The following is a 55,732-nucleotide window of genomic DNA, read 5'->3' as shown; positions in this document are numbered from 1 at the left end:
ACCGTTACCGAGTTCAACGCCGCGGTGCGGCCCGGCACCTTCGATCACACCATCCTGGACGACTGCCGCACCGAGGGCATCACGCCGCCGAAGACGCATTGGGCGCGGCGGATCGAGACACCGCCCTATCTCGCCTATCCGGTGCGGCCCGGCATCACCTTCACCTATCTCGGTACGCGCGTGACCAGGGAGGCGCGGATGCTGATGGCCGACGGCAAGCCGTCGGCGAACATGTTCGCGGCCGGTGAGATCATGGCCGGCAATGTGCTCGGCAAAGGCTATGCGGCGGGCATGGGCATGACCATCGGCAGCGTGTTCGGGCGGATCGCAGGCCGGGAAGCGGCACGCCATGCGAAGAACTAGAATGAAGAAAAGACTCTGGGAGGAACCATGTCACGCATTGCCATTGCTTCGATCGCGACGCTGCTGATCGTCGGCCACGCCCGCGCCGCCGAGCCGATCACCCTGCGCGACATGGGTTCGTTCCATGTCGGTGGGCGTCTAGTCGAAATCTCCGGCAAGCCGGTGAAGGAGGTCGTGTTCGCGCCTGGCGGCGTACCGGCCAAGGTCGATCCCAACGGCACCTATCAGGTCGAGCAGATGTACGTGCAGTATTTCCTGCCGGCGAACGAGCAGGGGGCCTATCCGCTGCTGATGTGGCATGGCGGCGGACTGACCGGCGTCACCTACGAGACCACGCCTGACGGACGCGAAGGCTGGCTGAACTATTTTCTGCGCAGGGGGTGGGCGGTCTACAATTCCGACGCGGTGGAGCGCGGACGCGCAGGTTGGGCGCAGTACCCCGACGTCTTCAAGAGCGAGCCGGTCTTCCTCACCACAGCCAATCCGTTCGAACGTTTCCGCATCGGCGACGGGCCAAATTCCTACGATCCCGATCCCGCCAAGCGCAAGGTGCTGCCGGGCAACCAGTTTCCGGTCGAGGGCTACGAGAATTTCGTCAAGCAGAACGTACCGCGCTGGACCACGACCGACGATGCGACCATCGCCGCCTACATCGCCGAGATCGATCGCGTCGGCCCCTCGGTGATCCTGTTCCACAGCCAGGCTGGCAGCTTCGGCTTCAAGGTCGCGCAAGCCCGGCCTGACAAGGTCAAGGCGCTGATTGCGATCGAGCCGGCCGGCATCGGCGATCCTGCCAGAGCGGATGCGCTGAAGAACATTCCGACCCTGATCATCTACGGCGACTATATCGAGCGCGATTCGCGCTGGCCCAAGATCCGCGCCAACGGCATCGCCTTTGCGGACGCCATCAAGGCGGCCGGGGGCAGCGTCGACATCGTCGACCTCCCGCAGGCCGGCATCAAGGGCAATTCGCATATGGTGATGATGGACAAGAACAACCTCGAGGTCGCAGCCCTGATCCAGAAATGGCTCGAGGGAAAGGGCCTGACGAAGTAAAGCCATGCACGGAACCAGAATTTTGGACGAAGCCGACCGCCTGATGACGGTCTGCAATTCCTGCCGCTATTGCGAGGGTCTTTGCGCGGTGTTTCCCGCCATGGAGATGCGCCGAGCCTTCTCCGACGGCGATCTCAACTATCTCGCAAACCTCTGCCATTCCTGCGGCGCCTGCTACGTCGATTGCCAGTTCTCGCCCCCGCACGAATTCAACGTCAACGTCCCGAAGACGCTGGCGGTCGCGCGCGCGGAGTCCTATGCGGCCTATGCCTGGCCGCAGGCGCTGTCCGGCGCCTTCGCGCGCAATGGTCTCGTCATCAGCCTCATAGCCGCGCTCAGCATGGCCGCCTTTATCTTCGGCTTTGCTGCGCTGAACGATCGCAGCGTGCTGTTCGGTGTCCATACCGGGCCGGGCGCATTCTACAGACTGATGCCGCACAATGCGATGGCCGCGCTGTTCAGCGTCGCGTTTCTCTATGCCATCCTCGCGCTGGTCATGAGCGTGCGCGCATTCTGGCGCGATATCGGCACGCCGATCGGCGGCCGCGCCGACGGCGGCTCGATTGTCCAGGCTATCCGGGATGCCGGTGAGCTGCGCTATCTCCATGGCGGCGGCGTCGGCTGCTACAACGAGGACGACAAGCCGACCGACCGGCGCAAGCTCTATCACCACCTGACGTTCTACGGCTTCCTGCTGTGCTTTGCCGCGACGTCCGTCGCGACGCTGTATCACTATCTCCTCGGACGCGAGGCGCCGTATCCGTGGTGGGATCTGCCCGTGGTGCTCGGCGCGCTCGGCGGCATCGGCCTCATCGTCGGGCCGATCGGCCTGTTCGTCGCGAAACTGCGCGGGGCGCCGGAGCTGCTCGATGAGCAACGCTACGGCATGGATGTCGGCTTCATCGCCATGCTGTTCCTGACCGGTCTCACCGGCATGCTGCTTCTGATCCTGCGCGAGACGGCCGCCATGGGACCGCTGCTGGCGCTGCATCTCGGCGCGGTGTTCGCGCTGTTCATCACCATACCCTACGGCAAGTTCGTGCACGGCATCTATCGCTTCGCGGCGCTGGTGCGCTATGCACAGGAACGGCGGACGGCGCCGTGACCCGTTACGCCGACTGAAAACGGCCTTCGCGCAGGAAGGCGATCGTCTGGGCGATCGCGGCGGCGTGACGCGGCAGCCCGGTGTGGGACGCCTTCACCACGATATGCTGGGCCATGCCGGCCAGCATCGCGCTCTGCACCGAGACCCGGCCGTCGTTGGGCTTCGGCAGGACGAAGAGGCCGGCGACGGGATCGATGAAGCGGCTTCCTGCGATCACGCCGACGGGATAGTCGATGGCGGGGAGGGTAGTCGGCGCGGTTGCAGGCGTGGTGGTGAGCTCGAGGCCGGCTGGCCCGTAGAATGCGCGGTAGGGCAGAAATCCCTGCAGGAGATCAGCGACCTCGCTGCCGCTGTTCGGCGTGCCCAGCATCACGACGCGGGCAAGCCGGGCCGGGCGGTGTCTTGCGATGTAGGCGCGCGCGACGAGGCCGCCCATCGAATGCGCGACGAAATGCAGCGGCGCGTCACGTTCGGCGAAGCTGACGATGGCCGGATGGATATCGTCCGCAAGCGCCGCGATCGGTTTGCTGCGGCTGGCATAGTCGATGTTGAGCGTCGCGAACCCGCTCGCCTGAAGCGCTCGTTCGAGCCTGGTCAGGGATGCCGAGGTGCGCGCGATGCCGTGAAGCAGAACCACTCCCGGACATCGCGCACTGCCTGTTTCAGGCGCTTTGTGCATCTGGCTTACGCCACGTCGCGCTCCGGCGCGGACGCCTGTTCACGGGCCATCGTCGTTGCCGTGACATAGTCGGTCTTGCCGCTGCCGAGCAGCGGCACCTTGTCGACCACCATGATCGCGGCGGGAACGGTCAGCTCGGACGCGCCGATCGCCTTGGCCTGGCCCTGCATCGCGCTGCGCTCGGCGTTCTTTTCCGTCGTCAGCAGCACGATGCGCTCGCTCTTGCGCTGGTCGGGGATCGACACGGCGACCGAGCCGGCCTGCGGCCACAGCGTCGCTGCGATGCTTTCGACCGCCGACAGCGAGACCATTTCGCCTGCGATCTTGGCAAAGCGCTTGGCGCGGCCCTTGATGGTGATGAAGCCGGCCGCGTCGATTGCCACGATGTCGCCGGTGTCGTGCCAGCCCTCCGCGAGCACTTCGAGCACGCCGGGATTTTCGGCCCGCAAGTAACCGAGCATCACGTTCGGTCCGCGCACCGAGAGGCGGCCGCCTTCCTCGATGCCGGGGACCGGATCGAGGCGGCTTTCCATCAGCGGCGACAGGCGGCCAACCGTGCCGGGGCGGTTGGCCATCGGCGTGTTCATCGCCAGCACCGGCGCCGTCTCGGTGACGCCATAGCCTTCGAGGATGCGGATGCCGTAGCGCTCCATGAACACCTGCCGTGTGCGATCCTTGACCGCTTCGGCGCCGGCGATCACGAGACGTAAGGTGCGGAAGTCATAGGCATGCGCCGAGCGCGCATAGCCGGTGAGAAACGTGTCGGTGCCGAACAGGATCGTGGCGCCGGTCTGGTAGATCAGCTCCGGCACGATCCGGTAGTGCAGCGGCGAGGGGTACATGTAGATCGGGATGCCGGCGAGCAGCGGCATCATCATTCCACCGGTCAGCCCGAAGGAGTGGAACACCGGCAGCACGTTGAACACCTTGTCGTTGGCGTTGGCATCGACGCGCGCCAGCGCCTGCGCGGAGTTGGCAAGGATGTTGCGGTGGGACAGCACCACGCCCTTGGGCGTGCCTTCCGAGCCCGACGTGAACAGCACGACGGCCGGATCGTTGGCCTGGCGGACGACGCGCGGCGCTGTGCCTGCGTGCAGGCCCTTGATCTTGTCGGCCATCCCGATCGAGGCGCGGACGTCCTCGAGATAGACGACGCGCGCCTCCGCGGAGATCGCGGCCATCAGCTTGTCGAGCTTGCCCTTCTCGATGAAGGCCTTCGACGTCAGCACGGTCTTGACCTGCGCGGCCTTCATGGCGGCGAGGACGTTGACCGGGCCGGCGGAGAAGTTGAGCATTGCCGGGACCCGGCCGATGTTTTGCAGCGCCATGAAGACGACGGCGACGCCCGCGGAGTTCGGCAGCAGCACGCCGACATTCTCGCCGACGGAAGTGCCGTTCTCCAGCTTCCGGCTCAAGACCTGCGCGCCCAGGATCAGCTTGCGATAGGTCAGCTTGGTGCCGAGCGCGTCTTCGATGATGACCTTGCCGGTGTCGCGGTCGCGATAGGCGTGTCCGAGCGCTTCGAACAGCGAGTGATCGAGCATGGCGTTCTTGACGAGAGCGTCAATCATCACGTCCTGGAGAGCGGCGCCGGCGGCATTGCGGCGCGCCTTGCCCTTCAGCGACGGATCGACCGGCAGCTTGACTGGCGGCAGGATCGTGACCGTCACCCGCGGAAACCACGAGCGCTTGATCTGGCTGCCGTCGAGGTAGCTGAGATGCGAGCGCTGCGCGCCTTCGATGCGGACGGGCACGACCACGGCGTCGGCCTTGTCGGCGATCATCGCGGTGCCGTCATAGACCTTCATCAGCGAGCCGGAGACGGTGATGCGTCCCTCCGGGAAGATGACCACCGGTTCGCCGGCGGCAACCAGCTTGATCAGGTCGCGCGCGGCCAGCGGCTTGGTCGGGTCCATGGTGTAATGCTTGACCACCCGCAGGAACGGCTTGGCCCACCAGGCCTTGGAGATGCCGGTATCGACCGCGAAGCTCGCGTCGATCGGCAGCACGGCGTGCAGCAGCGGGCCGTCGATCAGGCTGACATGGTTCGGCGCGATTAGCATGCGCGTGCCTGGAGGCGGCAGGTTCTCGAGCCCGCGAACCTCGGTGCGGAACAGCGCGCGGAACAAGAGCGCGCCGAAGTCGCGCACGCCTTCCTTGCCCCACTTGGTCAGCACGAACCACACCGCGCCGAAGCTGGCGGCGCCGAGGCCGAAGAAGATCCAGCCGATATGGAGGCCAGTCGCCTGCAACAGCGCGACGAACAGCGAGCCGACCACCATGAAGGCGGCTTGCAACACGTTGCCCGCGGCGATGATGCGAGCGCGCTCGGACGGTGCCGACCAGGCCTGCACGGCGGCGAAGGACGGAACGACGAACAAGCCGCCGCCGAATGCGAAGGCGACGAAATCGATCAGCATGCGCAGGCCGGCGAACGAGGTTGCGAAGTCCAGCGCGGCGATCTCGTGTCCCTTGCTGGTCACGCCGATGGCCCAGGCGAGGTCGAGGCCGGCAAACCCCATGATGATGGCGCCGATCGGCACCAGCGCGAGGTTCGGGCGAACGTGGCTCAGTTGCGCCGCGAACAGCGAGCCGATGGCGATGCCGATCGCGAAGATCGCCAGACACAGCGTCACCACGCCTTCGGTGCCGCCAACGACCTCCTTGACCAGCGCCGGCAGCAGCGACAGCACGATGGCGCCGACCAGCCAGAACCAGGAGACGATCACGGTGCCGTCCCACAGCCGCTTGTCCGCGTAGAGCGTCTTCAACAGGCCGAGCGTCGAGGTCCAGGGATTGGCGTTGACGGGCAGATCGGGCGCGGAGGGCGTCGTCTGCGGAATGCGGGAAGCGAAAGCCCAGGACAATAGCGCCAGCACGACCACGGCCGATGCGACCCAGCCCATATGGGCGGAGCCGGCCACGAACTGGCCGCCGGCGACGGTGCCGAGCAGGATGGCCATGAAGGTGGCGCCTTCGACCAGCGCGTTGCCGGTCGCGAGCTCGCCGAGCTCGAGCTGGTCCGGCAGCATGGAATATTTCACGGGGCCGAACAGGGCGGCGATGATCCCGAACAGCGCGAGCGCTGCGAACAATAGCGGCACCGAGTGCAGGAAGAAGCCGGCGGCGGCGAAGCAAGCGGCGAAGATCTCGGCGAATTTGAGCCGTCTTGCGACGACGGATTTGACGTATTTGTCGGCGAGCTGTCCGCCGAGCCCGGACAGGATGAAATAGGGGAAGATGAAGACGGCGCCTGCCACCGTCACCAGCGCATCGCCGTGGCCGGTCGCTGCACTGTAAAGCAGGATGATGACGAGTGCGTTCTTGAGCACATTGTCATTGAGCGCCGAGAAGAATTGCGCCCAGAACAGCGGCGCGAAGCGGCGTGACGACATCAATTCCCTGATCATGACTAGTCCTGTTTTGGAAAGGCAGCCTGAGGTTGTTTCGGTGGCGGTGAAAGCGTCACGACCGGAAGGGCATGGGACGAACGATTGCAGAGTGACGATTGTCGTCGGCCTGCCTCTGTCCCCTCGATCCCTCCGATCCTGTTGGTCTCCTAATGGTCTCGTTAGGTTCGCAAATTTCCGGTTGCGGCCGCGTCGGCTTTGGGTGGGAGCGCCGCGCTGACCCGGATATGCGACGGGCCGTGAGCAAAAACTGAACCGTACCGGTAAGGCCCACGACATCGGCTGCGAATGTCGGCAAATGGTAAGTCCTTCATTGCAGCCATTTCTTGCATTCGAACCGCTTCGCGGCGCGCGTCTCAGGTGAGATGGGCGAGGTGGCGAAAGGGCGAGAAGCGACCAAGCAGGCTGAACCTGCGGCCTTCACGACGGACGCGGCTACGGTTGGCGCGCCACATCCGGAAGGTCGCGCGGCGCTCGGCGAGCACGCCGGCAATGTCGCAGGCGTTTGCGATGCGATCGATCGGCGTCATCGCGAGCTTGAGGGCGGCCCGGCCAAGGCCGGTCACGAGGGCGGCGGCGTCATCGATGAAAGTGGTGACGATATCAACAGCGAGGGTTTGCATTTTGCAGGTCTCCGGGTTAAATTGAACAATGTTCACATTGGTAGCTTGAAAATGAACAATGTTCAAGAAGAAACGTTGCGGGACCAGAAAAAAAATCGCCGCCGGGTCCAGATCCTGGAGATCGCCCGCGGCATCATTGCCACTAAGGGCTTGAGATCACTCAAGGTTCGGGACGTCGCCGAAGCCGCCGGCTGCTCCGTCGGAAGCGTCTATAACGAGTTCGGTGACTTCGACGGGGTGATCCTGACCGTCAATCGGGAGACGGTTCAGGCGCTCACGGAGCGGCTTGCCGGGGTTCCGGCCGAGGATCCGGTTCGCCAGCTCTACGGGCTTGCCGAGACCTATCTGGAGTTTTTCGCGGAGCACGCCAATTTGCTGCGTTCGCTGTTCGAGCATCGGATGGAGGACGATCGCCCCTATCCGGACGACATCCTTCAGATGGTGATGGACGCCTTCGCGCTGATGCACCCGCCTCTGGTGCGGCTGCTACCGGATGCGGATGACGTGAAGATCGCGCTGCTGTCGCGCACTCTGTTTTCCGCGGTGCACGGCATCATCTCGCTCGGTCTCGAGGAGCGCATGGTGGCGGTGCCGCCCCAGTTGCTGCGCCAGCAGGTTGAGCAGTTCCTCGACGCGCACCTCGCGGGCCTCGGGATTCTGCCTTTGCGGTGACAGGGCGAGCAGCCTCAGGCGCGTGCAGCTTCGCGTGGTCGTGCTGCAATGAGGACGACGTCGGGCCGCACTCCATCGACCTGAACCCGGTTGCGTCCCTTTTCCTTGGCGCGATAGCAGGCGGCATCCGCGCGTCGCATCGCGTCCTCGAGCGTGGTGTCGCGGTCGGTGATGCAGGTGATGCCGATGCTGGCGGTCACTGCAAAGCAGCGATCGTCCCAGGCGAAGCTGAACAGCTCGAGCGATCGCCGCAGCCGTTCGGCGATGTCGGCTGCGTCGAACGGCGAGCACTGCGGCAGGATCAGGCCGAATTCGTCGCCGCCGAGCCGGGCCACCAGATCATGCGGCCGCCGGTCCTGTTGCAGGAGGCGCGAGACCTGGCAGAGCAGGCGGTCGCCCGCTAGATGGCCGCAGCTGTCGTTGACGTTCTTGAACTGGTCGAGGTCGAGCAGGATCAGGCCCAGCGAGGCTGCCGCAACATTGTCCAGCTCGCCTTGCAGGCGGGCCTCGAAGGCGCGACGGTTGGCAAGGCCTGTCAGCCAGTCGTGCGAAGCCTGCCAGGCCAGGCGCTCCTTCTCGGCATGCAGGGCATCCTCGAACGCCTGTCGTTGCAGCACCAATCGCCGGGTGTGCCAGATCAGGAGCAGGATCAGCGTCAGGGCGGTGACGATGTTGATGCAGGTCAGCATCAACTTGATCGCGCGGGAGCCTTCGCCCAGGACCGTGGAGAAGCGGTTCGCATGCACCGTGAACTGGGTGTTGAGCTCCGAGAGCCGAGACGACAGGAATTGCAGGCGGCTGCCATCCCGAACCGGGCCGTTCTCCAGCTCCGACCGGATGACCTCGCCGAACACGCTCAGCTCCAGCAGCATGGGATCGGTGGCGGCCCACTCGCGGATGGCTTCCTGGAGGAAGCTGACGCGATTGAAATAGCGAAACAGCCAGATCAATCCCGGAACGTCATCGGGATGGTTGCCGCCCTGCAGGAAGCCGATGCGAGCGGCCTCGACGTCGACCGGATCGCGCTCGAGCGCCCAGCGAGCGAACTCGTCGCCGATGGGAACGGCGAGCGAGGCCTGGTATTGCGCGAACTGGCTCTTGTCGCCCGAATGCAGATAGCGATTGAGGAAATAGACGGCGTTCTTCTGCGAGCGCGACCATAGCGCTTCTCCCGCGACATAGGCGCGGACCGATGACATCACCTCGAGGCTGAATCCCGCAATCGTCGCCTGAAGGACGACGACCATCACGAAAGGCGAGACGAGCTTGATGACGTGAAGGAAGCTGTGTCCCTTCGTCGACGTCGATGTTCTCCGAAACACCCTCAGTTCCCCAAATCGATCAACGACCCCAGCGGAGTGTAGCGCCTGCAACGCCAAGTAGAGGAGATGGTTGCTTAACTCGACCTGAAAGAGACGAGGGACTGCATCGCAGGGTGAAGGCGTCGTGAAGTGGATGCGTGCAGATCGTTGCAAATGCCGACAAGCCGGAACCTGTGCGGCATCGGCGAACCAATGCCTCGCATTCGTCCTGCGCGGTTTACTTGATCGAGAGAGTTGGGGGCCGGTGCTAGACCAGCACCGGCTTGCGTACGCGGCCGACGTCGCCGAACACCCGCAGGTAACGCTCGATTTCCGAGGGGAGGCCGGTCGCCTTCTCCGGATTGTCGGAGAGCTTGACGGCCGGATGGCCGTCGGCCGACGACACCTTGCAGACCAGCGAGATCGGATCGAGATTGAATGAGCCGTCCGGGGTGCAGCCGACGAAGTCGTTGGTGAGGTTGGTGCCCCAGCCGAAGGAGAGCCGCACGCGGCCGGTGAAGTGGTGATAGGTCTCCTCGATCGAGCCGACGTCCATCGCGTCGGAAAAAACGAGCAGCTTGTCCCTGGGGTTGCGACCCTTCTTCTCCCACCAGGCGATGATCTCCTCGCCGGCCTGGATTGGCGGCGCGCTGTCGGGGCGGAAGCCGGTCCAGTCGGCGACCCATTCCGGCGCATCGCGCAGGAAAGCTTTGGTGCCGAAGGCGTCGGGCAGCGCGATCAGCAAATTGCCGCCATAGGTCTGACGCCACTGGTCGAGGATGCGATAGGGCGCCCAGCGCAACTCCTCGTCGTCCTTGGCGAGCGCGGCCGCGACCATCGGCAGCTCGTGGGCGTTGGTGCCGATGGCCTCGAGATCGTTGTCCATCGCGAGCAGCACGTTGGACGTGCCGATGAAGGAGGGGCCCAGGCCTTCCTTCACCGCCTCGACGCACCAGCGCTGCCAGAGAAAGCCGTGACGGCGGCGGGTGCCGAAGTCGGAGAGCCTCAGGTTCTCCAGTTTGCGCAGCCGCTCGACCTTGGTCCACAGCTTGGCCTTGGCGCGGGCGTAGAGCACGTCCAGCTCGAAGCGGCCGCGGCCCTTGATCGCCGCGCGCGAGCGCAGCTCGTTGAGGATCGCGAGCGCCGGAATCTCCCACATCGTGGTGTGGGTCCACGGCCCGTGGAAATGTATTTCGTACTGGCCCTCGACCTTGCGCAGCTCGTATTCGGGCAGGCGGAATTCGGCGAGCCAGCGGATGAAATCCGCCGAGAACATGTGGGTCTTGCCGTAGAAGGTGTTACCGGCAAGCCAGATCAGCTCTTTCTTGGTGAAGCGGATGGTGCGGGCATGGTCGAGCTGGGCGCGCAGCTCGCCCTCGTCGATGATCTCGGCGAGCCGCACATGGCGCGAGCGATTGATGACCGAGAAGGTCACCTGCCGATCCGGGTAATCCTCCCGAATCATCTGCAACATCAATAGCTTGTAAAAGTCGGTATCGAGCAGGCTGCGGATGATGGGATCCAGCCGCCAGCTGTGATTGTAGGTCCGGCTCGCAATATCGGTCACTGTCATGGGGCAATTCTAGCGTGGCTGCCGCAAGGCAACCAGTGGGTTCGGCGGAGGGCAGGCTTCCGCGAACCGTGACCGAGGCTCAGTCTCCGGCGGCCGTCGCCGCCACGGTCTCGAGCTGGCTCCTGATCCAGCGATGGGCCGGGTCCTTCTGGTAGCGCTGGTGCCAGACCATGAACATCGGCAGCTCGGCAAGCGTCCGGGTGCGCGAGGCCAGCGGTATCAGCGTTTGCGCGAAGCCCTGCATGACGCCGGACGCGAGCAGGCTCGGCATGCTCGCGAGCATCTGCGAGCCGCGCAGGAACGACGGCACGCCTGAAAAGCTCGGCACGGAGATGGCGATGTCGCGGTGGAAGCCGTTCGCCGCCAGCCGGCGGTCGAAGTCGAGCCGCTCATTGTCGGTATAGACGACGGTGATGTGGCGCGCTGCGAGATAGGCGCTGCGGCCGGCGGGCGCCGCGCGTGCCTTTGGATCGAAATAGCAGACGTAGTGATCGCTGAGCAGGCGCTTCTGCACGATGTCGATGCCGGATGGCGGCAGCGGCGTGATCAGGAGATCGCAGCGGTTCTCGCGCAGCATCGCGGGCGAGGGCGATTGCGAGGGGATCACGCGCAGGTTCAGGCCCTTCACCTGGCTGGCGACATGGCCGAAGAAGCGCGGCAGCAGGAGATCGCGCTGGAAGTCGTTGGCGGCGACCGTCAGCGAAAGCTGGGCCTGCGCCGGCTCGAAGCTGACGCCACCGGCAAAGCTGCGCATCTCGTCGATCAGTGCCCGCGCCTTGCCGGCCAGCGCCTGCGCATGTGCGGTGGCGACGATGCCGCGGCCCGACTTGGCGAACAGCGGATCGCCGGCGATCCGCCGCAGCTTGTTCAGGGCGTGGCTGACCGCGGATTGCGTCAAGCCGAGACGTGTGGCGGCTGCCGTCACCGAACCTTCCTCCAGCACGGCCAGGAACAGTTCGAGGGCATGGCCGTCGAGGGCCAAATGATCGATTTTCTTCATGGAATTCATTATAATCGATCTATTTATCTTGAGAATAGACCGTCCCATGATCTCCCGATAAGCCGTGCGCCCGGACCGGAGCGCCCAAGGGAGAGACAACGCCGATGAATGCCCAGGCGCCAGCCTTGCGGGATCCCCGCCTCAACCGCCCCGAGCCGTTCACGCCGCCGCTCGGCGATGGTGGCTTCTTCCAGCGCGATCGCTCGATCCATCCGCCGGCGCATGCGCCCGGCTACAAATCCTCGGTGCTGCGCTCGCCGCGCCAGGCGCTGTTGTCGCTGGAGAACTCGGTCTCGGAGATCACGGGGCCGGTGTTCGGCCACAACGATCTCGGCCCGCTCGACAACGACCTGATCCGCAACTACGCCAAGGACGGCGATCCCGTCGGCGAGCGCATCATCGTCCACGGCCGCGTGCTGGACGAGACCGGCCGTGGCGTTCCCAACACGCTGGTCGAGTTCTGGCAGGCCAATGCCGGCGGCCGCTACCGGCACAAGAAGGACACGTATCTGGCGCCGATCGATCCGAATTTCGGCGGCTGCGGCCGCGCGCTGACCGACGACACTGGCTATTACTATTTCCGCACCGTGAAGCCGGGCCCCTATCCCTGGCGCAACTACGTCAACAGCTGGCGTCCCGCCCACATCCACTTCTCGGTGTTCGGCTCGGGCTTCGCGCAGCGCCTGATCACCCAGATGTACTTCGAGGGCGATCCCCTGATCCCGGTCTGCCCGATCCTGACGACGATTCGGGACAAGGATGCGCTCGACCGCCTGGTCGCGCCGCTCGACCTCAACGCCTCGACGCCGTTCGATTCGCTCGCCTACCGTTTCGACATCGTCCTGCGCGGCCAGCGCTCCACCTATTTTGAAAATCGCACCGAGGGGAACTGAGCCAATGCCGCAACCGCTCAACTATCTCAAGGAAACCGCCTCGCAGACCGCCGGCCCCTACGTCCACATCGGCCTGATCCCGGCCATGGCCGGCTTCGATATTTTCGAGAAGAACTTTTCCAACGTGCTGGTGACGCCGAACACGCAAGGCGAACGCATCACGCTGGAAGGCAGGGTGCTCGATGGCAGCGGTACGCCGCTGCGCGACGTGCTGCTGGAAATCTGGCAGGCCAATGCGGCCGGCCGCTACAATCATCCGGCCGACCGCTCGGCCGGCGCGCTGGAGCAGGAGTTTCGCGGCTGGGGCCGCGCCGGCTCCGACTTCGACAGCGCGCTCGTGACCTTCGAGACCATCAAGCCCGGCGCCATCACCGACAAGGCGGGGCGCAAATGTGCGCCACACGTCAATGTCTGGATCGTCGCGCGCGGCATCAATATCGGTCTCAACACGCGGCTCTATTTCTCGGATGAAGAGGCCGCCAACGCCGCCGACCCTGTGCTCAACCTGATCGAGCAGCCGGCCCGGCGCAAGACACTGATTGCCACGCGAAGCGAGCGCGCCGGCAAGGTCGTGTATTCCTTCACGATCAATTTGCAGGGGCCCGAGGAGACCGTGTTCTTCGACGTCTGAGAGTCGGGCGGCCTTCCGCAGGATCACTCCACCTGGTCGCCGCGATCGACCGCTACGCGCGCGAGGAATTGCGGCGACTGACGCGTCTCGCGCGTTCCCGGCCGATTGGCCGGATCGCGTCCCACTTTTGGTTTCAGTTCTGCCAAATCGATGAATACGTCCGCCTGTCGGCGCAGGTCGTCGGCGACCATGGCTGGCTGAGTGGAGAGCGCGGAGACGACCGTCACGCGGACACCGCGGCGTTGCAGGGCTTCCACCAGCGAACGAAAATTCCCATCGCCCGAGAACAGCACGATCTGATCGACGTGCTCGGCGAGCTCCATCGCATTTACGGCGAGCTCGACATCCATGCTGCCCTTCACCTTGCGGCGGCCGGTGATTGCGTCGACGAATTCCTTCGTGAGCTTGGTGACGACGGTGTATCCGTTATAGTCGAGCCAATCGATCAACGGGCGGACTGACGAATACTCCTGATCCTCGACGACGGTCGTGTAGTAGAAGGCCCGCAACAGCGCACCTCGGCTTTGGAATTCGCCGAGCAGACGCCTGTAATCGATGTCGAAGCCGAGCGCCTTGGAGGTGGCATGGAGATTGGAGCCATCGATAAAGAGTGCAATCTTCTCAATCGAAGGCATTATGCAAAAATCTCCAGTTGCACGCGAAAGTACTGAAGGCGCCGATGGCTTGCTGAAAAAAGCAGCGCAGACGACCGGACAGGGGCGGCCGTCTTGCGCCTAGGTTAGGGAGGACCCAATAGCCACCAGCGCCAGGGCGCCGAATGCAGCCAGGGTAAGGCGCGCGCATTTCCCACTCAATCGTACTGAGGTAAAGGGTCTCTATCCAAAGGATAGGACCCCATATACGAAGGTAGGTGGCTGCGCCGGCAACGAAGGCCGTTGCGGTTCACAGCTTGGCCTTCGGCCATAGGTGCGGCTGTCCGATCGGCCGATGTGTCAGCCTTCATCGCCATGCAGCCGGGTGCGAAAGGCGCGCGGCGATAGCCCCGTGGCGGCAGCATAAACACGGCTGAAATAGGCGGGATCCTCGAAGCCGAGCGCGTAGGCGATCGTCGAGACCGGAAGGTTGGTGTAGACGAGGTTGCGCCGCGCCTCGCGGATCAGGCGGTTGAGGATCAGGTGCGAGGCCGTGTCGCCAGTCGCGGCCCGCGTCACCCGGTTGAGATGGGTCGGCGTGATCGACAGCGCGCCTGCGTAGTCCGCGACGCTCCAGCGTTCCAGATGGTGCTGCTCGAGCAGCGCCTCGAAGCGGCGGAACAGGCCGGATTCGGCCGTGCCATTGCCACCGCTCTCGCTCGTGAGCGCGCGGGCCACCAGCCCGATCATCGCCGCCGACAAGGCGCGCAGCACATGCGCGCGGCCGAAATCGCGAGCGGCGTGTTCGGCGAAGATCTGCTTCATGGTGGTGCGGATCTGCGGCGTGCTGCGCACCACGCCTGATCGTGACAACGCGCCGCGCAGGCCTTCGGCGGCGAGCAGCGCCTCGTCCAGGATCTCCGCCGCGATGGTCAGCACCCAGCCCTGGGTCTCTGGCACGAAGCGGAACCCGTGGACGTGTCCGACGGGTACGTTGACGATCTGCATCGGCCTCAACGGCACCACGCGTCCGTCGAGCGTCGCCTCGCCGCCGCCGCGCTCGATCAGCAGCACCTGGTGCAGCCGGGCATGGCGGTGCACGGCCAGGGTCCAGTCGTGAAGCACCGAGCGGGACGCGATCGTCTCGCAATGCACGACGTCGGGCAGGTCGCCGGACTCGCCGAACAGATTGTAGACCCGGATCGCGGGGGCAGGGGCGGCGCTTCTCATGTACGAATAGTACAAGACAAAGACGAAACCCTCCATCGGTTTGCGCAGTCAAATCTGCAAAAAAAGTGCTGTCGGGAGGACGCAAAAATGAAAGTTCAGGTCTGTATCATCGGCGGCGGGCCGTCCGGGCTGCTCTTGTCCCAGCTCCTGCATCTGAAGGGCATCGACACGGTCGTGCTGGAGAAATACAGCCGTGAGCACGTGCTGGCCCGGATCCGCGCCGGCGTGCTCGAGCACGGTTTCGCAAAACTGATGCGCGAGGCGCAATGCGGCGAGCGGATGGACCGCGAAGGCGAGATCCACCGGGGGTTCGAGATCGCCCATGACGGGGTGCTCTCCCAGATCGATCTGCACAAACACTCCGGCGGCAATTCGGTTCTGGTCTACGGCCAGACCGAGCTGACGCGCGACCTCTACGAGGCGCGCGATCGTCTGGGCGGCAAGGTCGTGCATAATGCGCAGGACGTGACGCCGCATGACCTGGCGTCGGATCGCCCCTACGTGACGTACCGATCGAACGACGAGATCGTTCGCGTCGATTGCGACTACATCGTCGGCGCCGACGGCTTTCACGGCGTCAGCCGCAAGTCGATCCCGAAGGACGTGCTGCGCGAGTACGAAAAGGTCTATCCGTTCGGCTGGCTCGGTGTGCTGTCGCGCACCAAGCCGGTGTCGCCGGAGCTGATCTACGTGAAGCACGAGCGCGGCTTTGCGCTGTGTTCCTTGCGCTCGCAGGTATTGAGCCGCTATTACATCCAGGTGCCGCTCACCGACAAGGTGGAGAACTGGTCGGACGATGCGTTCTGGGCCGAGCTGAAGCGCCGCCTGCCGGAGCAGGTCGCCGGCCGCTTGATCACGGGGCCCTCGATCGAAAAAAGCATCGCGCCGTTGCGCAGCTTCGTCGCCGAACCGATGAGCTACGGCCGCCTCTTCCTCGCCGGCGATGCCGCCCACATCGTGCCGCCGACCGGCGCGCGCGGGCTGAACAGCGCCGCCTCCGACATCTACTATCTCTACCATGCCATGCTCGCACATTATCAGAGCGGCGATGATTCCGGCCTCGAAGGCTATTCCGCCAAGGCACTGGCGCGGATCTGGAAGGCGCAGCGTTTCTCCTGGTGGATGACGATGATGCTGCATCGTTTCCCCGATCGTCTCGACTATGAGGATCGTCTTCAGCAGACGGAGCTGGAATATCTTTTCTCGTCCGAGACGGCGCAGCGCCTGCTTGCGGAGAATTATGTGGGACTGCCGTTTTAAGCGGGCTTATTTTCGGCGAACGCGGCGCCCTCTTTCACCCTCCAGGGGAGGGTAAGCGGCCACTACTTCCCTTCGAGCGTGTTGACCGGCGTCCACTCCGGCGGCGGTGGATTTGCGACGAGCGCTCTCGCGCGCTTTGCAAACATGGATGATGGCGGATCGACCTTCGCCACCCCGTCGAACGTATCGGCCGCCTTCGCAAACTCCCTTGCCCGCCAGCACGTCAGCCCTTCCGCATAGGCCGCGGTGACCTTCGTCTGCTCACCGCTTTCCGCGCCTTTCTCCGCAAGCGGCTCGAACACCTTGATCGCCTCGCCGCGGCCCAGCACCCTGATTGCGTCGAGCTCGCGCCAGGCGAAGGCGTCAGCTGTCTGCGCCACTGTCGCCTCCGAGGCCATGATCGCGGTGCCGTAATATTTGTTCGCACCCTCGAGCCGCGAGGCGACGTTCACGGTGTCGCTCATCACGGTGTAGTTGAAGCGGCGGCGGGAGCCGATATTGCCGACCACGGCTTCGCCGCTGTTGAGCCCGATCCGGTGCGACAGGCCGTGACCCGCGAAGACGGCGTTGTTGGCGTTGAGGTCCGCCAGTTTTTCGTGGCACTTCAGCGCCGCACGGACGGCGTTGCGCGCGTGGGCGGGATCGTCGGCGGGCGCGCCGAACATGGCGACGATGGAATCGCCGATATATTTGTCGACATAGCCGCCATGGCCTTCGATGATGTCGGTCATGGCGGAGAGATATTCGTTCATCATCGTGACCAGCTCGCCCGGCGTCATCGTCTCTGCGATCGAGGAGAACCCGCTGAGGTCGGAGAAGAACATGGTGACGTTGCGCATCTCGCCACCGAGCGCCGGCATCTTGCCGGAGGTAACCATGGTGTTGATCACTTCAGGGGCGAGATAGAAGGCAAAGCTCCTGCGCAGGAAGCGCTCGTCGCGATCGGCCAGCACGAAGCGGTAGCCGATCATCATCGCGAGCGCGGCAAGGCTTGCGAGCGCGGGCTCGGTGAGCGGCAGTGCCAGTGCGTGAACGAACGCACCGAGGGCCACGGCGGCGTAAACGGCGGTGAGGCCGAGCCATGCAATCAGTGCGCCGCTCGGCGCAAGCATGCAGGCGGCGCAAGCGATGACGAGCGCGAACACGATCGTGAGAATGTTCCGCGCGGGAAAGCCGAGCTCGGTTACGGCATCGCGCTCGATCAGGTTTCGGACCGCGGTGGCATGCACGAAGACGCCGGCGATGTCGCTGCGGGCCTTCTGCACGGTGCCCGCCGGGGCGGGCAGGGCGCAGCGCGGCGCGGGCGAGCCGTCATTTCCGCGGGACAGGCGCATCGAGGTGAGCTTGCGGTCCTCGAAATTCAGGACTGTGCCGAGCAGGACGACCTTGCCCTCGAAGGCGCGGTGGAAGAAATCGCGATCGCCCTTCTCGACGCAGGCGCGCAGGTCGGCGAAGGAGAAGGTCGGGACGTCGCGTCCCAGCCCTCGAAAGTTGAGCGTCATTGTATTCGGTATCGCGCTCGGGATCGCATAGCCGGACAGCTCGGTCGCGCCGGACGGCGCAATTTCAGGCTTTCCGCCAAGCGCACGCGCAGCGAGCTCCACCGCCATCGCGGGGATCGGCCTGCCCTCGATGGCAAAGCTCAACGGCATTCGTCGGATCACGTCGTCGTGGTCGGTGTGGACATTGAGCGCGCGGACGGTGTTGCGCACTGCCACCTGCTGCGCACGATAGGGCACTTCCGGATGGTCGTTGCTCAGGATTTCGCCGAGCACCAGCTTGCCGCTGTCGGAGAGTTGCCGGAGCGCGATGAGGTAGTCCCGGTCAAATCCTCTTATGCGACTGCCGAACGACGTATCGCCGAACGGAATCTCCGACTGCTCGATTGAGTTCTTGAAGATGACGTCGAAGCCGATGACCTTGGCGCCGCCTTCGGTGATACTTCCGAGCACCCGGCCGATCTCGCGTGTCCAGGTCTGCGTCGGCGATCCCTTGAAGGGCGGGGTGTCGTAGGTCTCACCATCGATGGCCACGACGACGACCGGCGATGTCGCGGGATCACGGCGGTCGCCGACCAGCTTGCCGCGCATCGCGGTGAGGATGTCGAGTGACAGGCCTTGCAGCGTCTGAAGCGGCGGAGACGTGAAGACGGCGCCCGCGAGGAGCGCAATCAGGATCGTCGCAACGATGTCCCGCCTTCCGATCCGCCGCATCGCCCCGTCGCAAGCCGCCTATTCGAGCCGCAGCAGGCGGCCGACGATCGGCGTCGGCGATGACGTGGCGCTGGCATCGACCTGGAAGGCATAGCGCTTGGCGCCGAGAATGGCGAGATAGCTGCCGCCGGGGGTCAGCGACTTCCCGGCTTTGGCAAAATCATAGAACTTGCCGCCGATCATGGTTTCGTTCCTGAGCGGCACGCTGATCGTGGGTTCCTTGCCGTCGGTGCGCTCGATCACCAGCGTGCTGCCGCTCTTGGCCTGCACCAGCGGTGCGACGCCGTAGATCGTCGGCAGCTTGGGGGCCGGCGCGCCCTTGGCGTCCGAGCGCACGGTGCGGAAGGTGGTCGCGGCGCTCTGGTTGGCCTCTCGCTCGGACAGCTGCGCCGCGTTGGTGTCGCAGGGCACCTTGTCCCGCTTGACCTCGCCGAGCTGCACGGTGCTCTGCTCGGCGCCGACCAGCACGACGCCTTCGCTGATCGTCTCGCGCAGGCAGGATTTGAGATAGCTGAGCGTGACGCTCGCCTTCGGGCCGAGCTTGATGATCTTGCCCGGCGCCACATAGTCCATGAACGCGATGCCGTCGACCTTGCCCTGGACGTCCTCGACGATCGCGGCCGGCGTCTCCGCCAGGGCGGGGGTCGTAATATAGAGCGCGCCGACAACGGCGCCGATCAGGCTTTTCATGGGTATTCTCATCCAATTCGACCGCTGCTGTGCCGGTCCCGTCCTGGTCCGATACTTAGCAGCGGAGCGCCCAGGCAAGTGTGACCAGAATCACTCTTAGATATTGGTGCACTCTATCAGGAACGGGTTCAAACCGGCGACCGGAGAAAACAGAGCCGCGGCAAGCTGTTGGCCGGATAGTCCATGTCAGGCGAGCGAAACGGCCTCCGGCGAGCGGTCATTGGCCGGACGGCCCTCGACGGCTCGCTCCATACCAGGAGCGGGCGTGGCCTCGGCCCTCTGAAATGGTGCCGCCTGCTGCCCGGCGGCGATCTCCACGACCTCGTCCCAGCGCGACAGAAAAGCCTCGACGCAGGCCGGGTCGAACTGCCGTCCCTGGTTCTCGACCAGGTAGTTGCGCGCCACCTCGAGCGGCATCGGCTCTTTATACTGCCGCCGCGTCGTCAGCGCGTCGAAGACGTCGGCGACCGCGACCACGCGTGCTGCAACCGGGATCTCGTCCGTCTTGAGGCCGTTCGGATAGCCCGCGCCATCCCAGCGCTCGTGATGGCCTGCGGCAATCTGCGCACCGAGCTGGATCAGCTCGCAGCCGGAGTCCGCCAGGATATGCGCGCCGATCATGGCGTGGGTGCGGATCACCGCCATCTCCGCGTCGGTCAGCCGGCCGGGCTTGAGCAGGATATTGTCGGGAATGGCGACCTTGCCGACGTCGTGCAGCGGCGCGGCGAGATAGATGTCGCGGCAGAGCCGCACCGGCAGGCCGAGCTGCTCGGCGATGATGCGGCTGTAGCGGGCGACCCGCAGGGTGTGCTCGCCGGTGTCGTTGTCGCGGTATTCGACCGCGAGCGCGAGCCGCAGGATAATCTCTTCCTCGCGCTCGCCGAGCTTGCGCGTCGCGGCCGCGACTTCGCTGGCCAGGTGCGCGGCGCGATCGTTGAGCTTGCGTACGGCTGCACCAAGCTGAATCAAATTCCGCAGGCGTACCGTCATCTCGACGCTCTGCGGCTGCTTGGGCAGGAAATCGGTTGCACCGGCCTGCAGCGCTTCCATCTTCACGTCATCGGTCTGCCGCGACGTGATCATCGCGATCGGAATGTCGGCGCAGCCGGGAAGGGTGCGGAGCGTGCGGATGAAGCTGATGCCGTCCATGTGCAGCATCTCGTAGTCGACCAGCACGAGGTCGAAGACGCGCTCGCGTGCGCAGGCCAGCGCCGCCACGGGATCGAGGAAGGTGGTGGCCTCGACCAGACCTTCGGCCTCGATGTGACGTTTCAGAAAGTTGAGGACGGAGCGGCTGTCGTCAACCAGAAGCGCTTGGGTCAGCATCGGCGGCGGGGGCTCTCTTCGCTGGCAAGGGCACGAACCGACTGCATAACCCGGGCGAATTTAACGCGAAGCAAATGCCCCGTGCGTGCGCACGGCGGCGCGGATATGCGCGCGTCGCATGGGATTTCAGCACGCTATGCGCGGTTGCATGCGGTTGCGCGAAGTCTTTGGGAATGTGACCCGTAGTTGTACGGACTCTCCCGTTAGGGGTTTGCTCACTTGATTCGCGTCAAACGTGTATCGGAATTTTGCAAGGGCGGGGACAGCGATGGCGCTCAATCCGACGGAGCCGAAGTGGTCGTTGCGGTTACCCGCCGATTGCAGCATCGCGGCCATTCGCAGTGTCTATGATCTCATTCGCGAGGCGTTCGGCCGCCAGGAGCGGCTCGAGATCGACTGCTCAAGCGTCGACAAGGCCGACGTGACGTCGATCCAGCTTCTGCTGTCGACCGCCAAGACGGGCGAGGCCCAGGGCCGCCCGGTGGTGCTCACCTCCTTCTCCCAGTCTCTGCGCAACACCCTTCGCCGCGCCGGCTTTGCCAGCGACGCGATGATCGATCAGCACTTCCCGCAAAAGAGAGATGGCACCTAATGGCCACGATTCTGACCGTCGACGATTCCCCCAGCATTCGGCAAATGATCAAGGTCGTGCTCGAGCCGGCCGGTCATAACGTGATCGAGGCCGGCGACGGCGCGCAAGGGCTCGCCAAGGCCCAGGCCGGCAAGCTCGACCTCGTGATCACCGACCTCAATATGCCCGTGATGAACGGGCTGGAGCTGATCCGGGCGCTGCGCAAGCTGCCGAGCGCGGTCGGCATGCCCATCGTGTTCCTGACCACCGAATCCAACGACACGGTGAAGCAGGAGGCCAAGAGCGCCGGCGCCACGGGCTGGATCACCAAACCCTTCAAGCCGGAGCAGTTGCTCGCCGTTGTCGGCAAGCTGGTGCGCGCATGAGTGCAATGGACCCGACCGAGGTCTTTCGTCAGGAAGCCAGCGAGCTCTTCGAAGTTCTTGAAGGAGCCCTGCTCGATCTCGGCCTGCGTCCCGATGACCGCGAACTCGTCGATTCCGCCTTCCGCGCCCTGCATACGATCAAGGGCTCGGGCGCCATGTTCGGCTTCGACAAGGTCGCCTCCTTCACCCACGAATTCGAGACCGCGTTCGATCGCGTCCGCGAGGGCGAGATCAAGCCGACGCAGGACCTGATCTCGGTCGCGCTCGCCGCCAAGGACTATATCCGCGCGCTGATCGAGGATCCCCAGTCGACCGACGACGTCATCGGCGACGGCATCCTCGACGACCTCAAGCGCTTTGTCTCGTCCGATCAGCCTGTTGCGCCGGTTGCCGAGATCACGGCGGCGGCGCCGGTCGAGAGCAAGCAGGCCGGCTGGCACCTGTATCTGGAATTCGAATCCCACATCCTTCGCAACGGCTCGAACCCGCTCGACCTGCTGGAAGACCTCTGCAAGCTCGGCCCCTGCTTCGTCGTGCCCGTTACCGACGGCATCCCGTTCCTCGACGAGATGGAGCCGGAAGACTGCTATTTGAAGTGGGACGTCAAGCTGCACGCGGTCTGCGACAAGGACGCGATCGACGACGTCTTCATGTTCGTCCAGGACGAGATGAAGCTGACCCTCTCGCCCTTGGAGCATGTCGAGGCGCCCGCGCCGATGCCGCTATTCCAGCTCCTCGACGAGGAGCCGGCGCCTGTGGCCGAGATGCCTGCGCCGGTGGCCGAGGCTGCTGCCCCGAAGCCCGCCGCAAAGGCGGAGCCCAAATCTGAACCGAAACCGGAGCCGAAGGCCGAGGCCAAGCGCGACGATCGCGGCATCGCCACCGTCCGCGTCCAGGCCGAACGTCTCGACGAACTGATGGACCGGGTCGGCGAGCTCGTCATCGCCCAGGCGCGGCTGACCCAGCTCGCATCTTCCGGCTCCGATCTCTCGATCAAGATGATCGCCGAGGAGATCGAGCGCCTCGCTTCCTCCTTGCGCGACACCACGATGGGCGCGCGCATGGTGCCGATCGGCTCGCTGTTCGGCCGCTTCCGCCGCCTGATCCACGATCTGTCACGCGATCTGTCGAAGCCGGTCGAATTCGTCACCACGGGCGAGGACACCGAACTCGACAAGACCATGATCGAGTGCCTGGCCGATCCGCTGGTGCACCTGATCCGCAACGCCATCGACCACGGCATCGAGGACACCGCAACGCGCGCCGCCAACGGCAAGACCGAGCAGGGGCGAATCGAGCTCGCCGCCGTTCATTCCGGCGCGCAGGTGCTCGTCACCGTGAAGGACAATGGCGGCGGCCTCAACACCGCGCGCATCCGTGCAAAAGCGGAAGAGCAGGGGCTGATCGCGGCCGGCGCCGTGCTGACCGATCACGAGATCCACCAGTTTCTGTTCCACCCGGGCTTCTCGACCGCGCAGACCATCTCGGCGCTGTCCGGCCGCGGCGTCGGCATGGACGTGGTCAAGCGCACCATCGAGAACATGCGCGGCACGATCGATCTGTCGACCCGGCCGGGCCAGGGCACCACCGTGACGCTGCGCCTGCCGTTGACGCTCGCGATCATCGAAGGCCTCCTGATCCGTGTCGGCGAAGGCCGCTACATCATTCCGCTGTCGGCGGTGGAGGAATGCGTCGAGCTGACGGCCGAGGATGAGCGCGCGCGCGGCCGCAACTTCCTCAACGTGCGCGGCAACCTCGTCCCGTTCCTGCGCTTGCGCGAGATCATGTCGTCGTCGGGTTCGCCCGACCGGCACCAGAAGACGATCATCATCTCGACCGGCGAGAGCCGCGTCGGTCTCGTCGCCGACCAGATCATCGGCAACCACCAGACCGTGATCAAGTCGCTCTCCAAGCTGCATTCGGATGTCACGATCTTCTCGGGCGCGACCATCCTGGGTGACGGCACGGCGGCGCTGATCCTCGACGTCGCGCAGCTCGTCGCACTGGCGCAGTCGAAGGTCGAGAAGCAGCACATCAGCGAGGCGGCGTGATGAACGAGAGTCTGGCGGGCGAGCATCAGACGGGCGCGATGCAGGTCGTGATGATCGGCCTCGGCGAGGAGAAGTTCGCGCTCGACGCGGGCCTCGTGCGCGAGATCATCGATCCCGTGCCGGTGACCAAGGTCGCCGGCGCGCGGGCGTTCGTTCCCAGCGTGATCAACGTACGCGGCAACGTCATCCCGCTTGCGGACCTGCGCATCCGCTTCGGCATGCCGCAGCTCGACAACTCGGCCGACACGCGCATCGTCGTCATCGAGCTGGAGCTCGACGGCGAGCCTGTCCTGGTCGGCGTCACCGCCGACAAGGTCTACGAGGTCACGGAGATCTCGCAGACCGACGTGCAGCAGACGCCGCGCGTCGGCATGCACTGGAAGCCGGAGTTCATTCGCTTCATCGCCAAGTGGCGTGAGGAGTTCGTCATCGTTCCCAACATGGAACGCATTCTGAATTGAAATGGGTCCCAGGGGCGGGACTTGAGGTTTAGGGGCTGGAAATGAGATTTACGGTCAAGGCGAAGCTGGCCAGCGCGTTCGGCGCGATCATCGTTCTGTCCGCGGTGGCGGGCAGTGTGGCTTACATGAAGCTCGGTGACATGATGGCGACCGCTGACAGCATGGTGCTCCGTGCCAAGCGTATGGAAAGGGCAACCGAAATCGAGAAGAACATCCTGTTCCAGCTTCGCGCGGAGAAGAACGCCATTCTCGCGACCGAAGCCGAGGCCGAACAGTTCGCAGCTGACGCCGCCAAGCGGCGCAACGATGTGATGAAGACCCGCGACGAGGTCTACGCTATGGCGAGCGAAACCGGCAGGAAGCTGCTCGACAGCTTCGCGGCCGCCTACGCCAAGATGAATACCTATCAGGAAGAAACGTTTCGACTGGCGAAGACCGACAAGGCCAAGGCAACTGAGCGTTCAATGACCGAAGGCCGCAAGGTCGTTGCTGACGCGCTCGAGCCGATCGAGGCCTACGTCGAGAACAGCAAGAAGCAATTGGCCGAGCAGGCAGTTCAATCGAAGGAAGAGGGACACCAGGCGCAGTTCATGCTGATGGCGCTGGTTGGAATCTCGTTGATGATTGCAGTCGGTGCGGCGTTGTGGATCTCGATCTCGATCAGTCGGTCGCTCGGCCGGGCGGTCGGACTTGCCGGCGCGGTTGCCGACGGCGATCTCAGCCAGACCATCCCGTCCGCCAGCAACGACGAGATCGGCGACCTCGTCAGGTCCCTGAACGTGATGGTCGAGAAGCTCCGGCAGATCGTCGCGGAGGCGTTGACTGCCGCGCAGAACGTCTCGGCCGGCAGCCAGGAGCTCTCCGCCAGCGCCGAGCAGCTCTCGCAGGGCGCGACCGAGCAGGCCTCGTCCGCCGAGGAAGCCTCCTCCTCGATGGAGGAAATGGCCTCGAACGTGAAGCAGAACGCCGACAATGCCAACCAGACCGAGAAGATTGCCGCGCAGTCCGCCAAAGATGCGGAATCCAGCGGCGCCGCCGTCGGTCGTGCGGTCAATGCGATGCAGACCATCGCTGAGAAGATCACCATTGTGCAGGAAATCGCGCGGCAGACCGATCTGCTGGCGCTCAACGCCGCGGTCGAAGCGGCGCGGGCCGGCGAACACGGCAAGGGCTTTGCGGTGGTTGCTTCCGAGGTCCGCAAGCTCGCCGAGCGCAGTCAGGCGGCCGCGGCCGAAATCGGCACGCTGTCCACGGAGACGGTGAAGGTTGCCCGTGAGGCCGGCGACATGCTGTCCAAGCTCGTGCCCGACATCAAGAAGACTGCTGAGCTGGTCCAGGAGATCACCGCCGCCTGCCGTGAACAGGACGTCGGCTCCGCCCAGATCAACCAGGCGATCCAGCAGCTCGACAAGGTCGGCCAGCAGAACGCCAGCGCCTCCGAGCAGGTGTCCTCGACCTCGGAGGAGCTCGCTTCGCAGGCCGAGCAGCTCCAGTCCACCATCTCCTTCTTCCGCATCGACCATGCCGTCCGCGGCGGGAGCGCCGCGCCGGCGCCGATCGATCGTGCCGTGACCCAGCTCCGCGCCAAGGCGGCGCACATGGCTGCGGCGGATCGCGGCGTGAAGAAGCCCGCGCCTGTCCGCAAACCGGCACGTGCGATGAAGGTCGCAGGCGGGGGCGGCTTCGCGTTCGACATGCACGACGGCGAAGACGACCGCGACGCCGAATTCCAACGCTGATCAAGCGGTCCGGCCTCGCGCCGGATCGTGCTCATTCGCAAACCCCGGGACCCCTGGACTGCAGCATGGCCGCAACCTCGCAATATCTGACGCTCGGACTCGCCGGCGAGACGTTCGGCATCAGTATCCGCAACGTCCGCGAAATTCTCGACATGCGTCCGATCTCGCGGCTGCCGCATGCGCCGAACTTCCTGCTCGGCATGATCGACGTGCGCGGCAGCGGCTATCCGATCGTGGACCTCCGGACCAAGCTCGGCCTGCCCAGCGTGGCGGCGACCGAGGCGACCCGCATCATCATCCTCGATGTGCCGATGAAGGACCGTCTCGTCGGCGTCGGCTTCGTCGCCGATTGCGTGTTCGAGGTCACCGACATCGACGAGCAGGCGATCGAGCCCATCCCCGAGGTCGGCGGCAAATGGCAGTCCGACTATGCCGCCGGTATCGGCCGCAAGGGCGAGAAGTTTGTCGTGATCTTCGACCTCGCCAAGCTGATGGCGCATGACGAGATCCCGGAAGGGCGCGATGCGCCCCGCGCCGCCTGAGTTTGCAAGTGTAAGCATTGTCAAGCGTAAGCCCCCCAATTCGAACCAACGAGATTGACATGAGATTCACCGTCAAAGCCAAGCTTGCCAGTGCCTTCGGCGTCGTCATCCTGCTCTCCATGATCGCCGGTGCGGTCGGCTACATGAAGCTGTCCGACATGGTTGGCACCACCGAGAGTCTGGTGAGTCGTGCGGGCCGTATGGAGAAGGCCTCCGAGCTCAAGGAAGGCATTCTCCTCCAGCTTCGCGCGGAAAAGAACTCGATCCTCTCGTCGGATGCCGAGTACGATCAGTTCGTGGCCGATCTCGCCAAGACCCGCGAACAGCTCGCCAAGTCTAGGGACGAGATCTATGCAGCCGCCAGCGAAAACGGCAGGAAGCTGATCGATGGCTTCTCCGTCGCCTATGGCAGGATGAACGCCTACCAGGACGAGACGGTCAAGCTCGCGAAGACCGACAAGGCGAAGGCGATGGACCGGTCAATGCATGACGGCCGCAAGGTGGTCGCCGATGCGCTTGATGCGGCCAATGCCTACATTAACAACGTCAAGAAGAACATGGCGGAGCAGGCCGAGCAGGCCAGACAGGACGGCTCGCGCGCCGAGATGCTGCTGATGAGCCTGGTGCTTGCCTCGCTGCTGATCGCAGCGGTCGCCGCTACCTGGATTGCGCTCAACATCAGCCGGGCGCTGGCACAGGCCGTCGGCCTTGCCGACGCCGTTGCAATCGGCGATCTCAGCCACAAGATCGAATCGTCGAGCAATGACGAGATCGGCGATCTCATCAAATCGCTGAATGCGATGACCGTGAACTTGAATGCCACCGCGGCGGTCGCCAACGAGATCGCGCAGGGCAATCTCATGGTTGAGGCCAAGCCGCAGTCGGACAAGGACACGCTGGGTCTTGCCCTGGAGCGTATGGTGGAGAAGCTCCGGCAGATCGTGTCGGAGGCGCTCACCGCGGCGCAGAACGTCTCCGCCGGCAGCCAGGAGCTCTCCGCGAGCGCCGAGCAGCTTTCGCAAGGCGCGACCGAGCAGGCTTCGTCAGCCGAGGAAGCCTCCTCCTCGATGGAGGAGATGGCCTCGAACGTGAAGCAGAACGCCGACAACGCCAACCAGACCGAGAAGATCGCGGCGCAGTCGGCCAAGGACGCCGAGGCCAGCGGCGCAGCCGTCGGACGTGCCGTCAATGCGATGCAGACCATCGCCGAGAAGATCACGATCGTGCAGGAGATCGCACGTCAGACCGATCTGCTCGCGCTCAACGCGGCGGTCGAGGCCGCGCGCGCCGGCGAGCACGGCAAGGGCTTTGCCGTCGTCGCGTCCGAAGTACGCAAGCTTGCCGAGCGCAGCCAGGCTGCGGCGGCCGAGATCGGCACGCTCTCGACCGAAACCGTCAAGGTCGCGCAGGAAGCCGGCAATATGCTCTCCAAGCTCGTCCCTGATATCAAGAAGACCGCCGAGCTGGTCGAGGAGATCACCGCGGCCTGCCGCGAGCAGGACGTCGGTTCGGCGCAGATCAACCAGGCGATCCAGCAGCTCGACAAGGTCGGCCAGCAGAATGCCAGCGCCTCCGAACAGGTTTCCTCGACCTCCGAGGAACTCGCCTCGCAGGCCGAGCAGCTCCAGTCCACCATCGCTTATTTCCGCATCGAGCAGGGTGGAAAGGGTCAGGCGGCCGCACCGATCGACCGGGCGGTCAATCAGTTGCGCGCCAAGGCGGCCACCATGGCGGCCGTCGAGCGCCCGGCCAGGAAGCCGCTGGCCAAGCCGGCGCGTGCCATGAAGGTTGCAGGCGGCGGCGGCTTCGCCTTCGACATGAATGACAGCGAGGACGATCGGGACGCCGATTTCCAGCGCTAGGGCTCTTTGAGAGATCGGCCCCCACCGGGGCCGATCTGTCTTCAGTGATTGCGTGAAGTGTGGGATTTGAGATGGCCCGGACGGCCCGACATTCAGTGCAGGCGGCCATCGCGAACCGGGGTCGGCGACCATGATGCCCGCCATGCAGGACACGGCCGTGCATCTGTCGGACCGCCACTTCCGGACCATCGCCGAATTGATCGAGGGCAAGGTCGGCATCAAGCTGCCGCAAGGCAAGCGGCTGATGCTGGAGGGGCGGCTGCACAAGCGCGTGCGCGCGCTGAACTTCTCCGACCTCAACGAATATGTCGACAACCTGTTCGGGGCGGAGCATTTCGACACCGAGCTCACCCATCTGATCGATGTGGTGACGACCAACAAGACCGACTTCTTCCGCGAGCCCCAGCACTTCACCTTCATGCGGGACGTCGCGATTCCGGCCCTGCTCAAATTGCATGGACGCAGGAACGCAAACCTGAAGATCTGGAGCTCGGCGAGCTCCACCGGCATGGAAGCCTACACGACCGCGATGGTGCTGGACGACATGACGCGGAACGGCTCGCGGTTTCAGTACCGCATCCTCGGGACTGACATCTCGACCGCGGTGCTGCGCCTCGCCAAGGCCGCGATCTACACCCGCGACGTGCTCGCGCCGGTGCCGGAGCCCTTCGTGAAACGATACTTCCTGTCGTCGCGGGACAGGTCGCGCGGCGAGGTGCGGGTGGTGCCGGAATTGCGGCGCATGACGCATTTCATGCGGATGAACCTCATGGATGCGTCCTATCCCGTCGATCGTGACGTCGACATCATCTTCTGCCGCAACGTCCTGATCTATTTCGAGCGCGAGACGCAGCGCAAGGTGATCGAGCAATTGTGCAGCCATCTGCGGCCCGGCGGCTATCTGCTGGTCGGGCATTCGGAATCGATGATTCACAGTGCCGTGCCGGGTTTGAAGCAAGTTCAGCCAACCATTTTCAAGGTCTAGCCGGAGCGCAACCAGAATGCCGAGGGAGAAAGTTCGCGTGCTGATCGTGGACGATTCGGCGTCGGTGCGCCAAATCCTTCAGACGATCCTCAATGACGATCCGGACATCGAGGTGACGGGGACCGCGTCCGATCCGTTCGCAGCTGCGCGCCGCCTCCAGAACGAGATCCCCGACGTCATGATCCTCGATATCGAGATGCCGCGCATGGACGGCATGACGTTCCTGCGCAAGATCATGGCGCAACGTCCGATCCCGGTGATCATCTGCTCCTCGCTGACCGAAGAAGGCTCTGACGTGATGTTCGAGGCGTTCGAGGCGGGCGCGGTCGACATTGTGCCGAAGCCGAAGATCGACACGCGGCAGGCGCTGCTCGAATGCTCCACCCGGCTGCGCGAGGCCGTGAAGTCGGCGGCGCGCGCCCGCGTGCGCCCGCGCGCCGCGCGCCGGGGGGTCGAGAAGAAGCTGACGGCCGACGCCATCATCCCGCCGCCGGTGCAAGGCAGGGTCCGGCCGACGACGGAGCGCATCGTGTGCATCGGCGCATCGACGGGCGGCACCGAAGCGCTCAACGACGTCCTCGAGATGCTGCCGCCGCACTGCCCACCCATCGTCATCGTCCAGCACATGCCGGCAGGTTTTACCGCGGCTTTTGCCAGACGTCTCGACAGCATCTGCCAGATCCGGGTCAAGGAGGCCGAGGACGGCGAGCCGGTGCTGCCGGGCTGGGCCTATATTGCCCCGGGCGCCCGTCACATGCTGCTCCAGCGCATCGGCCTGCGCTACCAGATCGCGATCAAGGACGGCCCGCCGGTGTCGCGGCATCGCCCGTCCGTCGACGTGCTGTTCCGCTCGGCGGCCCAGTACGCCGGCGCCAACGCGCTCGGCGTCATCATGACCGGCATGGGCGACGACGGCGCGCGCGGCATGCTGGAGATGCGCAAGCTCGGTGCCTCGACGCGGGCGCAGGACGAGGAAAGCTGTGTGGTGTTCGGCATGCCCAAGGAGGCCATCGCCCATGGCGGGGTCGAGAAGGTCGTGCCGCTTCACCATATTTCGCGCGAGATCATGCTCTGGTACCAGGCCGGACACGTTGCGGTGGCAGGTTGATTGCGATGCCCACCATTCCGGCCACCACACTCACTGAAGCGACTGCGGCGATCGAGGACGTCTCGTCGCGCATCGAGGACGTCTTCGCGCGCGTCGGTCGGGAGCTCGGTCGCGGCCACCTCATCTTCAAGGAGCTGAACCAGGGCCTCGCGACGCTCTCCGAGGAGCTCTCCGGCGCCGAGATCGAGGGCGCTGCGACCGCGTTGCAGGAGATCGCCGCGCGGCTCAGCGAGCTGGCGCAAACCCTGCCAGCCGAGAGCGCCCTGCTTGCGACGATTGGCACGAGTACGGCGGAGGCGTCCTCGCTGCTCAAGCCGCTGTTCAAGCACATCGGGATGATCACCATTATCGCGCGCAGCGCGCGGATCGAGGCGGCCTCGCTCGATGGCGACCGTGAGGGCTTTCTTGCCTTCACGCAGGAAGCCTACGATCTCGGCAAGGCCGTGCAGCGCTCGATCGAGGGCTGCGCACGGGACCAGCAACGCCTGTCGGAAGCCGTTGCCACCGCCTCCGTCCGGCAGAAGGAGTTCGAGAGCCGTTACGGGAACCAGCTGGTCTCGGAGAGCGCCGAGCTCGCCGATGCCTATGGCGGATTGCGCGACCAGCGCAGCAAGAGCAGCCATGTCGCCGACCTCGCCAGCGCCAGTACCAGGAAGATCGCCGAGGCGGTCGGCAGCGCGATCATCTCCTTGCAGGCCGGCGACAGCACGCGCCAGCGCCTCGAGCATGTCTGTCACGGTCTCGGTCGTGCGTCAGGACCTTCTCCAAGCCTCGTTCCCGAACCGGTCACGAGCGATGACGGCGCACGCGCCATCGGCCTGTTGCAGGCGGCCCAGCTCAGGGACGCCCAGCGCGAGTTCGGCGGCGACATCGGTCAGATCGTTCGGGCGCTGACGGCTATCCTGCATGATGCCGGCAGCGTCGTCGGCAACGGCCGCACGCTGTTCGGTGGCGAGGATGGCGGCTCGTCGTCGTTCCTGACGCGCATCAAGCGGATACTGGCGCATGCTTCGACCCTGATCGCCACCTGCGAGAGCGCCGGCCGTTCGGTCGATGACGCATTGGCCATTGTCGAGGATACGCTGGGGAAATTTCGCCAGGCGATCGCCGGGCTCGCCGATGCGACCGTCGACATCACCCTGATCGGGATGAACGCCGGCCTCAAGGCAAGCCATCTCGGCAGCCGCGGCAGCGCCTTCGTCGTGATCGCCAACGAGCTCAAGGCGACTGCCGACCAGGTTTCGGCGGGGGCGGCGCGCCTCCGGCCCGTGCTCGACGGCATTGAGCACTCGGCCAAGGCGCTAAAGGAGCTGCGCGTGCAGGGCGATCCCACGCAGCTTGCCAACCTCGAGCCGCAGATCCTCCAGGCGCTCCGCGAGGTCGAGGCCGGCAACGAGCGGCTCGACAAGCTGATGAGCCGGCTCGTCGACGAGGGCGCGGAATTCGAAGGCCTGATGAATTCGGCGCAAGGCCTGATGAACAAGCTCGGCGAAAGCTCCGCGACTTTGCCTGCGGTGGCCGCGCGCCTCGAGACTGCGAGTGCGGTCGCCCGGCGACCGCAACCGATTGCGCAGGACGAGGCCATGCTCGACGATCTCTTCGCGCGCTACACGATGGAGCGCGAGCGGGACGTCCACCGGGAGTTCCTGCAAACACTCGGGCTTGCGTCGATCACCGCCACGCGGCGCGTCGAGGCGGTCGAGACCGCCGATGACGGCATAGAATTGTTTTGATGTCGGCGCCGGCGTCGCCTCGCGCGCCGGCGGCAATTCGATGGATTGGGTTTTCGGGGTGTTAACCCTGCCGAAAGCGCCGATGGTTTGGTCATTGTCGCGCCCCAGAGTTCGTCGCAAATACCTGTCAAATTTCACGTCGAGAAATGTCGCATGTTGAGAGACGGCAAATATGCTGCCTGGTTCAGAACCCCGCGCGGCCAGGGCACCGGCGTCGTGGATCTGATTGAGGGCCGGATCTCGGGCAGCGACAGCTTCTTCACCTATGGCGGCTCTTATCGTGTCGATGAGAAGCACTTCTCGGCCGTCTTGATCGTGAACCGGTACGCGGATGGTCCGCCGAGCGTGTTCGGGCCGGACGAGGTCGAGGTCGATCTTGCGGGGGTGTGCAGTGGCTTGGTCGCGACCTGCTCGGGCACGGCCAAGCAAGCGCCCGACGTCAAGTTCGAGGCGACGCTGATCTACAGCCAGGAGGATGCGCCGGCCGCCGACGCGCGATGCGCGGTCGTGAAGCTCAATGCCGACAAATTGCCCAAGAGCCTCGACAGCCGCTCCCGGCCGCGCCATCCCTTTGCGCCGCCCAAGGGGCCCGCAAAGGCTCCCGCGTCTTAGCTTTGCATTGACGCTGTTGTCGCGAAAACCCGTCGTCACCGCATTGCGGCAACCGTGCCTTTAGAGGTGAAATCTAGGTTAGGGACCCATAACAAGAGACGGACAGGGGTATGCCTCAAATCTGGATGACATATGACGAACTCGCGACGCTCAACGGCTGTAGCGCTGCCGAAGCCCAGCTTCAGGCGCAGCATCTGTCGCTCGACCGCCGCAAAAGCCGCGACGGAAACACCCGCGTCAAGCTGAACCTCGCCTTGATGGGCCGGTTCTTCGAGAGCATTCGCGAAGCCGAATTCGGTCTCGATGATGCGATCGTGGCGTTGCGTGAAACCCATCGGCAGATGTCGGGAGTTCTCGCGACCGAGCAGGAGAGGCTCAGGCGCGGCGTGGCGTAAGTCCACCGCGCCCTCGGCCGTCGACCGCGCTAGGACGGCGGCCTCGGCAGGAAAGCCAGGATGGTCTGCGCCAGAAGGACGCCGATGGTGCCGCCGGCGGCCTTTTGCAGCATATCGATGAGCCGCGGATCACGATCCGGCGTCACCGCCTGCAAGACCTCGAGGCCGACGGCAACGGCCACCACGAACGCGCAAGCCAGTTTGAGGCGCCCCGGCAGCAGGAACGACAGCAGGAAGCCCAACAGGCCGTAGGCGCTGAAGCGCTCGATGACGACGACCCAGTAGGCCTCCGCATGGCCCACGAGCACAGGCCTGCCCGCGAGCCTGGCGAGCGTGGCATAGATGATGAGCGCGAGGCAGATTCCCGCGGCTGCGATGAGATGGTTGCGGCGCATGGGCGCCAACATAACCGTTCGGTCCGCTGGTCGCTTTCGAAAGCCAAGAATATCGTTAAGGTTCATGAACCTTCGAGGCCATGAACCGAGGTTCACGAGCGAACGGGTGCGACGGGCCATTTCGGCGGTTGCGCATCCTGACGACGTCAAGCGTGGCGATGCAGTCGCGACTTCATGCAGGCGCTGAGTTGGCTGGAGGCGTCATCAATCCGCCGGCTCGCTGGTCTCGTGACCCACAATCTCACGGCCACGAACAGGATGTTGATGCCAAGCCAGATCGACAGCACGATCAGGAAAGAGCTTGCCATGACTCCACCTCCCGCATTCCTTTCGGGACCAATGCGGGCGCGGTCGAGAGTTCCCCCTTTGCGGAGGGGGCAGCCGATCGTCCCTGCCCAAATTCTCGTCATCGACGAGCCGGGCCAACCGGGTCAGGCACGAAGCCGCACGCCTGACCGCATGGCGAAGTCGTTCGCTGGAAAGCGTCGTTCAGCGCCGATTGTAGGACCAGCCCTTGTCGACATCGGTCGGGTAGTGGCCGCAAAGTACGGATTCCTGAGGCAGTTTCGCGCAGGATCATAAATCCAGTCCGCGCATTCGCGGTAATTCAGGAATCTGCAATCGAAGCCAAAGGCACACCATGGTGCGCCATTCGGAAATCCGAACCGCACGGGGACTTGCGCCGACGCCATCGAGGGCAGAGCCAGAACCACAGCTACGGCCAGTGCGCGGGACAACATGATACATTCCCCCAACAAACAATCGGGCGGATATCGAAGCTGGTCGATGATCAATCTTCATCGCGGAACAGCTTAACATCGATGCGCGGAGAGATCGAGTGTGCTGAAGGCGTTCGGGCTGCGTTGATCGGCGGCTTTCCGCTCACCAATCGACGGGGCAGGCGCGCACGTTCGTGAACTGTCGCGCGCGGCCGGCGCGACGGACGCTAGCCCTTCTTGGTGCCCTTGGATTTCAGCGTCAGGCCGAGACGCAAGGCCATGCGCTTGATCGCATCGGGCGAGCGACCGAGAAGTTTCGCCGCCTCTTCCAGCGAAGTCGAAGACTTGGCCAACTCCATCAGCCGGCGGTCTTCCTTGAACGACCAGGGCCTGCGCGCCATAACCGAATTCATCCTCTCGTCGACACAACGACAAAGCCGCCAAGCGGACCCACGTTCGCTCGACGGCTTTGCTTGGGTGGGGCCGGGCTTGGGGCAGCCCGGTGCTGAAGATGGATATGCGATCCCTCGGCATTCGCAACAAACAACGCGGATTAAGCTAACCGCTCAACCTTACCGCGATGAAATCGGCGCGCGGCGCTCCGTAGTACCACGGTGTTTTTGTCAACCGCGGTTGGTCCGCGCGCTCCGACAGCCGCGATCGAGGATGTTCTGTCATCATGCCCGGCTGTCGCAGAACCTCCGGACGGCCTCGTCAAGTCCGCTCTCGAATCCTCGCGGGGATGGCGGCGAGGCTCGCGTCGGATCTTGCCGGATCCACGGCGTCGCGGAGCATGGCCTCGCCGAGATCGCGGCCGGGCCGATCGGCGACGAAGTCGGCCTGGCCGCTCCCGTTGTGCGAAGCCGGGTCGTCGCAGCGCTGCATCCACGACTGACGGGCCGCGCCGAGACCCGGAGACATCATCTTGCCGCGATCACTTGCGCGCGATTGCAGAATCGTCGTCGCGGCGGCTGCGTCGCGCGGGGCACGAAATCAATTTCAATTGAATCACCGCGCGGTGTCGATCGCGATCGCTCCGAACCAGAATCGATCCGATCGCGACGACACGCATGCCGCAAGCAAATCCCGACAAGCAGCATTGCGCTTCGCTCAGACGGCTCGTCACGAGATCGTCGAATTCGTTCGGCTATGTTCGCGCGAACGGCGACGAACAAATCAAACAATCAGAAGACCGAGATGCTTCAGAGAGCGCGAGCGGCACTTCCCCTCACGAAGATCAGAGAGCGGGCATTCGAAGGCGCATTTTTCAGCGTTGCACTGATTGCGATGGCGGGCTGGGTGTACTTCATCACGCTGTTGCTGGTGCGATTGTTCCTCTGGTTCTTCAGCTGAGCGCGGCGGACCACTTCGCAAGCACGATGCTGCCCAAAAAATCTCGGGCGTGACAAGAAAATCAGCGGCGCTCATCATGATCTCGACACAACTCGAAGACGAGACTGACGCATCGTGTTGGCGAGAGTGTGGCGTGTATTCTGAGGATTTACAACCGGCGTGGCGGCGCCGGCTTGTATTGCGGCAGGGGAGTGGATCATGACGGGAACGCGGGCAGACGCCATCACCAGTTCGACCGACACCGCGCCGCGGCGCTATTTCGTCGATGCGGGTGGCCGGCGTGTCCTGATCGGCCTGACGCCCGAGGAGACGTTCGAGTTCGAGCGGCTCGACAGTGGCCAGGCGCCGGCGCCGGGCCGGGTGCAGGTCGCGTCCGACGGCCGTGACGTGTGGCCGGATGCCGGTGAGCGGCGCCGGCTCGAGCTCTACGAGAAGCATGAGGGCGCCTGGAGGGCCTGGATGGCGCAAAGCCGCACCGAACGGCGCGAAGGCTTCAATCTTTGTTAACCATCCCGGGCCCATTTTCTGGTCTGGCGCCTCGAACCGGAAAATGCACGCATGTTTCAGCTCTTCTTGCGGGCCCGCACCCATAATTTCCTGAAAGATCGTTTCGGGGGAGAGCAGACGTTCCGTGCGCGCTCGCCCGAGCGGGACGCCGAAACCGATCGCACGCGCGTCGAAGCCATCATGACAGCGATCGAGGAGGCTCTGCACGCGGCGGAGCGCGAGCAGTCGGGCCTGAACCGCCGGGTGGAAGACGTGCTGGCGCGTGCGGCCGTGACCTTCGGCAACGGCGATGACGAATATCTCGAGCGCGAAGCGCTCGACAACCACCACCAGGATCTGTTCGACAAGGAGATCCTGAACGGCCAGCGCCGGCTCAAGGAGCTCGGCGCCTCGATCGCTCAGTTCAAATTCCTGAAGGCGGCGATACTGAGCCGCTTTCCGGAATACCGGCCTCCCGCAAGCTCCACCAATTAGAGTGCGGCGCGCGAGCCCGGCGGGCTAGATCGCGAGCATGCTGTTGCCCTGGATGGACAGCAGCGTCAGGTTTCCGGTGGCGTACGCGCCGGTATCGATGTTGGCGCGGTTTTCCAGCAGCTCGGCCTGCCGCACCGGCGTGTGGCCGTGCACGACATATTTGCCGAAGCGCCTCTTGCTCTGGAGGAATTCGTCCCTGATCCACAATAGGTCGGATTCGCGCTGTTCGGAGAGCGGAATGCCCGGGCGCACCCCGGCATGGACGAAGAAGAAATCGCCGCATGTGAATGTCGGCCGCAGCTGGCGCAGGAACGCGATGTGCTCCGGCGGCATCGCGGATGTGAGCTCGCGCACGAGATCGGACTGTTCGTCCTTGCTGAGGCCCGGCGCGGCCGACACGCCATACGACATCAGGGTCTGGAGTCCGCCGAACTGAAACCATTCGGTGGCGCGCGAGGGGTCCTCCAGCACCGAGGTGAAATAGGCCTCGTGATTGCCCTTGAGGAAGACCGTGTTGCGGCGGCGGCTACGCCTGATCAGGAGGTCGAGGGTGTGGCGCGAGTCCGGTCCGCGATCGATGTAGTCGCCGAGGAAGACCTCGATCGCGCGGTAGGGCCGGCTGTTCGCCATGTCCGCATCGATGACGGCAAACATCTGTTCGAGCAGGTGCGCGCAGCCGTGGATGTCGCTGAGCGCATAGATGCGCACGCCGTTCGGTAGCTTCGGCCGGGGCGAATTTCGGGGCGCTGTCGTGGGCATGGGGCCCAACTCTTTCAGAGAGCTTCGCCCGGGATGTCAATATGCTATCGACGAAATCGAGGCGCCACGGGCTGCTTTTTTCCTGCCGCCCGCCGCCGAAGGCTGATCCAGAGCTCTGTGAACCGCCGATCCTTGCCGCTTCCAGGCCGACTAGCCGAAGCTACGGCTGTCGAACGATGGCGCGGCCTTGCCGCGATAGGCTGACGCTCGCGCGCGGACCAGAGCCGCGCCGCAGAAATAGCCGAACTGGAGCACCGCCGCAAAGACGAGAATCGTGACAACGATGTGAGCCGAATCATGTCCCTGCCAGACCGCGCCCGCACCGAGGATCGCTGCACCGAGAACGATGGCGGGCGGCAGGATGAAGACTCGGAATCGGCCTCCCAGCAACGATCCGATCAGCAGGCTGAAGACGACGACGGTACTCACGACACAACTCCTCGAATTGGTCACGAGTGTTAATGGCCGCGAGCTAATAACGGCTTAAGCGGCATGGTTGAACAGCCGTTCAAATGCGCGCGACAAGTTGCGCGAATATGACGCGATTTGATAGAAATCGCGGCGCAATGCCCGCATAATTGTCACGTGTGTGACAGCAGTTTGTGCATTCTCTCGCTGCGATGCTGCGTTGCGTGAAAATCGGTTTGATTTTTTCGGTGCACTGCCGCAATGTCGCTTTGTTTAGTTAAGATATACTTCGGCGCACGTCGAAAAAAATTCGGATCGATTTACTCGCAATTCATTGCGGGTGCGTGGCGAGGCAGCGAGGTTCGGATGGCTGTAGCAACTTACGGTTCGGAAAACAATTATTCGGCTATATCGAACCGACGCGGTGCCCTCCAGAGACCGCTCCAGGTGGCCTTGATCGCCGGCGACTTCCTCGCCGTGCTGCTAAGCTATTTCGTGGCGAGCGGTTTGTATCGCGTGCTTGTCGTCGAGCAGGATTCGTCCGTCGGAGCCGGTCTCGTCGTTAGCGCGGTGTTCGTGACGATCGCCTATTTCCAGGGCGTCTACGATCATCATCGACTGTTGAGCACGGTCTGGCAGCTGCGCAAGGCCCTGGCGGTCTGGCTGATCTCGCTGACCATCCTCGCGGTCGAGGCGTTTCTGCTCAAATCGTCCGCGGATCTGTCGCGCGGAACCACGCTGCTGTTCGCTGCGACCGGCGGCGTTGCCTTGGGCGGGCTGCGCGTGTTGTGGCGCCTCGCCCTGACCTCGAGCTATGCCAAGGGCCGTCTGGTCGATCGCAAGGTCGTGCTGCTCAGCCTCAGGCCGCTCGATTTCACTTCGACCCGCTTCAAGGATCTTCGCAAGCACGGCTTCAACGTCGTGCGGCATTTCGTGCTCGAGCCGTCCGAAGAGGGCGCGGGCTGGGATCGCGAGATTCGCGACATCATTCGTCAGGGCCGGACGGCGGACGTGGAAGAATATCTCTTGGTCATCGACTGGGACGAGATGCCGCTTCTCCAGAAGCTGAGCCAGCACCTGCGTGTCGTCCCGCAGCCGATTCGTCTTCTGCCTGATTTCCCGATCGCCGATCTGGTCTCGCGTCCATTCCAGCCCGTCAGCGGCACGGTCGCAATCGAGATCCAGCGCGCGCCGCTCAGCGTGTTCGAGCAGGCGCAGAAGCGCTGCCTCGATATCGGCCTTGCCTCGTTCGCCCTGCTGCTGCTGGCGCCGCTGCTGGTGACGGCCGCGATCATGATCAAGCTCGATTCCAAGGGCAAGGTGATCTTCAAGCAGTCCCGGCGCGGCTTCAACGGCAAGCAGTTCGAGATCTGGAAGTTCCGCTCCATGACGGTGGTGGAGAACGGCCATGTCGTCACGCAGGCGACGAAGAGCGACGCGCGGGTCACCCGTGTCGGCCGCGTGCTGCGGCGGACCAGCATCGACGAGCTGCCGCAGCTCTGGAACGTTCTGCGCGGCGAGATGTCGTTGGTCGGGCCGCGCCCGCATGCTCTCGCGCACGACAACTACTACGACGAGCTCATCAGCAACTACGTGTACCGGCACCACATGAAGCCGGGCCTGACCGGATGGGCCCAGGTCAACGGCTTCCGCGGCGAAACCCCGACTATCGATCTGATGGAAAAGCGGGTCGAGTACGATATCTGGTACGTCAGCAACTGGAGCATCGGGCTCGACATCAGGATCATCCTGAAGACCGCGCTGGCGCTGATTCATCAGGAAGCCTACTGAGACCCTGATTGCTCAGGGTGACGCTGGTCCATGAGCCGAGCTTCGCCGGCGATGCCCGTAAAGGAATGAGCTAGTCCCTCAGATAGGCAGGCCTGTCGTCCGACGGATAGCAGGGATGACGAAGTTGCTCCCTGTTCCGTGACGTAGCGTCGGAATAGCTCCCGGTCGATTTCCGTCGCTCCACATGTACGATTGATAAGCTCGGCACGCGCTCCGCAGCTGCGGTCTGATAAAGCACGGCCGCGCTTGGGAACAGGTGTGCACTGAAGATGCCGGTGAAGTCCTATCCGCATTGTTCGTCAGCTCGGACGGCAGCGCGCCATAAACGCGAAGAGCCAGCGGCGCGCGAATGAGCTGGAGCCGATCTTTGAGTGGCGCGAACCTGTAGGAAAAGGCCGAGGAAGGTCGAGCTCAACCTCTTGGGCGTGTACAACGGCGCGAGGGCGAACTGCTCGGGAACGGTCGAGGGAGCGTCCAACGTCAAGTTTGAGGCGACGCTGATCTACAGCCGGGAAAACGCGCTGGCAGCGGATGCCAGGTGCGCGGTCGTCAAGCTCAAGGCCGACAAGTTGTCCAAGGGTCTCGACAGCCGTTTGCGGCCACGCCATCTCCCCGCACCTGGACCTCTTAGCTCAGAGCCAAGGCAAAACTATCCAAGTAACCGTCGCCAGCAGCAAATCTACAGCAGCCACGACTAGTGCAATCGCTATCCAGTCAGGACCCTTGCGGCGCAATCGAGCGATGTATCGGTGCGGTAAGGCTCGTGCGGGGGAAAAAGTCGAACGATACCAAACGGATTCTTCGGAGACAGCGGTGTTGCTCAGGAGTGATCTCACGGAAATCTCGCTTAAGTAATCCAAACTTAAATTCACGGTTGATCAATGCAGCCGAGCATAGAGCTATAGTCGCTACATGCAAGAGGGTTGCAGAGGGGGGCGTTTTGACGGTGCCGAATGCTTCCTACCCCTCGAAGTACCATCCTGCCCGAAGCAGAGAGACAAATGTCCGAAACGAGGTTGAAGTGAGATGTCCCCGGCGGCAGTGGGAGACGCTTGCCACGTGTCAGGCCCTCGCGCCCCCAACGTCCTTGCGCTTTAGCTTTGCATTGACGCTGTTGTCGCGAAAACATGACGCGGCCGCGCTGCAGCAACCATGCTTTAGACCCTACAAAACTAGGTTGAGGCTCATGCAAGGGAGAGGAACATGCCTCAGATCTGGATGACATATGACGAACTGGCGAGACTTAGTCAGTGCACGCCCGCAGAAGCCAGAATGCGGGCCATCCATTTGTCACTCGACCGTCGCAAAAGCCGCGATGGGGCAACCCGCGTCAAACTCGATCTGGCGCTGTCAGCCAAATTCTTCGCCTCGATCCGCGAAGCAGATTTTGATCTCGATTGTGCCATCGAAGCGCTACAGAAAACGCACCGGCAGATGGCCGAACTCTTGGCGCCGAACAAGTTTGGTCCCGGGCATAGGGCGGCCTAATTGCCGAACTGCTGCTTTGGCCGGCCAAAGTGGTTGGGGCTGCGCTCTGTGTTTCCCGCGAAAGATGCCCCATGGCGGCGTTATTGTTGGCGACCAATCCCTATTTCGCGCTGGAGTTGGGGTGTGAGCCCCATTGCCCCTTCAGTTCGGCCTTGGCCCGTTCCGAGATTTCTGGTTGCGGGTGCGGGATTGGAAGGTGACGCAGGAGAAGTGGTATTCGAGGTCGTCGAACTCGGTGCGGTGCCGGCATATCCGCTGCGAATACCGTTTGAGTAGGTGCCTTGGGCATGAGCCGACAGACAAGTGCCGAGGAGTGTGGCCCCGACCAAGAGCATCGCAAAATGTTTCATTAGGTTTCCGATCCGGTTAGCGCTCCACACCACCACTGTGGACGTAGAAGTGCGAATTGCCAACCGCATCTTGGCGCCAATTGGACATCGGCTAGCATGGGCCTAGGACAGGGGCCGAGGCAAGAAAGCCAGGATCACTTGAGCAAGTAGCACTCCGACGGTTCCCCCTGCCGCTTTTTGAAGCACGTCCAGCAATGAGGGATCGCGATCGGGCGTTAGCCCTTGCAGGAGCTCCAAGCCGACTGCGACGGCTAGCAGAAGTCCGCAGGCCATGGCAAAGCGGCCGGGCAAAAGGAACGAGAGGAGGAAGCCTAAAAGCCCATATGCGCTGAAGCGCTCGATGACGACAACCCAATAGGCTTCGTGGTGGCCCACGAGCACAGGCCTTCCCGCCAGCCTCGCGAGAGTGGCGTAGACAATAAGCGAAAAGCAAATGCCTACGGCGGCGATGAGTTGGTTACGACGCATGCAGGCGTAATATAACAACCGGCATGTAGTGAGCCGAAAAAAGCGTTTGTATCGTTAACCGGTCTGCCCCGCGCCGGTCCGTTATGGACGATGCGATGCGCCCTCATGGTCATCGTCTGCAAAAGATGCGCCTGCGAGCCTGTTAATGCGTCAGCCGCCACGGCGACCGCCGGACGCAAACCTCTGGATCGGCGGGAAGTTGCGCTTGTCCGAACGCATCAGAAATTCCGGAGGCTTTGACGGTTGCGAAGGTCGAACGTATGGCTCCCACTTAAGATATTTTGTGCGTCGCTTTTGTGAGATAGCTGAACGGGTGGCGTAACCAGCCGCGAACGAGGTCATCGCAATCAGAACTAGGAGCAGGAGACCGAGCATTAAGGGAAGACCTCGTGGACGAGTGCGCCATGACGACGCATAGTGTAAGCACATAGTTCCACCTGGATAAGGCGGTTTCGCGGAATCCCTGTGACGACAATCACTTTACCCTGAACAGAGGGATCCAGTTCCGCACTAAGCCGGCGCGTTCAACTTCAGGACGCGGCTTGCCTAAATCGACGCAGCGTCGTGGAACAGCCTCGGATCAGCAGCCTGCAGCAAGCCCGATTTCGAAGACGCCAGAATGAAAAGCAGCGCAGCACAATGCTAGCGAAGCATTCTTCCGCTCAGCATCCTCGTTGCAGCGAACCACGGGGGCTTCAACTTCCTTTAAGGCTTCGAACTGTTGCTCGGTGGTTTCGCTGGAGTGTCCCACGGGCGCTTTCCATTGACGTCCCGGTCCCATGCCCGCGAGTTGAGCCGCTTTTTTCTTCTGCTGCGTCCCGGGCGCGCTGCCTTGATTTGGTCGCGAAATGATATTTTGGGCGTGGCAGAAGGCGGCACAGCCGGCTGTGCGGCAACCGGAACAGCAAAAAGGGTAATCGCGGTCACGAGAAATGTTTTCATCACCCCCGATAATACGTCTGGGGACGCGGGTCCGATTTACTTGGTCCGCAACCTCAAGGTTGGCACCCATTTCTTGTTCAGAGTACCGGCTCTTGTTCAGAGTACCGGCTAGCACTTAAGCGACCAGGATCGCTGCCGTGACATTCGCCCGTGTTGCTAGGAGCATCCATCCGCCAGTTTTTGCGTGTGGTAAAGATCCGGTCCGATGCTCACTCCCCACGGTCGGCGATCGTGGTCCATTGCCGCATCTGAATTCGAACCCAGCGATAGGGCACACGCGCCCACGGCTTGATCGCCGGCGTCAGATTGTCGAGAACCAGATCGCCACTTCGGGTACGCACGACGAGAATGAGGTGATGCTTTCCCCAACGGGTCACGACCTCGCCCAGCAGCAGCGCGCTTGAAGGCAAGCCTCGATCGAGCAGTTTGTGGCGCTTGGTCACTGCGTAATCATTGCAATCGCCCCGATCCGGGTTGATCAACCAGGCTTCGACGCGGGAGCTCAATTCCGCGCCGTCCGGACAAATGCTGCGGTTGACGGTCTGATTGATCTGTTTGAGAATGGCCCAGCATTCGCCAGTCAGGCGAACTAGGCCCCGCGAAAAAGCGGCTGCGTGCGACATTCGTCCGCGTAGCGCAGGCAAAACATCGTGTAGGCCATCGGTGGAAGCGTCTGCGTTTCGAACCGTATGTGCCGTGTTGTTGGTAACTGCGGTCCCGTCGGCATCTCCAGCTGCGCTGCATTGACGGCGTCAGGCCCGACGATTATCCCCGCAATCGCCAGCGCAGCAGTTGTAAAAAAGGGCGCATGTCATGCTTCCCTATCTGTCGGAGGACGCTGGGTGCAACGGTGAGAGTTCCCGTGCCACGCCGACCCCTCACTTCAAAGTCGCTCGAGTTGCGCTTTGTGCTTACAACCTCGTAGCAATGTGAGATTGCATACGTTGGCGTAACACCTCTCGGGAAATCGGTTCCGGAGGAAGTAGCAGGCCGACTTGCCCCCAACGGTGCGCCAAGTCCCGGTACATGTGCAGTTTGTGCCAGTGGCTGAACCGTGAAGTGAGGCCGCAGCGTTCTTTGCCGTGGCCCCTGCTTGCCGGTCGGCCCGTCCTGTGGCTCTCTAGATTGCTAGCTTCGATGGTAGCCTTCGTCGGTGGTCTCTCTCGAACAAGCGGTGCGGTCGTGTTAGATTCGGTCAGTAATTCCCCGAGGTCTTCATCATCGGAAAGCCCTCGCATAACCCGAGAACGAGGTCCGCCCACAGCTGACTGTCCCGCGTCACTAAATGTTCGCCGATCCTACGAAGTACGCACACTCAGAGCAGTTCTTCGGGCACCGGCGGTAGGCGTTGAATAGCTCACCAACGGCTCCTAAGTTTACTTCGATGCCTTGGAAATCAGGGAGACGTCGATGCGAAGGTTTTCCATTGTCGCAGCTGTCCTAGTCGTGCCGGCGCTCGCAGCCGCGCGAAACCAGGGGGAGAAAAAAGTGGATCAGAAGCCGGACAATTGCTTTTACACCGTCGGAAATCAGACAATTCAAGTGCCGCTCGGCGCGAGTGTTTGCCGCAGACAACCGGCGCCGTACGACGACAACTATTCGTTGCTTCGCTGCACTCCCCCGCTCGATGAGATCGACTCGGACATTAAGCGTGGGGACGCCCGCTGCGATCGCTACGAAGAGCGTCAGTAGGAAGCGTGCGCTTCCGTAGGTGAGGCTTGAGACTATTTGGGCGATCCATCCGAAACGCTCTGCGTATTCGGTGATGGGACAGTTCGGGCGGGAAGACTTTTGCGAGGCCGAAGTCGCCATTCAGGCTTGGGTGTCGTGAAGAACGTCCTTTCGAAACATTCCCGCATACCGTCAGCTTCCGCGAGTAACATGCAGTTCTGGGCCGCATTTGCAATATCGAGCGAGACGAGCGCGAGGCTGGCATGACAGCCGATACCAAGAAAATACGCATTTCAATAAGCCTTTGTCACAAGTGCAAAGGCGTTTCTTAGCACCGCCGCGTGCGGTCGTCGGATCGTCGATCCCTTAGGGCTGTCAGTTCGCTCAAGCTCTGCGGCGCTGAGCCCCGGCGTATCTCTCTCAGGCGCTGTAGGCGATCATGAACCGACGTCCGCGACCCGCGACCAAGCCCGGCGAGCGATCCGATCGGTCGGAACACCTCATGCATTGAGCACGATCAGCTTGAGATCGTCTTCAGGGTGCCAACGGGTGTTGTGGTGCTCGGGCCAATCGATCGGTTTGTAGAAAAGACCTCGGCGGTCGATCTCCTGGAGAAGTCCATCCGCTCGCTGTCTTGCGGCGAGGCGGGTCGAAGCGACGGACAGGACCTCGTGACGGATGAACTCATACATCCGTAGAATGAAATGGTCGGAAAGGCTGGCAAAATCTGCCATTGCGGTCACTATCTTCGTCAAAATAACCGAGCGATCAGGCGCAAACTGGCCCAGCCAATTGCGGTGATCCATGCAATCGTCGCGGCGCCGGCGACGCCCAGGAAGGCGATTGGTAGAAGGTAATCGCCAATCCATCGGCGCTTACTAACCGACGTAATTTCCTCGGTTCTATCGAGCATGTCGATCCTAGTCTTTAGGAGACGGGATATCGGGTGCGCGACAAAGCGACAAATGGTGGGTGCAATTAACCTCACCGATCAACCTTAAGGAGGAAAAATCCGGTGCCTCTGGAGCCGCGCGCCATCTCCGGCATCTATCGCCGATATGACCGCCGACTGCACTGCCGCCTCCACCAGAGCCAAGGGATGAGCGCTATGTTGAAGCGGTGTCGTTTCAAATAAGACGATCGAGTTTGAGGATCGTTTGTCCGCGTGGGCCAGACAAATTCGTAAGCAGGCCGCTCAGCTCCCCAGGATCGGATCGTGAGGTTCTTCTCAAAAAGGCGAGTCAAGCCGTTTCCGGCGTACAGAACCGTCGGCCGTTCCAGCTTCGACTGGCCTCGTGGCTGCGTTTGTCAGCCCTGCTTGGTGGCCTTCGATTTGAGCGACAGGCCAAGGCGCAGCGCTATGCGCTTGATCGCGTGGGGCGACCGGCCGAGCTGCTTTGCCGCCTCTTCCAGCGACGTAGAAGACTTGGCCAGCTCCATTAACCGACGGTCTTCCTTGAACGACCAGGGCTTGCGCGCCATATCCGAAACGATCCTCTCGCAGATACAAGACAAAGCCGCCAAGCGGACCCATGTCGCTCGACGGCTTTGCTTGGGTGGGGCCGGGCCTTGGGGAAGCCCGGTGCTGAGATGGATAAGTGATTGGGGAAAACTCGCAACAAAGACCTCGGATTAAGCTAATCGCTCAACCTTACCGCGATGAAATCGGTGCGCAGCGCTCCGTATAACCACGGGCTTTTGTCAGCCGAGGCCGATCCGCGCGCGCCGGTCGGTCGAGGATGTTTTGCCACCATGTCCGGTTGTCGCAGAACCAGCGGACGGTCTTCGCGAGTCCGCTCTCGAAATTCTCACGCGGTCGCCATCCGAGCTCGCGCTCGATCTTGCCGGGGTCCATGGCGTAGCGAAGGTCGTGGCCGCGCCGATCGGCCACGAAGCTGATCAGGTCGCGGCGGTCAGCGGTCCCGGGCGAGAGCTTGTCGAGCAGATCGTAGATGCGCGTCACTACGTCGAGATTGGTGTGTTCGCAGCGCGCGCCGATATTGTAGGTCTCGCCGACCCCGCCGTGCTCGAGCACGAGCGTCAGGGCCTCCGCATGGCCGGCGACATAGAGCCAGTCGCGGATATTGCCGCCATCGCCATAGACCGGCAGCTGCTCGTTCGCCAGTCCGCGAATGATCATGTGCGGAATGAGCTTCTCGGGAAAATGATAGGGCCCGTAATTGTTCGAGCAGTTGGTCACCTTGGTGGGAAGCTCAAAGGTCTCCCGCCAGGCACGAACGAGATGATCGGACGAGGCCCTGCTCGCCGAATGGGGCGAATTTGGCGCATAGGCCGTCTCTTCGCTGAACAGGCCGCTAGTGCCGAGCGATCCGAACACCTCGTCGGTCGAGACGTGAAGGAAGCGGAATCGCGCACGCCTCTCCGGCACCAGCCTTCGCCATTGGTGCAGCGCCTCCTGAAGCAGGATGAAGGTGCCCCCACGTTGGTCTGGATGAACTCCGCCGGGCCGTCGATCGAACGGTCGACGTGGCTCTCCGCCGCGAGGTTCATCACGGCGTCCGGCTGGTATTTGTCGAACAACGCCCGCAGGCCGGCGCTCTCGCCGATGCATTGCTTCTCGAAGGAATAGCGCGGATGGCCGGTTGGGCCCGGCAGCGACTCGAGGTTAGCCGCGTAAGTCAGCTTGTCGATGTTGACGACGCGTGCGCCAGTGTCCGCCAGCAGATGGCGGATCACGGCCGAGCCGATGAAGCCCGCGCCGCCGGTCACGAAGATGGTGGTGCCGTCAAAGCGCATTCCGTCTCTGCTTCAGGAGCCGCCTGCCTCGCGCCCGAACGAGCGGTAGACCGACAGTAGATATTCGCCATAGCTGCTCTTGGCGTTTTTTTGCGCCAGCTTCTCGAAGGCTTCAAGGGAGATGTAGCCCTGCCGCAGCGCAATTTCCTCGGGGCAGGCGATGCGCAGCCCCTGGCGCTGCTCGAGGATCTGGACGAAATGGCTGGCTTCGACCAGCGAGGAATGTGTGCGGATGTCGAGCCAGGCTATGCCGCGGCCCATGAGCCGCACGAACAGCTCTCCGCGCTCCAGATAGACCCTGTTGACGTCGGTGATCTCGAGTTCGCCGCGCGCGGATGGCGCGATTCCGGCGGCGATGTCGAGAACGTCGTTGTCGTAGAAATAGAGCCCGGTCTCCGCGATGTTCGAACGCGGCTGTTTCGGCTTCTCCTCGATGGACAAGGCGCGGCCGCTGGCGTCGAGCTCGACCACGCCATATTGCTCCGGCGTGTTGACGGGGTACCCGAAGACCGTGGCTCGTGCCCGCGCGCGGCGGCCTGGCTCAGCATCTCCGGCAGGCGGCTGCCGTAGAAGATGCTGTCTCCGAGCACCAGGGCGACGGGGTCCTTGTCGACGAAGTCGCGGCCGACGATGAAGGCATCCGCCACTCCGCGCGGGCTGTCCTGATGGGCATAAGAGAAGTCCACATTGATCTCGGAGCCGTCGCCGAGCAGCCGATGGAACAGCGGCTGGTCTTGCGGCGTCGTGATGATGAGGATGTCCCGGATACCCGTGAAGTGGACAGCGGATAATAGACCATCGGCTTGTCGAAGACAGGCAAGAGCTGCTTCGACACCACGGCGGTTACCGGATAGAGCCGAGAACCCGTTCCCCTGCCAGGATAATGCCCTTCATGCGATTTCAAAGCCCAGGCCGAATGTCTACCACGTGATAATGCATGGCTCAGCTCGCGCAAGCCGGTATGGCCCCCGAAAGACATGACCATCATGACAGACAATACTGCACGCGGCGTGTCCGGACGATCGCGCGTGCTGAGCGACGACACGTTGCGGCCAGGGGATATCGTCTCGACAGACAAAGGGTTCTTGCTGCGCGGTAGGTCCGGCGCCGATGGACAGAATGCGGATTTCGTGCCGATAGCTCCGCGCTAGCTTGCTTGCACGCTATGATCGCGCAAACGAACAATACGAAATACGCAGATGCTTCAAAAAGCCTGGGCGGCATTGCCTTTCACTAAAATTCGAGAACGGGCGTTCGAGGGCGCGTTCTTCAGCGTGGCATTGATCGCGATGGCAGGCTGGGTCTATTTCATCACGCTGTTGCTGGTGAGATTGGTCCTATGGTTCCTCAGTTGACTGCATGCGGATGATCGATCCTCAAGCAGATTGCTGCCCAAGATTTCTCGCGTCTGACAACGAAATCAGCAGCATTCATCATCATGTCGACACAACTGCACTTGGGAATGCTGTGTCTGGAAGAAGGGAGCGTTCCGCAAATGGAAAGATTTTCCAATGATGCCAGTCGTGACCGTGATCTTGATCTTCTTCGCCGGCTTCGGTGTTGGCTACGCCGCGCGTGCGTGGCGATCGCGCAAGCGCAAGCACATGCGCCAACTCTACGCACCCTACAGTTCCTCCACGTCCCGGCCGGTCACACGGCGCGCATTCTGAAGATATACAACCAGAAGGAGATCGGCTTAATATGGAGCCGGCATGACCGAGGTAACCGTGTCCGGTTAGGTTAAATCGCAGCCGCCGTTGTCTGCCGGGTTGGTGGTGGCTAGGTTGCGCACGGATTTTTGTAGGCCATTGATTGCCACCGTGTGCTGTTGAGTTGGGATTTGAGTTGATGATCTGGCTCGTTGCGTTGATCATACCGGTTGCGGGTGTACCGCTGTTCGTCTGGGTCTATGGTCGCCGCGTCAGCGTGTTAAGCGGGCCGTGGATCTCGGGAGAGGCGCTATGACTGACCTCAGAAATAACGCTCCGCGGCGATATTTCGTTGATGTAGGCGGGCGGCGCGTTTTGATAGGGTTGACGTTTGAAGAGACCTTCGAATTCGAACGGCTGGCTAGCCAGCCGGTCGCCAATCTGGAAGTCGGCCGTGTCGTACGCGACAAAGGCGTCCTGTGGCCCGTTACGGGTGAGCAGCGTTGGCAAGAACTGTACGCCAAGCACGAAGGCGCCTGGAAGGCATGGATAGCTCAGAATCGCGGTGTAGCGGCCCGCGGGCTTTAGCCTTTATAACCATCCCGGACCCATTTTCTGTCTGGCGCTTCAATCGGAAAAGGCACATATGTTCCAGTTGTTCCTGCGGGCCCGTACCCACGATTTCCTGAGAGACCGCATCAGGGGGGAGGCGGGGTTCCGCGCTCGCTCACCCGAGCGCGACGCCGAAACCGATCAGTCCCGCATCGAAGCCATCATGATCGCAATCGAAGACGCTTTGCACGCTGCCGAGCGGGAGCAATCGGGCCTGAACCGGCGGGTCGAGGACGTGCTGGCACGGGCGGCCGTAACGCTCGGCAATGGCGATGACGAATATCTGGAGCGTGAGGCCCTGGATAATCATCATCAGGACCTATTCGATAGGGAAATCCAAAATGGCCAGCGCCGCCTGAAGGAACTGGGTTCTTCCATTGCTCACTACAAGGTCCTGAAAGCGGCTGTGTTGTGCCGGTTTCCCGATTACAGACCCGGGTCGGGGGAAAACGTTAAGCCTTATCGGTCATAGGATGCGACCTAGGACTCGTCGCTCCACTGCATCAGGCAGTGTCGAAGCAAAATGTAACTGCTGAGTGTAACGGTCGTGCATACCAAAAATGCGCACGACAGCAATTGGACCGCATACATCAAAATCACCTCGTTCTACGAACGAGATTACGCGATTCCGTTTAAATGGATCCTAATGGCGGCGCCGAGTCGGCGACCATGCTAGTAGGCCAAGACCCGCTGGGGGTCCAACGGGTTCACATAGCGCACATAAGTTCGTACCGACCCGTAATAATAATGAGGCTCATCCCTCGTACGGGGATCGAATGTATAGGGATAAGCCTGTTGAAGCGACTTGTGCCGCACCTGGACTGCGGTCGGACATCCGCAGCGTGGGCCGCAATATGGATTTGGACCCCGGTCAATGTAAGGGACGCGCGTTGCATGCTTCACCACAGGGATCGCGTAGTCGGCAGCATATGACGGGGTCACCAATGTGGATAAGCACCAGATGAGCGCAACTAATCCGAAAATTGATCGCATGGCAGGTCCCCCAACTGGAGTTGATCTTAGACGTTCCGCGAGGAACGGGCAATATCCCCCAAAAGCCAACTGTGGAGTGACCCGCTCCGCGACAGCCACAAGGCCTGCCGGCCCCAACTAGCCGCTTAACGTTCTGAGACGTGCGGGATCGATGGTCCGAATCGCACCCTTCAAGAACTCTTTGCCCCGGCCTGAGGCTTGCCGATAGGCCGACACTAGCGCCGGCGTCTGATCCGGTTGCCGCGTCAACATGAGACGTACATCACCCTGGGCCAAATCCCTTAGATCTGGGCTGGTAAGGGCATCAAATTGGGTGACGGTAGCAAGTCTTAGAGGCATCAGTCGCGCGTCGCTCGGCGCAGTGAGGTAGCTCATTTTCAACGATTCGATTGCTGCAGGTCCGTCGGGGTCCTGCCCGGCCTCCAGCACTGCCAATGCTAACCACAATTCGGCATCATACGGCGCCAAGGAAAGAGCGTGCTTGAGATGCGAACGGGCAAGTTCGCTGTTTGCTCGAATCCCGTGATCGGCTCTCGCCTGCTGGATCGCCTGTAGTGCCAGAACCAGCGCCTGGTTGCCTTCAAGGTCGGAGCGCAGCGGTGAGATCGTTCCGATCCATTCGACTGGTGCGTTTGAGTTGAGATTGGCCTTGGTTGGATCCTTTGGGAAATCCGGCCGATTCAAGGCCGTCATTTCCGCGGCTCCTGATGCGATCCCGAAGCAGCCGACCGCTGCCGCAAGGGCTAACATTAGGACACGAGCTCTGGTTGTTGAATTCATCAAATCTCCAAAGAGAAAATGGCAGCCGCGCGTCAATTAGAGAGCGAGCATACTGTCGTCCTGAATGGCTAAAAGCGTCAGATTGCCCGTAGCATAAGCACCAGTATCGATGTTTATTCGGTTCGGTCGTATGTCTGGCTGCTGGACGGGGGTGTGGCCGTGGACGATGTATTTTCCGAAATTCCGATTGCTTTCGAGAAATTCTTCACGGATCCAGAGCATGTCCTGCTCTTGTTGTCTTGCCAAGGCGACGCCAGGCTTGACGCCCGCATGCACGAAAAAGAAATCGCCGCATACGAAGCGCGCGCGCAGGCTCCTCAAAAAATACAGCTGACGGACCGGAATTGCCTGCGACAATTGTCGAATGAGTTCGTCTTGTTCAGCCGGATCGGGATTGAGAGAGGGGCTAAGTCCATATGACGCCAAGGTTTGGAGCCCGCCATATTGTTTCCAGTTCTGAAGCTGCGAGGGAGCGTTCAGCACGTCCAACAGGAAGGCCTCATGATTGCCTTTCAAGAAGACCGATTCATGCTTCAAGCCGCGTTCAATCAGCAGTTCGATGGTTCGATTCGAGTCAGGTCCTCGGTCAATGTAGTCTCCGAGGAAAACGTGGATTGCGCGCCTCGAACCTATCGTGGTGAGATCGCGGTCGATTACGGTGAACATTTGCTGAAGAAGATCAGCGCATCCATGAATGTCGCTTATTGCATAGATACGAATGCCCTCCGGCAAAACCGGCTTTCGCGTCTTATTCTTCGATCCCGACAATCTCATCATCTGCCGAACTTGGCGGCCTTTTCGGTCTTCCGGCGTCAATCGCTCGAATAACTGCGTTCAGCGCACATAGTAAACGGAATTGCAAAGTTCTGCTTGGCTTTTGAGTCCATTTAGCGGGCGAAATGCCGCAGAATTTCAAACTCTTGAGGGTAGCTTCCTAGCCAATAAGCATGCGGGGAGTAACCAATGCGTAAAATCACAACTTTGGCCCTGGGGGTTATCGCGGCCGGTCTCACTTGGTTCGAGCCGGTCCATGCGAGACTTCTGGGAATGCCGATGGGGCTTCAATCCGCAATCCAGCGAATTAAGCTCGAGACTCCTACCCTTCCGCCAATGGCGTATACGCAATTTTGCCTGCGGTATCGGGACGAGTGCCGCACACGGCCGATGTTTCGGGGCGGGCCGGTTCGGCTGACCGAGGATCGATGGGGGGATCTGAAGGAAGTCAATCAGATGGTTAACCGGGAGATCGCCCCGGAGAGAAATGAGCTCGGCTTGGCCGGCGAGCAATGGGTGATCAATCCAGCGCGGGGCGATTGCAACGACTATGCGGTCAGCAAGCGGCATGAATTGCTGGCGCGTGGCTGGCCGGCCCGGGCCCTACTGTTGAGCGAGGTTGTTGTGAATTCCGGCGAGCATCACCTCATTCTCGTTGTCCGTACCACGAGTGGAGATTTGGTGCTCGATAACATGACCTCGCAGATCAAGCCGTGGTCGCGCGTCCCCTATCGTTGGGTGCGCATGCAGATGCCCAACTCAAAGCTCTGGACGACGATCGCAAGCAGCAGGGTCTGGGTTGCCTCAGATTGAGCTGGTTCGTCCTGTGCTCTGCGCCAGGCCTAGGCCGATCACCGCGGCTAGCATGATCTCGGCCGTCGGGTTCAACATGCTTGCGTCGGTAAAGCTGTCGCAAAGGGCGACAACCACGATAGCGGCCGTTGCGGACGCGAAGAATGAGTCTCGTCCGCGCCCGACGGCGCCGCGCAAGGCGAATAAGAAAAGCTGAAGCGTAAACCCTGCGAGAATTGGCATGGCCACGCGTCCCCATTCGATGGCAACCAAAACTGCCGTCGAAGGGGCGGCCACTGCGCTACCAACACCATAATCTTGATAAATCCGCGCGACCCGTGTGAACGTACCGACGCCACTTCCAGTCCAGGAGGTGTCGGACATGGCGCGCCGCGCCACGGCGAGAGATGCTTGATCGTCGGATCTAACAAAGCCCAGGAGATCAACGAAAGGAGTGGATCGTGCCAGGGGTACCGTTGCCACGGCTGCCATTGCGATCAGGACTGCTGCCAAGATTGCGGATGGCCAGGGCCGGAATCCAAGGCGGCGGACGGTTAAAACGAAAAGCATGATCGCAAACCCAAGTCCGGTCAGCCCAAGCAGCATTCCCTGTCCGAGCGCGGCAAAGGAAGCAAGGGAAACAACGATTCCGGTGATGCCGAGGGACATGCGCAACAGCACAGGAGTGCTTAGAGGTAAGACGGCGCCAGCGCGGTTTGAATGTCGCTCTATTGCCATGGCAATCGTTGCACTGTTTCCGAGTGCCGCAATGACAGCAGCCATAGCAAAGGAATGGCTATTTGACTGACCGATGTCAGGCACGGCTGTCGCGAGGAACTCGATTTGATCAGCCAAGCTCTCAAGCGCAATGAATGTCGCCGCGCCCGTCAATGTAAGCAGAAGGGTTTCTGCCCTTTCTCGATCTCTGGCGATCAGGATCGTCGAGATGATCAATGATAGCACGGCCAAATACCAGGTCAGGCTCCGCAAGGTGCTTCCGGGATCGATGCTGATTCGGCTGGCCAAAGTGGAGTCATTTAGAGCGACCGCTGCGGTGGGCCAGATTGGACTGGTAAGCGATGCAATTGGAAGCGGGACAATCTGAATCATCATCCAGACGATGGGGAAGAGCGCTGCCCAAGCAAATCTGCGGAGCGTCGCAGCCGCAATGATATCCGCCGGGCTCGCCGCAATAGCGACGGACGCCAGCATGATCGCGGCGACCAAATACAGGGCATGCTGGACGAAGATATAGCTAATGAATGGTGCGGCTGGAGTTGCGACTAACAGCGCGATCAGAAGGAAAAAGGCGATCGACAATTGAAGACTTCAAAATAGTGAGGGGGAGGGCGAGCCGGCGACGATCCGCAGATCGATTTACTATCGCACGGGGGATCAACGCCGCCAAACGCCTTTTTGGCGGCACCTTGAGCCAGTCGGCTGCATCTGAAGACGCAAAACCTGCAGGCCATTTACCGTCCGGTGTGGTCGGCTGACGTTCGTCTGTAGAGCGCTGCTACGGATGCCTTGCGAGAAAGCGTTTGCTTCCGCGGATAACGGGCCAGCAACGTGGTCTGTGCCAACAGGCCGAAGGCATAGCCGGTTTGGGGGACGAAACCCATCAGAAACCCGCATCCGCACGCGACGGCTAGTCCTGCACCAAGCGATAGCTGGGTCAGGAACGTGACAACGACCGCGATCAGGCTGAAAGGCACCAAAATCCACACGCGAAAACGCCAAGCCAGGACCGCGCCGGCGAGAAATAGAAATATGGCAACCGGGGTCATTGTGTGTCTCCGGCGCCACCATTCCACCTGCTTTCCTAAGGAACCGTGAACTGGTTCCCGAACAAGGCGCCTCCTCATCGTGCAGGACAGCTCTCGGTTAGCATTTGGTAAGCGGCAGCAATTCCGCCGATCGGGACCGTTCCGCGGATCGAAGCGGATTTTCCCTCAATTTCGACAGAGAGCTCGTTTGCCTGCTGCCAATCACGGGTTACGAACTCCGCAGCGTTGCGAGGTAACAACAGAGCTTGGCCTGCCTGCACGACGGATGCATCAAACACCTCAATTCGGCCGTTCCCGGACGTCAGGGTGACCTTCGGCTCGCCGCGCGACATCCGCTCCAGGATGATTAGAAGGACTTCGATGCCTTGACGGCCACATTGGAGGCTGAGGCCCGCGAGCCCAATGTCGGACCTCTTCGCATCAGCAACGTGCATAATAGAGACCGCATCTGGTCCGCCTGAAGGGTCCTTGGTTTTGACCAGCTGCCACCCCCCATCGAGTAGGATAATGTTGCTGCCGCTGCCGACCTGTTTAGAGACTTCGCTGTCGCATTCTTGCTGCCGAGCAGCTCCGACCCCGGTAACGCACCCCCGCGTTCCGGAGTTGGTCTGCGATCGTGCGTCGGGAATTGAAACCAGCGCGATGATTGCGAGGACGCAATAGAGATTCTTCATCGAAACTCAGACTGACGTTGCAAACCGTGACTTGACTCCCTGCTCACCTTTTTGGCACTAGCGGGCTCCATTCAAATTTGAATTAATGCACCGCATTATTTTATTGCAATGCAGCATTACCGATGATCTGCTGGTGAGTGGCAGGTTCAATTAAGCGTTGGCATTGTCAAGGAGGCGATTTTGTTCCCTCAAACCTCAGCCGACGGTCACCGGGCGCCGGACGAGCCGGCGTCATTGGAGGGTCCAATCGACAATGCGCCGTTAATTGAAGATCGGCAAGATCGTCGCGTCGGCGTCAAAATCCCCTACTCCGCTCTTGCGCATCTGGTCGCGTCGTTTGACGCCGCGGTGATCCTGTTCGCGAGCGTGGTTGGGACTGAACTTTACCAAATTCTTGCCAATAGCGGCCTTGATCACCTTGAGCCAATGTTCGGAATTGGCCCTGTTGCGGCATTGCTTTATGTGCTGATTGGCTACTCGACCGGGTTGTACGATGTTCGTGCCGCGCTTGCAAAGAAGCAAAGGG

General features: G+C 62.5%; 55 protein-coding genes and 2 pseudogenes (2 of these 57 only partly in view). 30 read left to right on the top strand and 27 right to left on the bottom strand.

The genetic code is table 11. The features are described from left to right. The 3 genes in view from tcuA to tcuB are tightly spaced (at most 27 nt apart) and all read left to right on the top strand, a layout consistent with a single transcriptional unit that may run on beyond the window. Positions 1–363, top strand: the end of a protein-coding gene (gene tcuA, locus E4K65_RS33840) for an FAD-dependent tricarballylate dehydrogenase TcuA (protein WP_027549437.1). Its footprint begins 1,029 nt before the window's first position; only the last 363 of its 1,392 coding nucleotides appear in the window; its start codon lies beyond the left edge, outside the window; it ends in the stop codon at positions 361–363. Between the two features lie 27 nt (positions 364–390). Further along, complete coding sequence (locus E4K65_RS33835; protein ID WP_135177817.1) at positions 391–1,419, top strand: alpha/beta hydrolase; 1,029 nt, start codon at positions 391–393, stop codon at positions 1,417–1,419. Positions 1,420–1,423: 4 nt separating this feature from the next. Next, positions 1,424–2,524 (top strand): tricarballylate utilization 4Fe-4S protein TcuB, encoded by a 1,101-nt coding sequence (gene tcuB, locus E4K65_RS33830; RefSeq protein WP_135177816.1) that lies wholly within the window; start codon positions 1,424–1,426, stop codon positions 2,522–2,524. Positions 2,525–2,528: 4 nt separating this feature from the next. Here the strand turns inward: tcuB and E4K65_RS33825 are convergent, their stop codons facing one another. Together E4K65_RS33825 and E4K65_RS33820 are read right to left on the bottom strand one after the other, a co-directional pair. Continuing rightward, complete coding sequence (locus E4K65_RS33825; RefSeq protein WP_135177815.1) at positions 2,529–3,203, bottom strand: alpha/beta hydrolase; 675 nt, start codon at positions 3,201–3,203, stop codon at positions 2,529–2,531. Positions 3,204–3,208: 5 nt separating this feature from the next. Further along, positions 3,209–6,613: an acyl-[ACP]--phospholipid O-acyltransferase gene (locus E4K65_RS33820; protein ID WP_135177814.1), complete on the bottom strand. Its 3,405-nt coding sequence runs from the start codon at positions 6,611–6,613 to the stop codon at positions 3,209–3,211. A gap of 674 nt (positions 6,614–7,287) precedes the next feature. Here E4K65_RS33820 and E4K65_RS47780 point away from each other — a divergent pair. Continuing rightward, entirely contained in the window at positions 7,288–7,908 is a 621-nt protein-coding gene (locus tag E4K65_RS47780) for a TetR/AcrR family transcriptional regulator (protein ID WP_209312113.1), read from the top strand. A gap of 14 nt (positions 7,909–7,922) precedes the next feature. Here the strand turns inward: E4K65_RS47780 and E4K65_RS33810 are convergent, their stop codons facing one another. From E4K65_RS33810 to E4K65_RS33800, 3 genes are all read right to left on the bottom strand, one after another. After that, positions 7,923–9,230, bottom strand: a complete 1,308-nt coding sequence (locus E4K65_RS33810) for a GGDEF domain-containing protein (RefSeq protein ID WP_135177813.1) — start codon at positions 9,228–9,230, stop codon at positions 7,923–7,925. Positions 9,231–9,477: 247 nt separating this feature from the next. After that, on the bottom strand, positions 9,478–10,782 hold the full coding sequence (pncB, locus tag E4K65_RS33805; protein WP_135177812.1) for a nicotinate phosphoribosyltransferase: 1,305 nt from the start codon (positions 10,780–10,782) through the stop codon (positions 9,478–9,480). A gap of 79 nt (positions 10,783–10,861) precedes the next feature. After that, positions 10,862–11,791, bottom strand: coding sequence for a LysR family transcriptional regulator (locus tag E4K65_RS33800; protein ID WP_167771371.1), 930 nt, complete (start codon positions 11,789–11,791; stop codon positions 10,862–10,864). Positions 11,792–11,886: 95 nt separating this feature from the next. Here E4K65_RS33800 and pcaH point away from each other — a divergent pair, with 95 nt between their 5' ends. Then, the gene (gene pcaH / locus E4K65_RS33795) at positions 11,887–12,675 is read left to right on the top strand and encodes a protocatechuate 3,4-dioxygenase subunit beta (protein ID WP_135177810.1); all 789 of its coding nucleotides are present in this window, start codon (positions 11,887–11,889) and stop codon (positions 12,673–12,675) included. A 4-nt stretch (positions 12,676–12,679) separates the two neighbouring features. Next, a complete protein-coding gene (pcaG, locus tag E4K65_RS33790; RefSeq protein WP_135177809.1) occupies positions 12,680–13,306 on the top strand; it encodes a protocatechuate 3,4-dioxygenase subunit alpha in 627 nt (208 codons plus the stop codon). A 23-nt stretch (positions 13,307–13,329) separates the two neighbouring features. On the opposite strand, the gene E4K65_RS33785 is transcribed toward pcaG, so the two are convergent. Both E4K65_RS33785 and E4K65_RS33780 read right to left on the bottom strand, forming a co-directional pair. Next, positions 13,330–13,941, bottom strand: coding sequence for a LabA-like NYN domain-containing protein (locus E4K65_RS33785; protein ID WP_135177808.1), 612 nt, complete (start codon positions 13,939–13,941; stop codon positions 13,330–13,332). Between the two features lie 318 nt (positions 13,942–14,259). Further along, a complete protein-coding gene (locus E4K65_RS33780) occupies positions 14,260–15,165 on the bottom strand; it encodes a helix-turn-helix domain-containing protein (protein WP_135177807.1) in 906 nt (301 codons plus the stop codon). Between the two features lie 51 nt (positions 15,166–15,216). Between E4K65_RS33780 and pobA the strand changes: the two genes are divergently transcribed. Further along, positions 15,217–16,389 (top strand): 4-hydroxybenzoate 3-monooxygenase, encoded by a 1,173-nt coding sequence (pobA, locus tag E4K65_RS33775; protein WP_027549423.1) that lies wholly within the window; start codon positions 15,217–15,219, stop codon positions 16,387–16,389. A 62-nt stretch (positions 16,390–16,451) separates the two neighbouring features. Here pobA and E4K65_RS33770 read toward each other — a convergent pair whose 3' ends face one another. From E4K65_RS33770 to E4K65_RS33760, 3 genes are all read right to left on the bottom strand, one after another. Next, positions 16,452–18,602 (bottom strand): adenylate/guanylate cyclase domain-containing protein, encoded by a 2,151-nt coding sequence (locus E4K65_RS33770; protein ID WP_135177806.1) that lies wholly within the window; start codon positions 18,600–18,602, stop codon positions 16,452–16,454. An 18-nt stretch (positions 18,603–18,620) separates the two neighbouring features. Then, the gene (locus E4K65_RS33765; protein ID WP_167771370.1) at positions 18,621–19,292 is read right to left on the bottom strand and encodes a hypothetical protein; all 672 of its coding nucleotides are present in this window, start codon (positions 19,290–19,292) and stop codon (positions 18,621–18,623) included. 186 nt (positions 19,293–19,478) lie between these two features. Continuing rightward, positions 19,479–20,618: an HD domain-containing phosphohydrolase gene (locus tag E4K65_RS33760; RefSeq protein ID WP_135177804.1), complete on the bottom strand. Its 1,140-nt coding sequence runs from the start codon at positions 20,616–20,618 to the stop codon at positions 19,479–19,481. Between the two features lie 268 nt (positions 20,619–20,886). Between E4K65_RS33760 and E4K65_RS33755 the strand changes: the two genes are divergently transcribed. The 12 genes from E4K65_RS33755 (at position 20,887) to E4K65_RS47775 (ending at position 33,063) form a co-directional block, all read left to right on the top strand. Next, on the top strand, positions 20,887–21,210 hold the full coding sequence (locus tag E4K65_RS33755; RefSeq protein WP_167771369.1) for an STAS domain-containing protein: 324 nt from the start codon (positions 20,887–20,889) through the stop codon (positions 21,208–21,210). Beyond that, on the top strand, positions 21,210–21,575 hold the full coding sequence (locus tag E4K65_RS33750) for a response regulator (RefSeq protein ID WP_008142319.1): 366 nt from the start codon (positions 21,210–21,212) through the stop codon (positions 21,573–21,575). Before E4K65_RS33755 ends, E4K65_RS33750 begins: the two co-directional genes overlap by 1 nt. Further along, positions 21,572–23,626 (top strand): chemotaxis protein CheA, encoded by a 2,055-nt coding sequence (locus E4K65_RS33745; protein WP_135177802.1) that lies wholly within the window; start codon positions 21,572–21,574, stop codon positions 23,624–23,626. The genes E4K65_RS33750 and E4K65_RS33745 overlap by 4 nt, the downstream gene beginning before the upstream one ends. Next, on the top strand, positions 23,626–24,087 hold the full coding sequence (locus E4K65_RS33740; protein WP_167771368.1) for a chemotaxis protein CheW: 462 nt from the start codon (positions 23,626–23,628) through the stop codon (positions 24,085–24,087). Before E4K65_RS33745 ends, E4K65_RS33740 begins: the two co-directional genes overlap by 1 nt. 41 nt (positions 24,088–24,128) lie before the next feature. Beyond that, entirely contained in the window at positions 24,129–25,826 is a 1,698-nt protein-coding gene (locus E4K65_RS33735) for a methyl-accepting chemotaxis protein (RefSeq protein ID WP_135177800.1), read from the top strand. A gap of 65 nt (positions 25,827–25,891) precedes the next feature. Then, positions 25,892–26,368 carry a chemotaxis protein CheW gene (locus tag E4K65_RS33730; RefSeq protein ID WP_027549415.1) on the top strand — a complete coding sequence of 159 codons (477 nt, stop codon included), beginning with the start codon at positions 25,892–25,894 and terminating at the stop codon, positions 26,366–26,368. A gap of 59 nt (positions 26,369–26,427) precedes the next feature. Then, the gene (locus tag E4K65_RS33725) at positions 26,428–28,230 is read left to right on the top strand and encodes a methyl-accepting chemotaxis protein (RefSeq protein WP_135177799.1); all 1,803 of its coding nucleotides are present in this window, start codon (positions 26,428–26,430) and stop codon (positions 28,228–28,230) included. A 130-nt stretch (positions 28,231–28,360) separates the two neighbouring features. Further along, positions 28,361–29,215: a CheR family methyltransferase gene (locus E4K65_RS33720; RefSeq protein ID WP_135177798.1), complete on the top strand. Its 855-nt coding sequence runs from the start codon at positions 28,361–28,363 to the stop codon at positions 29,213–29,215. 16 nt (positions 29,216–29,231) lie between these two features. Then, a complete protein-coding gene (locus E4K65_RS33715; RefSeq protein ID WP_135177797.1) occupies positions 29,232–30,323 on the top strand; it encodes a protein-glutamate methylesterase/protein-glutamine glutaminase in 1,092 nt (363 codons plus the stop codon). A 5-nt stretch (positions 30,324–30,328) separates the two neighbouring features. Then, a complete protein-coding gene (locus E4K65_RS33710; RefSeq protein ID WP_135177796.1) occupies positions 30,329–32,056 on the top strand; it encodes a methyl-accepting chemotaxis domain-containing protein in 1,728 nt (575 codons plus the stop codon). 153 nt (positions 32,057–32,209) lie between these two features. After that, positions 32,210–32,668, top strand: coding sequence for a hypothetical protein (locus E4K65_RS33705; protein WP_135177795.1), 459 nt, complete (start codon positions 32,210–32,212; stop codon positions 32,666–32,668). A 110-nt stretch (positions 32,669–32,778) separates the two neighbouring features. Then, a complete protein-coding gene (locus E4K65_RS47775) occupies positions 32,779–33,063 on the top strand; it encodes a hypothetical protein (protein ID WP_167771367.1) in 285 nt (94 codons plus the stop codon). Between the two features lie 29 nt (positions 33,064–33,092). Here the strand turns inward: E4K65_RS47775 and E4K65_RS33695 are convergent, their stop codons facing one another. The 3 genes from E4K65_RS33695 to E4K65_RS33685 all read right to left on the bottom strand — a co-directional run bounded on the left by E4K65_RS33695 (position 33,093) and on the right by E4K65_RS33685 (position 34,590). Continuing rightward, positions 33,093–33,458: a VanZ family protein gene (locus E4K65_RS33695; protein ID WP_135177850.1), complete on the bottom strand. Its 366-nt coding sequence runs from the start codon at positions 33,456–33,458 to the stop codon at positions 33,093–33,095. Positions 33,459–33,604: 146 nt separating this feature from the next. Beyond that, positions 33,605–33,766 (bottom strand): hypothetical protein, encoded by a 162-nt coding sequence (locus tag E4K65_RS47770; RefSeq protein ID WP_167771366.1) that lies wholly within the window; start codon positions 33,764–33,766, stop codon positions 33,605–33,607. Between the two features lie 638 nt (positions 33,767–34,404). Then, a complete protein-coding gene (locus tag E4K65_RS33685) occupies positions 34,405–34,590 on the bottom strand; it encodes a hypothetical protein (RefSeq protein ID WP_135177793.1) in 186 nt (61 codons plus the stop codon). 784 nt (positions 34,591–35,374) lie between these two features. Between E4K65_RS33685 and E4K65_RS47765 the strand changes: the two genes are divergently transcribed. The 3 genes from E4K65_RS47765 to E4K65_RS33675 all read left to right on the top strand — a co-directional run bounded on the left by E4K65_RS47765 (position 35,375) and on the right by E4K65_RS33675 (position 36,511). Further along, positions 35,375–35,530, top strand: coding sequence for a hypothetical protein (locus E4K65_RS47765; RefSeq protein WP_167771365.1), 156 nt, complete (start codon positions 35,375–35,377; stop codon positions 35,528–35,530). A 198-nt stretch (positions 35,531–35,728) separates the two neighbouring features. Next, a complete protein-coding gene (locus E4K65_RS47760; RefSeq protein WP_167771364.1) occupies positions 35,729–36,037 on the top strand; it encodes a hypothetical protein in 309 nt (102 codons plus the stop codon). 51 nt (positions 36,038–36,088) lie between these two features. After that, positions 36,089–36,511 (top strand): hypothetical protein, encoded by a 423-nt coding sequence (locus tag E4K65_RS33675; RefSeq protein WP_167771363.1) that lies wholly within the window; start codon positions 36,089–36,091, stop codon positions 36,509–36,511. Between the two features lie 24 nt (positions 36,512–36,535). Here E4K65_RS33675 and E4K65_RS33670 read toward each other — a convergent pair whose 3' ends face one another. Together E4K65_RS33670 and E4K65_RS33665 are read right to left on the bottom strand one after the other, a co-directional pair. Further along, positions 36,536–37,270 (bottom strand): metallophosphoesterase family protein, encoded by a 735-nt coding sequence (locus E4K65_RS33670; RefSeq protein ID WP_011085143.1) that lies wholly within the window; start codon positions 37,268–37,270, stop codon positions 36,536–36,538. 150 nt (positions 37,271–37,420) lie between these two features. Beyond that, positions 37,421–37,699, bottom strand: a complete 279-nt coding sequence (locus E4K65_RS33665; RefSeq protein ID WP_235885824.1) for a hypothetical protein — start codon at positions 37,697–37,699, stop codon at positions 37,421–37,423. A gap of 345 nt (positions 37,700–38,044) precedes the next feature. Here E4K65_RS33665 and E4K65_RS33660 point away from each other — a divergent pair, with 345 nt between their 5' ends. Together E4K65_RS33660 and E4K65_RS33650 are read left to right on the top strand one after the other, a co-directional pair. Beyond that, positions 38,045–39,469 (top strand): undecaprenyl-phosphate glucose phosphotransferase, encoded by a 1,425-nt coding sequence (locus E4K65_RS33660; RefSeq protein ID WP_135177791.1) that lies wholly within the window; start codon positions 38,045–38,047, stop codon positions 39,467–39,469. A gap of 1,203 nt (positions 39,470–40,672) precedes the next feature. Further along, positions 40,673–40,957 carry a hypothetical protein gene (locus tag E4K65_RS33650; protein WP_135177790.1) on the top strand — a complete coding sequence of 95 codons (285 nt, stop codon included), beginning with the start codon at positions 40,673–40,675 and terminating at the stop codon, positions 40,955–40,957. A 452-nt stretch (positions 40,958–41,409) separates the two neighbouring features. On the opposite strand, the gene E4K65_RS49825 is transcribed toward E4K65_RS33650, so the two are convergent. The 3 genes from E4K65_RS49825 to E4K65_RS33635 form a co-directional block, all read right to left on the bottom strand. Then, entirely contained in the window at positions 41,410–41,775 is a 366-nt protein-coding gene (locus E4K65_RS49825) for a VanZ family protein (protein ID WP_135177789.1), read from the bottom strand. 580 nt (positions 41,776–42,355) lie between these two features. Beyond that, entirely contained in the window at positions 42,356–42,787 is a 432-nt protein-coding gene (locus E4K65_RS33640; protein ID WP_135177788.1) for a hypothetical protein, read from the bottom strand. Between the two features lie 139 nt (positions 42,788–42,926). After that, the gene (locus tag E4K65_RS33635; RefSeq protein WP_235885821.1) at positions 42,927–43,340 is read right to left on the bottom strand and encodes a transglutaminase-like cysteine peptidase; all 414 of its coding nucleotides are present in this window, start codon (positions 43,338–43,340) and stop codon (positions 42,927–42,929) included. A gap of 787 nt (positions 43,341–44,127) precedes the next feature. On the opposite strand from E4K65_RS33635, the gene E4K65_RS33630 reads away from it, so the two are divergent. Further along, positions 44,128–44,409: a hypothetical protein gene (locus tag E4K65_RS33630; RefSeq protein ID WP_135177787.1), complete on the top strand. Its 282-nt coding sequence runs from the start codon at positions 44,128–44,130 to the stop codon at positions 44,407–44,409. 479 nt (positions 44,410–44,888) lie between these two features. On the opposite strand, the gene E4K65_RS33625 is transcribed toward E4K65_RS33630, so the two are convergent. The 4 genes and pseudogenes from E4K65_RS33625 to rfbA form a co-directional block, all read right to left on the bottom strand. Continuing rightward, positions 44,889–45,194 (bottom strand): hypothetical protein, encoded by a 306-nt coding sequence (locus E4K65_RS33625; protein WP_135177786.1) that lies wholly within the window; start codon positions 45,192–45,194, stop codon positions 44,889–44,891. Between the two features lie 502 nt (positions 45,195–45,696). Beyond that, positions 45,697–45,870 carry a hypothetical protein gene (locus tag E4K65_RS47755; protein WP_167771362.1) on the bottom strand — a complete coding sequence of 58 codons (174 nt, stop codon included), beginning with the start codon at positions 45,868–45,870 and terminating at the stop codon, positions 45,697–45,699. A gap of 169 nt (positions 45,871–46,039) precedes the next feature. After that, positions 46,040–47,145, bottom strand: a pseudogene (gene rfbB, locus E4K65_RS33620) (dTDP-glucose 4,6-dehydratase). A 12-nt stretch (positions 47,146–47,157) separates the two neighbouring features. After that, positions 47,158–48,124, bottom strand: a pseudogene (gene rfbA / locus E4K65_RS33615) (glucose-1-phosphate thymidylyltransferase RfbA). Positions 48,125–48,344: 220 nt separating this feature from the next. On the opposite strand from rfbA, the gene E4K65_RS47750 reads away from it, so the two are divergent. From E4K65_RS47750 to E4K65_RS33605, 3 genes are all read left to right on the top strand, one after another. Beyond that, the gene (locus tag E4K65_RS47750; RefSeq protein ID WP_167771361.1) at positions 48,345–48,500 is read left to right on the top strand and encodes a hypothetical protein; all 156 of its coding nucleotides are present in this window, start codon (positions 48,345–48,347) and stop codon (positions 48,498–48,500) included. 606 nt (positions 48,501–49,106) lie between these two features. Continuing rightward, a complete protein-coding gene (locus tag E4K65_RS33610) occupies positions 49,107–49,382 on the top strand; it encodes a hypothetical protein (RefSeq protein ID WP_235885820.1) in 276 nt (91 codons plus the stop codon). 58 nt (positions 49,383–49,440) lie between these two features. Beyond that, a complete protein-coding gene (locus E4K65_RS33605; protein WP_135177785.1) occupies positions 49,441–49,878 on the top strand; it encodes a hypothetical protein in 438 nt (145 codons plus the stop codon). Positions 49,879–50,516: 638 nt separating this feature from the next. On the opposite strand, the gene E4K65_RS33600 is transcribed toward E4K65_RS33605, so the two are convergent. Beyond that, positions 50,517–51,092: a hypothetical protein gene (locus E4K65_RS33600; protein WP_135177784.1), complete on the bottom strand. Its 576-nt coding sequence runs from the start codon at positions 51,090–51,092 to the stop codon at positions 50,517–50,519. A gap of 123 nt (positions 51,093–51,215) precedes the next feature. Then, complete coding sequence (locus E4K65_RS33595; protein ID WP_135177848.1) at positions 51,216–51,953, bottom strand: metallophosphoesterase family protein; 738 nt, start codon at positions 51,951–51,953, stop codon at positions 51,216–51,218. 189 nt (positions 51,954–52,142) lie between these two features. On the opposite strand from E4K65_RS33595, the gene E4K65_RS33590 reads away from it, so the two are divergent. Then, positions 52,143–52,766, top strand: coding sequence for a transglutaminase-like cysteine peptidase (locus E4K65_RS33590; RefSeq protein ID WP_135177783.1), 624 nt, complete (start codon positions 52,143–52,145; stop codon positions 52,764–52,766). Here E4K65_RS33590 and E4K65_RS33585 read toward each other — a convergent pair. The 3 genes from E4K65_RS33585 to E4K65_RS33575 all read right to left on the bottom strand — a co-directional run bounded on the left by E4K65_RS33585 (position 52,758) and on the right by E4K65_RS33575 (position 55,206). After that, a complete protein-coding gene (locus E4K65_RS33585) occupies positions 52,758–54,065 on the bottom strand; it encodes a hypothetical protein (RefSeq protein ID WP_135177782.1) in 1,308 nt (435 codons plus the stop codon). The genes E4K65_RS33590 and E4K65_RS33585 overlap by 9 nt on opposite strands. Before the next feature lie 152 nt (positions 54,066–54,217). Continuing rightward, positions 54,218–54,532, bottom strand: a complete 315-nt coding sequence (locus E4K65_RS33580; RefSeq protein WP_135177781.1) for a hypothetical protein — start codon at positions 54,530–54,532, stop codon at positions 54,218–54,220. Between the two features lie 74 nt (positions 54,533–54,606). Beyond that, on the bottom strand, positions 54,607–55,206 hold the full coding sequence (locus E4K65_RS33575; RefSeq protein WP_135177780.1) for a hypothetical protein: 600 nt from the start codon (positions 55,204–55,206) through the stop codon (positions 54,607–54,609). Between the two features lie 234 nt (positions 55,207–55,440). Between E4K65_RS33575 and E4K65_RS33570 the strand changes: the two genes are divergently transcribed. Next, a protein-coding gene (locus E4K65_RS33570) for an undecaprenyl-phosphate glucose phosphotransferase (protein ID WP_167771360.1) crosses the window boundary here: on the top strand, positions 55,441–55,732 show its beginning. Its footprint extends 1,169 nt past the window's final position; 292 of the gene's 1,461 nt are visible here — the first part of the coding sequence; it begins with the start codon at positions 55,441–55,443; the stop codon falls past the right edge of the window.

Origin of the sequence: Bradyrhizobium niftali, assembly GCF_004571025.1 — a bacterium.
Classification (GTDB): Bacteria; Pseudomonadota; Alphaproteobacteria; order Rhizobiales; family Xanthobacteraceae; genus Bradyrhizobium; species Bradyrhizobium niftali.
Note: the sequence above shows the minus strand (reverse complement) of the source record. Positions and strands in the feature narration are given on the sequence as shown.

Coding starts and splice junctions, on each gene's coding strand:
- E4K65_RS33740 (WP_167771368.1), top strand. CDS start 23,626: ATGAACGAGAGTCTGGCGGGCGAGCATCAGACGGGCGCGATGCAGGTC.
- E4K65_RS33770 (WP_135177806.1), bottom strand. CDS start 18,602: ATGCGGCGGATCGGAAGGCGGGACATCGTTGCGACGATCCTGATTGCG.
- E4K65_RS33820 (WP_135177814.1), bottom strand. CDS start 6,613: ATGATCAGGGAATTGATGTCGTCACGCCGCTTCGCGCCGCTGTTCTGG.
- pcaH (WP_135177810.1), top strand. CDS start 11,887: ATGAATGCCCAGGCGCCAGCCTTGCGGGATCCCCGCCTCAACCGCCCC.
- E4K65_RS33625 (WP_135177786.1), bottom strand. CDS start 45,194: ATGGATCACCGCAATTGGCTGGGCCAGTTTGCGCCTGATCGCTCGGTT.
- E4K65_RS33610 (WP_235885820.1), top strand. CDS start 49,107: ATGACTGACCTCAGAAATAACGCTCCGCGGCGATATTTCGTTGATGTA.
- E4K65_RS33575 (WP_135177780.1), bottom strand. CDS start 55,206: ATGAAGAATCTCTATTGCGTCCTCGCAATCATCGCGCTGGTTTCAATT.
- E4K65_RS33675 (WP_167771363.1), top strand. CDS start 36,089: ATGTTTCAGCTCTTCTTGCGGGCCCGCACCCATAATTTCCTGAAAGAT.
- E4K65_RS33735 (WP_135177800.1), top strand. CDS start 24,129: ATGAGATTTACGGTCAAGGCGAAGCTGGCCAGCGCGTTCGGCGCGATC.
- E4K65_RS33755 (WP_167771369.1), top strand. CDS start 20,887: ATGGCGCTCAATCCGACGGAGCCGAAGTGGTCGTTGCGGTTACCCGCC.
- E4K65_RS49825 (WP_135177789.1), bottom strand. CDS start 41,775: ATGCGTCGTAACCAACTCATCGCCGCCGTAGGCATTTGCTTTTCGCTT.
- E4K65_RS33835 (WP_135177817.1), top strand. CDS start 391: ATGTCACGCATTGCCATTGCTTCGATCGCGACGCTGCTGATCGTCGGC.
- E4K65_RS33750 (WP_008142319.1), top strand. CDS start 21,210: ATGGCCACGATTCTGACCGTCGACGATTCCCCCAGCATTCGGCAAATG.
- E4K65_RS33580 (WP_135177781.1), bottom strand. CDS start 54,532: ATGACCCCGGTTGCCATATTTCTATTTCTCGCCGGCGCGGTCCTGGCT.
- E4K65_RS47755 (WP_167771362.1), bottom strand. CDS start 45,870: ATGGCGCGCAAGCCCTGGTCGTTCAAGGAAGACCGTCGGTTAATGGAG.
- E4K65_RS33695 (WP_135177850.1), bottom strand. CDS start 33,458: ATGCGCCGCAACCATCTCATCGCAGCCGCGGGAATCTGCCTCGCGCTC.
- pncB (WP_135177812.1), bottom strand. CDS start 10,782: ATGACAGTGACCGATATTGCGAGCCGGACCTACAATCACAGCTGGCGG.
- E4K65_RS33745 (WP_135177802.1), top strand. CDS start 21,572: ATGAGTGCAATGGACCCGACCGAGGTCTTTCGTCAGGAAGCCAGCGAG.
- E4K65_RS33590 (WP_135177783.1), top strand. CDS start 52,143: ATGCGTAAAATCACAACTTTGGCCCTGGGGGTTATCGCGGCCGGTCTC.
- E4K65_RS33725 (WP_135177799.1), top strand. CDS start 26,428: ATGAGATTCACCGTCAAAGCCAAGCTTGCCAGTGCCTTCGGCGTCGTC.
- E4K65_RS33705 (WP_135177795.1), top strand. CDS start 32,210: ATGTTGAGAGACGGCAAATATGCTGCCTGGTTCAGAACCCCGCGCGGC.
- E4K65_RS33635 (WP_235885821.1), bottom strand. CDS start 43,340: ATGTCGCACGCAGCCGCTTTTTCGCGGGGCCTAGTTCGCCTGACTGGC.
- E4K65_RS47780 (WP_209312113.1), top strand. CDS start 7,288: ATGAACAATGTTCAAGAAGAAACGTTGCGGGACCAGAAAAAAAATCGC.
- E4K65_RS33685 (WP_135177793.1), bottom strand. CDS start 34,590: ATGAATTCGGTTATGGCGCGCAGGCCCTGGTCGTTCAAGGAAGACCGC.
- E4K65_RS33640 (WP_135177788.1), bottom strand. CDS start 42,787: ATGGGTGCCAACCTTGAGGTTGCGGACCAAGTAAATCGGACCCGCGTC.
- E4K65_RS47775 (WP_167771367.1), top strand. CDS start 32,779: ATGCCTCAAATCTGGATGACATATGACGAACTCGCGACGCTCAACGGC.
- E4K65_RS33715 (WP_135177797.1), top strand. CDS start 29,232: ATGCCGAGGGAGAAAGTTCGCGTGCTGATCGTGGACGATTCGGCGTCG.
- E4K65_RS33780 (WP_135177807.1), bottom strand. CDS start 15,165: ATGGAGGGTTTCGTCTTTGTCTTGTACTATTCGTACATGAGAAGCGCC.
- E4K65_RS33605 (WP_135177785.1), top strand. CDS start 49,441: ATGTTCCAGTTGTTCCTGCGGGCCCGTACCCACGATTTCCTGAGAGAC.
- E4K65_RS33660 (WP_135177791.1), top strand. CDS start 38,045: ATGGCTGTAGCAACTTACGGTTCGGAAAACAATTATTCGGCTATATCG.
- E4K65_RS33630 (WP_135177787.1), top strand. CDS start 44,128: ATGCGAAGGTTTTCCATTGTCGCAGCTGTCCTAGTCGTGCCGGCGCTC.
- E4K65_RS33765 (WP_167771370.1), bottom strand. CDS start 19,292: ATGAAAAGCCTGATCGGCGCCGTTGTCGGCGCGCTCTATATTACGACC.
- tcuB (WP_135177816.1), top strand. CDS start 1,424: ATGCACGGAACCAGAATTTTGGACGAAGCCGACCGCCTGATGACGGTC.
- E4K65_RS47765 (WP_167771365.1), top strand. CDS start 35,375: ATGCTTCAGAGAGCGCGAGCGGCACTTCCCCTCACGAAGATCAGAGAG.
- E4K65_RS33670 (WP_011085143.1), bottom strand. CDS start 37,270: ATGCCCACGACAGCGCCCCGAAATTCGCCCCGGCCGAAGCTACCGAAC.
- E4K65_RS33595 (WP_135177848.1), bottom strand. CDS start 51,953: ATGAGATTGTCGGGATCGAAGAATAAGACGCGAAAGCCGGTTTTGCCG.
- E4K65_RS47760 (WP_167771364.1), top strand. CDS start 35,729: ATGACGGGAACGCGGGCAGACGCCATCACCAGTTCGACCGACACCGCG.
- E4K65_RS33650 (WP_135177790.1), top strand. CDS start 40,673: ATGCCTCAGATCTGGATGACATATGACGAACTGGCGAGACTTAGTCAG.
- E4K65_RS33720 (WP_135177798.1), top strand. CDS start 28,361: ATGATGCCCGCCATGCAGGACACGGCCGTGCATCTGTCGGACCGCCAC.
- E4K65_RS33760 (WP_135177804.1), bottom strand. CDS start 20,618: ATGCTGACCCAAGCGCTTCTGGTTGACGACAGCCGCTCCGTCCTCAAC.
- pobA (WP_027549423.1), top strand. CDS start 15,217: ATGAAAGTTCAGGTCTGTATCATCGGCGGCGGGCCGTCCGGGCTGCTC.
- E4K65_RS33730 (WP_027549415.1), top strand. CDS start 25,892: ATGGCCGCAACCTCGCAATATCTGACGCTCGGACTCGCCGGCGAGACG.
- E4K65_RS47770 (WP_167771366.1), bottom strand. CDS start 33,766: ATGGCAAGCTCTTTCCTGATCGTGCTGTCGATCTGGCTTGGCATCAAC.
- pcaG (WP_135177809.1), top strand. CDS start 12,680: ATGCCGCAACCGCTCAACTATCTCAAGGAAACCGCCTCGCAGACCGCC.
- E4K65_RS33600 (WP_135177784.1), bottom strand. CDS start 51,092: ATGACGGCCTTGAATCGGCCGGATTTCCCAAAGGATCCAACCAAGGCC.
- E4K65_RS47750 (WP_167771361.1), top strand. CDS start 48,345: ATGCTTCAAAAAGCCTGGGCGGCATTGCCTTTCACTAAAATTCGAGAA.
- E4K65_RS33785 (WP_135177808.1), bottom strand. CDS start 13,941: ATGCCTTCGATTGAGAAGATTGCACTCTTTATCGATGGCTCCAATCTC.
- E4K65_RS33800 (WP_167771371.1), bottom strand. CDS start 11,791: ATGAATTCCATGAAGAAAATCGATCATTTGGCCCTCGACGGCCATGCC.
- E4K65_RS33710 (WP_135177796.1), top strand. CDS start 30,329: ATGCCCACCATTCCGGCCACCACACTCACTGAAGCGACTGCGGCGATC.
- E4K65_RS33825 (WP_135177815.1), bottom strand. CDS start 3,203: ATGCACAAAGCGCCTGAAACAGGCAGTGCGCGATGTCCGGGAGTGGTT.